The 57,671-nt window shown below is 49.9% G+C and carries 44 protein-coding genes, 2 tRNA genes, 1 other RNA gene and 1 pseudogene (2 of these 48 cut by a window edge); 20 read left to right on the plus strand and 28 right to left on the minus strand.

All coding sequences use genetic code 11. The features are described from left to right. Together IPF95_11505 and IPF95_11510 are read left to right on the plus strand one after the other, a co-directional pair. A protein-coding gene (locus IPF95_11505; protein ID MBK6475316.1) for a T9SS type A sorting domain-containing protein crosses the window boundary here: on the plus strand, nucleotides 1–2,722 show its final stretch. 2,855 nt of this gene lie to the left of the window's left edge; 2,722 of the gene's 5,577 nt are visible here — the last part of the coding sequence; the start codon falls outside the window, past its left edge; its stop codon occupies nucleotides 2,720–2,722. 245 nt (nucleotides 2,723–2,967) lie between these two features. After that, the gene (locus tag IPF95_11510) at nucleotides 2,968–3,810 is read left to right on the plus strand and encodes a caspase family protein (protein MBK6475317.1); all 843 of its coding nucleotides are present in this window, start codon (nucleotides 2,968–2,970) and stop codon (nucleotides 3,808–3,810) included. A 161-nt stretch (nucleotides 3,811–3,971) separates the two neighbouring features. On the opposite strand, the gene IPF95_11515 is transcribed toward IPF95_11510, so the two are convergent. The 3 genes from IPF95_11515 to IPF95_11525 all read right to left on the minus strand — a co-directional run bounded on the left by IPF95_11515 (nucleotide 3,972) and on the right by IPF95_11525 (nucleotide 7,957). After that, nucleotides 3,972–5,426 carry a glyceraldehyde-3-phosphate dehydrogenase gene (locus IPF95_11515; protein MBK6475318.1) on the minus strand — a complete coding sequence of 485 codons (1,455 nt, stop codon included), beginning with the start codon at nucleotides 5,424–5,426 and terminating at the stop codon, nucleotides 3,972–3,974. A gap of 40 nt (nucleotides 5,427–5,466) precedes the next feature. Beyond that, nucleotides 5,467–6,330: a sigma-70 family RNA polymerase sigma factor gene (locus tag IPF95_11520; GenBank protein MBK6475319.1), complete on the minus strand. Its 864-nt coding sequence runs from the start codon at nucleotides 6,328–6,330 to the stop codon at nucleotides 5,467–5,469. Between the two features lie 175 nt (nucleotides 6,331–6,505). Next, nucleotides 6,506–7,957: a trypsin-like peptidase domain-containing protein gene (locus tag IPF95_11525; GenBank protein MBK6475320.1), complete on the minus strand. Its 1,452-nt coding sequence runs from the start codon at nucleotides 7,955–7,957 to the stop codon at nucleotides 6,506–6,508. Nucleotides 7,958–8,165: 208 nt separating this feature from the next. On the opposite strand from IPF95_11525, the gene dapF reads away from it, so the two are divergent. The 5 genes from dapF (at nucleotide 8,166) to IPF95_11550 (ending at nucleotide 13,314) form a co-directional block, all read left to right on the plus strand. Continuing rightward, on the plus strand, nucleotides 8,166–8,954 hold the full coding sequence (gene dapF, locus IPF95_11530; GenBank protein MBK6475321.1) for a diaminopimelate epimerase: 789 nt from the start codon (nucleotides 8,166–8,168) through the stop codon (nucleotides 8,952–8,954). Nucleotides 8,955–9,122: 168 nt separating this feature from the next. After that, nucleotides 9,123–10,148: an endolytic transglycosylase MltG gene (mltG, locus tag IPF95_11535; protein ID MBK6475322.1), complete on the plus strand. Its 1,026-nt coding sequence runs from the start codon at nucleotides 9,123–9,125 to the stop codon at nucleotides 10,146–10,148. A 211-nt stretch (nucleotides 10,149–10,359) separates the two neighbouring features. Next, nucleotides 10,360–11,766, plus strand: a complete 1,407-nt coding sequence (locus tag IPF95_11540; protein MBK6475323.1) for a phosphoglucomutase/phosphomannomutase family protein — start codon at nucleotides 10,360–10,362, stop codon at nucleotides 11,764–11,766. Nucleotides 11,767–12,003: 237 nt separating this feature from the next. Continuing rightward, complete coding sequence (locus IPF95_11545) at nucleotides 12,004–12,915, plus strand: DUF2279 domain-containing protein (GenBank protein MBK6475324.1); 912 nt, start codon at nucleotides 12,004–12,006, stop codon at nucleotides 12,913–12,915. A gap of 6 nt (nucleotides 12,916–12,921) precedes the next feature. Then, complete coding sequence (locus tag IPF95_11550) at nucleotides 12,922–13,314, plus strand: hypothetical protein (GenBank protein ID MBK6475325.1); 393 nt, start codon at nucleotides 12,922–12,924, stop codon at nucleotides 13,312–13,314. Between the two features lie 55 nt (nucleotides 13,315–13,369). On the opposite strand, the gene IPF95_11555 is transcribed toward IPF95_11550, so the two are convergent. Next, nucleotides 13,370–13,927, minus strand: coding sequence for an NUDIX hydrolase (locus IPF95_11555; GenBank protein MBK6475326.1), 558 nt, complete (start codon nucleotides 13,925–13,927; stop codon nucleotides 13,370–13,372). Nucleotides 13,928–14,057: 130 nt separating this feature from the next. Between IPF95_11555 and IPF95_11560 the strand changes: the two genes are divergently transcribed. The 4 genes from IPF95_11560 to IPF95_11575 all read left to right on the plus strand — a co-directional run bounded on the left by IPF95_11560 (nucleotide 14,058) and on the right by IPF95_11575 (nucleotide 17,172). Further along, nucleotides 14,058–14,639 (plus strand): Smr/MutS family protein, encoded by a 582-nt coding sequence (locus IPF95_11560; GenBank protein ID MBK6475327.1) that lies wholly within the window; start codon nucleotides 14,058–14,060, stop codon nucleotides 14,637–14,639. 223 nt (nucleotides 14,640–14,862) lie between these two features. Further along, nucleotides 14,863–15,263, plus strand: an RNA gene (gene rnpB / locus IPF95_11565) — RNase P RNA component class A. A 200-nt stretch (nucleotides 15,264–15,463) separates the two neighbouring features. Next, nucleotides 15,464–16,210 (plus strand): carboxypeptidase regulatory-like domain-containing protein, encoded by a 747-nt coding sequence (locus IPF95_11570; GenBank protein MBK6475328.1) that lies wholly within the window; start codon nucleotides 15,464–15,466, stop codon nucleotides 16,208–16,210. A gap of 2 nt (nucleotides 16,211–16,212) precedes the next feature. Next, nucleotides 16,213–17,172, plus strand: a complete 960-nt coding sequence (locus IPF95_11575) for a hypothetical protein (protein MBK6475329.1) — start codon at nucleotides 16,213–16,215, stop codon at nucleotides 17,170–17,172. 49 nt (nucleotides 17,173–17,221) lie between these two features. On the opposite strand, the gene trxB is transcribed toward IPF95_11575, so the two are convergent. The 3 genes from trxB to IPF95_11590 all read right to left on the minus strand — a co-directional run bounded on the left by trxB (nucleotide 17,222) and on the right by IPF95_11590 (nucleotide 21,623). After that, entirely contained in the window at nucleotides 17,222–18,172 is a 951-nt protein-coding gene (trxB, locus tag IPF95_11580; protein ID MBK6475330.1) for a thioredoxin-disulfide reductase, read from the minus strand. 74 nt (nucleotides 18,173–18,246) lie between these two features. Then, on the minus strand, nucleotides 18,247–19,230 hold the full coding sequence (locus IPF95_11585) for a DUF4249 domain-containing protein (GenBank protein ID MBK6475331.1): 984 nt from the start codon (nucleotides 19,228–19,230) through the stop codon (nucleotides 18,247–18,249). Beyond that, nucleotides 19,212–21,623, minus strand: a complete 2,412-nt coding sequence (locus IPF95_11590; protein MBK6475332.1) for a TonB-dependent receptor — start codon at nucleotides 21,621–21,623, stop codon at nucleotides 19,212–19,214. Before IPF95_11590 ends, IPF95_11585 begins: the two co-directional genes overlap by 19 nt. A gap of 227 nt (nucleotides 21,624–21,850) precedes the next feature. Here IPF95_11590 and IPF95_11595 point away from each other — a divergent pair, with 227 nt between their 5' ends. From IPF95_11595 to IPF95_11605, 3 genes are all read left to right on the plus strand, one after another. Further along, on the plus strand, nucleotides 21,851–22,357 hold the full coding sequence (locus IPF95_11595; GenBank protein ID MBK6475333.1) for a hypothetical protein: 507 nt from the start codon (nucleotides 21,851–21,853) through the stop codon (nucleotides 22,355–22,357). 319 nt (nucleotides 22,358–22,676) lie between these two features. Beyond that, the gene (locus tag IPF95_11600; protein ID MBK6475334.1) at nucleotides 22,677–23,186 is read left to right on the plus strand and encodes a hypothetical protein; all 510 of its coding nucleotides are present in this window, start codon (nucleotides 22,677–22,679) and stop codon (nucleotides 23,184–23,186) included. 205 nt (nucleotides 23,187–23,391) lie between these two features. Continuing rightward, the gene (locus IPF95_11605; GenBank protein ID MBK6475335.1) at nucleotides 23,392–23,889 is read left to right on the plus strand and encodes a hypothetical protein; all 498 of its coding nucleotides are present in this window, start codon (nucleotides 23,392–23,394) and stop codon (nucleotides 23,887–23,889) included. A gap of 166 nt (nucleotides 23,890–24,055) precedes the next feature. Here the strand turns inward: IPF95_11605 and IPF95_11610 are convergent. Together IPF95_11610 and IPF95_11615 are read right to left on the minus strand one after the other, a co-directional pair. Further along, nucleotides 24,056–24,304 (minus strand): annotated as a pseudogene (locus tag IPF95_11610) (GIY-YIG nuclease family protein). A 48-nt stretch (nucleotides 24,305–24,352) separates the two neighbouring features. Further along, nucleotides 24,353–24,426 (minus strand) — tRNA-Pro (locus tag IPF95_11615). A gap of 141 nt (nucleotides 24,427–24,567) precedes the next feature. Here IPF95_11615 and IPF95_11620 point away from each other — a divergent pair. After that, nucleotides 24,568–26,460, plus strand: coding sequence for a M1 family metallopeptidase (locus IPF95_11620; GenBank protein MBK6475336.1), 1,893 nt, complete (start codon nucleotides 24,568–24,570; stop codon nucleotides 26,458–26,460). Nucleotides 26,461–26,552: 92 nt separating this feature from the next. Here IPF95_11620 and IPF95_11625 read toward each other — a convergent pair whose 3' ends face one another. The 3 genes from IPF95_11625 to IPF95_11635 form a co-directional block, all read right to left on the minus strand. After that, nucleotides 26,553–27,374: a T9SS type A sorting domain-containing protein gene (locus tag IPF95_11625; GenBank protein ID MBK6475337.1), complete on the minus strand. Its 822-nt coding sequence runs from the start codon at nucleotides 27,372–27,374 to the stop codon at nucleotides 26,553–26,555. Between the two features lie 89 nt (nucleotides 27,375–27,463). Further along, nucleotides 27,464–28,102 carry a dienelactone hydrolase family protein gene (locus IPF95_11630; protein MBK6475338.1) on the minus strand — a complete coding sequence of 213 codons (639 nt, stop codon included), beginning with the start codon at nucleotides 28,100–28,102 and terminating at the stop codon, nucleotides 27,464–27,466. Nucleotides 28,103–28,104: 2 nt separating this feature from the next. After that, nucleotides 28,105–30,177, minus strand: a complete 2,073-nt coding sequence (locus IPF95_11635; GenBank protein ID MBK6475339.1) for a tungsten formylmethanofuran dehydrogenase — start codon at nucleotides 30,175–30,177, stop codon at nucleotides 28,105–28,107. A gap of 318 nt (nucleotides 30,178–30,495) precedes the next feature. Here IPF95_11635 and IPF95_11640 point away from each other — a divergent pair, with 318 nt between their 5' ends. Continuing rightward, nucleotides 30,496–31,296, plus strand: a complete 801-nt coding sequence (locus IPF95_11640; GenBank protein ID MBK6475340.1) for a TIGR00266 family protein — start codon at nucleotides 30,496–30,498, stop codon at nucleotides 31,294–31,296. Nucleotides 31,297–31,306: 10 nt separating this feature from the next. On the opposite strand, the gene IPF95_11645 is transcribed toward IPF95_11640, so the two are convergent. Then, nucleotides 31,307–31,687 carry a phage holin family protein gene (locus IPF95_11645; protein ID MBK6475341.1) on the minus strand — a complete coding sequence of 127 codons (381 nt, stop codon included), beginning with the start codon at nucleotides 31,685–31,687 and terminating at the stop codon, nucleotides 31,307–31,309. Nucleotides 31,688–31,826: 139 nt separating this feature from the next. On the opposite strand from IPF95_11645, the gene IPF95_11650 reads away from it, so the two are divergent. Next, complete coding sequence (locus IPF95_11650; GenBank protein ID MBK6475342.1) at nucleotides 31,827–32,246, plus strand: rhodanese-like domain-containing protein; 420 nt, start codon at nucleotides 31,827–31,829, stop codon at nucleotides 32,244–32,246. 169 nt (nucleotides 32,247–32,415) lie between these two features. On the opposite strand, the gene IPF95_11655 is transcribed toward IPF95_11650, so the two are convergent. Both IPF95_11655 and IPF95_11660 read right to left on the minus strand, forming a co-directional pair. Beyond that, nucleotides 32,416–32,781 (minus strand): RNA-binding S4 domain-containing protein, encoded by a 366-nt coding sequence (locus IPF95_11655; GenBank protein MBK6475343.1) that lies wholly within the window; start codon nucleotides 32,779–32,781, stop codon nucleotides 32,416–32,418. Nucleotides 32,782–32,829: 48 nt separating this feature from the next. Next, nucleotides 32,830–32,903 (minus strand) — tRNA-Arg (locus IPF95_11660). Between the two features lie 132 nt (nucleotides 32,904–33,035). On the opposite strand from IPF95_11660, the gene typA reads away from it, so the two are divergent. Next, nucleotides 33,036–34,853: a translational GTPase TypA gene (typA, locus tag IPF95_11665; GenBank protein ID MBK6475344.1), complete on the plus strand. Its 1,818-nt coding sequence runs from the start codon at nucleotides 33,036–33,038 to the stop codon at nucleotides 34,851–34,853. A gap of 11 nt (nucleotides 34,854–34,864) precedes the next feature. Here the strand turns inward: typA and IPF95_11670 are convergent, their stop codons facing one another. Then, entirely contained in the window at nucleotides 34,865–35,881 is a 1,017-nt protein-coding gene (locus tag IPF95_11670; protein ID MBK6475345.1) for a ThuA domain-containing protein, read from the minus strand. 154 nt (nucleotides 35,882–36,035) lie between these two features. On the opposite strand from IPF95_11670, the gene IPF95_11675 reads away from it, so the two are divergent. After that, nucleotides 36,036–37,409 carry a terpene cyclase/mutase family protein gene (locus tag IPF95_11675; protein ID MBK6475346.1) on the plus strand — a complete coding sequence of 458 codons (1,374 nt, stop codon included), beginning with the start codon at nucleotides 36,036–36,038 and terminating at the stop codon, nucleotides 37,407–37,409. A gap of 154 nt (nucleotides 37,410–37,563) precedes the next feature. Here the strand turns inward: IPF95_11675 and IPF95_11680 are convergent, their stop codons facing one another. From IPF95_11680 to IPF95_11730, 11 genes are all read right to left on the minus strand, one after another. After that, nucleotides 37,564–38,157 carry a T9SS type A sorting domain-containing protein gene (locus IPF95_11680; protein MBK6475347.1) on the minus strand — a complete coding sequence of 198 codons (594 nt, stop codon included), beginning with the start codon at nucleotides 38,155–38,157 and terminating at the stop codon, nucleotides 37,564–37,566. 71 nt (nucleotides 38,158–38,228) lie between these two features. Continuing rightward, complete coding sequence (locus tag IPF95_11685; protein MBK6475348.1) at nucleotides 38,229–41,897, minus strand: DNA polymerase III subunit alpha; 3,669 nt, start codon at nucleotides 41,895–41,897, stop codon at nucleotides 38,229–38,231. A gap of 233 nt (nucleotides 41,898–42,130) precedes the next feature. Continuing rightward, nucleotides 42,131–44,272 carry a tetratricopeptide repeat protein gene (locus tag IPF95_11690; protein MBK6475349.1) on the minus strand — a complete coding sequence of 714 codons (2,142 nt, stop codon included), beginning with the start codon at nucleotides 44,270–44,272 and terminating at the stop codon, nucleotides 42,131–42,133. Nucleotides 44,273–44,275: 3 nt separating this feature from the next. Continuing rightward, nucleotides 44,276–46,351: a hypothetical protein gene (locus IPF95_11695; protein ID MBK6475350.1), complete on the minus strand. Its 2,076-nt coding sequence runs from the start codon at nucleotides 46,349–46,351 to the stop codon at nucleotides 44,276–44,278. 14 nt (nucleotides 46,352–46,365) lie between these two features. Further along, nucleotides 46,366–46,659 carry a hypothetical protein gene (locus IPF95_11700; protein ID MBK6475351.1) on the minus strand — a complete coding sequence of 98 codons (294 nt, stop codon included), beginning with the start codon at nucleotides 46,657–46,659 and terminating at the stop codon, nucleotides 46,366–46,368. 30 nt (nucleotides 46,660–46,689) lie between these two features. Next, the gene (locus tag IPF95_11705) at nucleotides 46,690–47,340 is read right to left on the minus strand and encodes a response regulator transcription factor (protein ID MBK6475352.1); all 651 of its coding nucleotides are present in this window, start codon (nucleotides 47,338–47,340) and stop codon (nucleotides 46,690–46,692) included. A 262-nt stretch (nucleotides 47,341–47,602) separates the two neighbouring features. Further along, nucleotides 47,603–49,480 (minus strand): hypothetical protein, encoded by a 1,878-nt coding sequence (locus tag IPF95_11710; GenBank protein ID MBK6475353.1) that lies wholly within the window; start codon nucleotides 49,478–49,480, stop codon nucleotides 47,603–47,605. Then, the gene (locus tag IPF95_11715) at nucleotides 49,426–51,189 is read right to left on the minus strand and encodes an ABC transporter permease (protein MBK6475354.1); all 1,764 of its coding nucleotides are present in this window, start codon (nucleotides 51,187–51,189) and stop codon (nucleotides 49,426–49,428) included. The genes IPF95_11710 and IPF95_11715 overlap by 55 nt, the downstream gene beginning before the upstream one ends. Continuing rightward, on the minus strand, nucleotides 51,186–52,073 hold the full coding sequence (locus tag IPF95_11720) for an ABC transporter ATP-binding protein (GenBank protein ID MBK6475355.1): 888 nt from the start codon (nucleotides 52,071–52,073) through the stop codon (nucleotides 51,186–51,188). Before IPF95_11720 ends, IPF95_11715 begins: the two co-directional genes overlap by 4 nt. Nucleotides 52,074–52,274: 201 nt before the next feature. Then, nucleotides 52,275–52,916 (minus strand): response regulator transcription factor, encoded by a 642-nt coding sequence (locus tag IPF95_11725; GenBank protein MBK6475356.1) that lies wholly within the window; start codon nucleotides 52,914–52,916, stop codon nucleotides 52,275–52,277. Nucleotides 52,917–52,943: 27 nt separating this feature from the next. After that, the gene (locus IPF95_11730; protein MBK6475357.1) at nucleotides 52,944–54,815 is read right to left on the minus strand and encodes a hypothetical protein; all 1,872 of its coding nucleotides are present in this window, start codon (nucleotides 54,813–54,815) and stop codon (nucleotides 52,944–52,946) included. Nucleotides 54,816–55,365: 550 nt separating this feature from the next. Here IPF95_11730 and IPF95_11735 point away from each other — a divergent pair. Then, a complete protein-coding gene (locus tag IPF95_11735) occupies nucleotides 55,366–56,967 on the plus strand; it encodes a T9SS type A sorting domain-containing protein (protein ID MBK6475358.1) in 1,602 nt (533 codons plus the stop codon). A gap of 54 nt (nucleotides 56,968–57,021) precedes the next feature. Here the strand turns inward: IPF95_11735 and IPF95_11740 are convergent, their stop codons facing one another. Further along, nucleotides 57,022–57,671, minus strand: partial view of a hypothetical protein gene (locus IPF95_11740; protein MBK6475359.1) — the 3' portion only. 112 nt of this gene lie beyond the right edge of the window; 650 of the gene's 762 nt are visible here — the last part of the coding sequence; its start codon lies beyond the right edge, outside the window — the gene reads right to left on this strand; its stop codon occupies nucleotides 57,022–57,024.

Below are 57,671 nucleotides of genomic sequence, written 5' to 3' on the forward strand. Positions count from 1 at the left end.
AGCATGTACTGTGGATTGTAACGGAGACTTTGGCGGAACAGCCTTCATTGACAACTGCGCAACCTGCGTAGGTGGTAACACCGGCGAAGTAGCATGTGTAGCTGACTGTAATGGCGACTTCGGCGGAACAGCTTTCATCGACAACTGTGCAACCTGCGTTGGTGGTAACACCGGCGAAGTAGCATGTGTAGCTGACTGTAACGGCGACTTTGGCGGAACAGCCTTCATCGACAACTGCGCAACCTGCGTAGGTGGTAACACCGGCGAAGTAGCATGTGTAGCTGACTGTAATGGCGACTTCGGCGGAACAGCTTTCATCGACAACTGCGCAACCTGCGTAGGTGGTAACACCGGCGAAGTAGCATGTACTGTGGATTGTAACGGCGACTTTGGCGGAACAGCCTTCATTGACAACTGCGCAACCTGCGTAGGTGGTAACACCGGCGAAGTAGCATGTGTAGCTGACTGTAACGGCGACTTTGGCGGAACAGCCTTCATCGACAACTGCGCAACCTGCGTAGGCGGTAACACCGGCGAAGTAGCATGTGTAGCTGACTGTAACGGAGACTTTGGCGGAACAGCCTTCATCGACAACTGCGCAACCTGCGTTGGTGGTAACACCGGCGAAGTAGCATGTACTGTGGATTGTAACGGAGACTTTGGCGGAACAGCCTTCATCGACAACTGCGCAACCTGCGTAGGCGGTAACACCGGCGAAGTAGCATGTGTAGCTGACTGTAATGGCGACTTTGGCGGAACAGCCTTCATCGACAACTGCGCAACCTGCGTAGGTGGTAACACCGGCGAAGTAGCATGTGTAGCTGACTGTAATGGTGACTTTGGCGGAACAGCCTTCATCGACAACTGTGCAACCTGCGTTGGTGGTAACACCGGCGAAGTAGCATGTACTGTGGATTGTAACGGAGACTTTGGCGGAACAGCCTTCATCGACAACTGCGCAACCTGCGTAGGCGGTAACACCGGCGAAGTAGCATGTGTAGCTGACTGTAATGGCGACTTTGGCGGAACAGCCTTCATCGACAACTGCGCAACCTGCGTAGGTGGTAACACCGGCGAAGTAGCATGTGTAGCTGACTGTAATGGTGACTTTGGCGGAACAGCCTTCATCGACAACTGTGCAACCTGCGTTGGTGGTAACACCGGCGAAGTAGCATGTGTAGCTGACTGTAACGGCGACTTTGGCGGAACAGCCTTCATCGACAACTGCGCAACCTGCGTTGGTGGTAACACCGGCGAAGTAGCATGTGTAGCTGACTGTAATGGTGACTTTGGCGGAACAGCCTTCTTGGATGATTGCGATATTTGCGTAGGTGGAAACACCGGATTAGCACCTTGCACTGTGGGTTGCGATAACAATGTGGTTATCGAATTTGCTACGGATAATAACGCAGCTGATGTTAGCTGGTCGATCACGGCCGTAGGTGCAGGAACCCCAAGTTGCAGCGGTTCCAACTTGCCGAATAACCAACCAGCCTATGTTACTGATGTATGCTGCTTATCCGATGGATGCTACCGATTGGTAGTTACTGATGCTGGTGGAGATGGTATCGCCGGTGGTGGATACGTGTTACGCATGGCAGGAAACAACGGAATGCGCATCATTGACAACAGCAACAACTTTACGGTTGGTTCAAGTTCGATCAACACGAGCCTAGAGGACGGTGCGTTCTGTCTGCCATTGGGAGGTGTTGAGCTATTATCGTCCAGCTGCGATAAGTACTTCTGGGCAAATGGCCAATACATCGTTTGTAACGAAGATGCTGAAGTTGCTGCTGATTTCAACGGTGGTGGAGTTGCTGGTGCGGATTCGGGCTATGACTTCTGGTTCTACAACCCGAATGGAGGTTACAGCTTCATCCGTGAGCGTCGTCACAACGTGTCTGACAATTTCGCGAATATTGGTTCACCACGGACCTGTCATATGAAAGTGAACAACTGGGCTACAGCTAACCATATTCCGGATCAAATGAACTTGAACGTTCGAGTACGCGGTGTTGTAAATGGTGTTGCAAGTTCATGGGGTCCGGCATGTCGCTTTGCACGCAACGAAGCGTTGGCGATCTGCACACCTACAAAGTTGTTCGACATCCCTGGTTATGTGTTCTATAGCTGCGGTGTTACGCGTCAATTCGTAACTAGTTCTTCGCAGCGCTTGTATGCACGCCCAGTATCTGGTGCAACGCAGTATCAGTTCCGGTTCTCAATACCTGGTGAAGGTGTTTTGGTTACGCGTACTGCGAATAACTACTATGCCACCTTGGGTTGGACCAATGATGTTCCTTTGGTCGATGGTAACACCTACGATGTTGAGGTACGCGCATTCAAAGGAGGAATATGGTGCATCTGGGGTGAGACCTGCCAAGTGACCATCTGCAACGCTCCGCCATGCGGCATGGAGGCGAATGGTGGCCAACAGAACGTTGCTCTTGACCTGAATACGACACTCAGCGTGTGGCCTAACCCGAACCAGGGTGATCAAGTTCACGTGAATATCATCGGTTTACAGGATGGTGTGAACAAAGTGACAGTAGACCTGTTCGATCTTACAGGTAAGCGTGTGATCTCACGTCAGTTCGCTGCACAGGATGGTAACATGAATACGGTCATGGACCTCAATGGATCAATGAACAGTGGTATGTACATGTTGCGCATTACCGCAGGAGAGAAAGTATTTACCGAGCGTCTGGTCATCCAGCATTGATCGGTAATTGAACAAACTGAAGGGCCGTCTCGAAAGAGGCGGCCCTTTTGCGTTGGCTATGTTCTTTCTGAATGGATCCACCCGGGCTAACAATTACGATTTAGGTGTGCTCAATGTGACTGAATGTTCAGTTCGAATGGGTAGTAGTTGTAGCGCGATCAGGAAGGAATTACCGGAAACTGGGTATTTCAGATCAACGTCGATGTGGAGAGCTTTGTAGAAAGATCGTACCATCGATCCATCACATGAAAACGAAAGCAACTGCCTCCAAGAATAGTTTACTTGCCTTATGTATCGGTATCAATAACTACCCAGGTACAGGTAGTGATCTCAGCGGATGTGTTAATGACGCAAACGATTGGGCGAAAGAGCTTAACTCCCGGGGATATAATGTGGAAAAGCTATTGGACAAGAACGCAAATGGAGCCAATATTCGCAAGGGGATAAATGCGACCATTGCAAAAGCGAAGCGCGGAGATACTGTGATCATCACCTACTCTGGACACGGCACGTACGTCCCCGACCTCAATGGAGATGAACCAGATGGTCTGGACGAGGCGATTTGTCCGCACGACACCAATACCAAAGGTGTGATCACTGATGATGAGCTTTTTCTGATGTTCAACGCGCGCGGTACAGGAGTGCATCTTGCCTTCCTATCCGACAGTTGTCATAGCGGCACGGTGAGCAGATTCGCACCAATTACCACGCCTGCAACGACAACTTCAGCAAATGCCCCGCAACGTACGGTACGGTTCCTGCCTCCATCGGTCTTTATGAAACCAGCGGCTCTGAAGAAAATGGGGATCGGTAGCGCTTATCGGGCCAGCAAGGCACCTGGGCGATATGCCGGACTTTTGTTGAGCGGTTGCCAAGACCATGAATACAGTTATGATGCTTGGTTCAACGGAAGACCGAACGGGGCATTCACATTCGTAGCATTGAAGACGCTGAAAACACTACCAGCCGGCTCCAACTATACTGCATGGTACAAAGCTATCCGCACTGCGCTTCCCTCACGCCAGTATGCTCAGACCCCGAACCTTTATGGCGATTCTCCCAGTAAGCGATGGAAAGTGCTTGCCTAAGCACCTATCTGACCAATATGAGGTAAGCTATTCTGTGTGGCTAAGTCAGGTTAATGGACAAAACGAATGGCGAGACCTTCTGAATGTCCTATCTGGATCAGGTTAGAGTAAAGGAAAAGCCCCCGATGGATCAGGGGCTTTTTTACGAAATTTGAATGATCTCAGTAGTACACCAACCGGCGCACCTTGGTAACGTGCTTTGCCAAACGGATAACCTGTTTGGTATACCCGAATTCGTTATCGTACCACGTGTAGAGTACAACGCTTTTGCCGTCCGGGGCTACTATGGTTGCATTGCTGTCGAAAACGCTACAGCATGTATCACCAATGATATCGCTGCTAACGAGTTCTGGATCTACCTGATAATGGATCTGGTTCACCAATTCACCCTCGAGAGCCGCTTTACGGATCATCTCGTTCATAGCTGCAAGATCCTTGATGGGCTTTTTCAGCGTGAGGTTCATGATCGCCAATGAACCATTAGGTGTAGGTACACGAACTGCATTAGCGGTCAGTTTGTCCTTCAAACTAGGAATTGCCTTGCTTACGGCAGTACCGGCTCCGGTGCTGGTGATCACCATATTGATGGCAGCACTGCGGCCACGGCGAGGTCCCTTGTGGTAATTATCCAACAAATTCTGGTCGTTGGTGTAAGCATGAACCGTTTCGATATGTCCTTTCTCGATCCCCACTTCATCTTCAACCACCTTAAGTATAGGGGAGATCGCGTTGGTCGTACAGCTAGCTGCACTGAAGATCTTCTCGTTCTCGATATCCTGTTCCTTGTGGTTGATCCCGTAAACGATGTTCGGTATCTCCTTGCCAGGAGCCGTCAATAACACCTTGGCAACGCCTTTCCCTTTCAGATGGCGCTCCAGATCGGCACGCTTGGTGAATGCACCCGTATTGTCGATCACAAGAGCATTGTTGATGCCGTACTGAGTGTAGTCAATATCCTCTGGCTTGCTAGCTGCGATCAACTGCACTTCTTGGCCGTTGATGATCAAGGTCCTGTTTGCAATGTCTTCGATAACTGTTCCTTTGAATGCACCATGCACACTATCATTCCGTAACAACGCAGCTCGCTTAACGATCTCCTCATCCGTTAGCGTGCGTGTAACAATTGCACGAAGACGCAATTGTTGGCCCTTACCGGCTTGTTTCACCAATTCACGAGCAGCAATTCGGCCAATGCGACCAAATCCGTACAATACCACGTCCTGCGGCTTGAATTTATGCTTATCTTGACCAATGAAATCCTTCAGATGTCCGCTAAGAAAGTCGTTCACGGAAGTGCTTTTGGAAGCAATGAATTCGTAGGTCAATTTGCCGATATCGATCTTACTGGGCGCAAGGTCCAATTCGAGTAACCCACGCGCTACATTGGCTGTAACATGAACGTCTATGGGCTTCTTGACGACCTCTGAAGCATAGTCGAAATGCTTCATAACCTCTGAAATGCTGATATCCAGCAAGTGATTCCGGAAAAAAACAAGTTCAACTCCACGGTCGTACATAAGCCGACCAACTGAATTCATCAGATCCACCGCAGCTTTTTCACGATCTACGTAATCCTGTAGGCCAGCTTCGTAGCCTTTTCTCTCCAAAGTCTCCATCGAATTCAATAAAAGTTTTGGGCGTTGTACGCAGAATTGCCTATCCGAGATACGCTTTCAGCAACTTACTGCGGCTGGTATGGCGTAGGCGGCGTATCGCTTTCTCTTTGATCTGGCGAACACGCTCTCGTGTAAGGTCGAATTTGGCACCGATCTCCTCCAAGGTGAGGCCGTGGTTGATGGCGATACCAAAGAACAATTTCACTACATCACGCTCACGTTCGGTAAGCGTGCTCAAGGCACGATCGATCTCTTTGCTCAACGATTCGTTCAATAGCAAACGGTCAGCTGGTGCGCTATCGTTGTTCGGCAACACATCCAGTAGGCTATTGCTTTCACCCTCAACAAAGGGTGCATCCATGCTGATATGACGACCACTGACCTTCATGGTATCAGCAACCTTTTCGGCTGGAAGATCCAGAAACACAGCGAGTTCATCCGCACTTGGTGGGCGCTCGTATTCCTGCTCCAGCTTAGCGAATGCCTTGTTGATCTTGTTCAATGAACCTACTTGGTTCAGCGGCAAGCGCACGATACGGCTCTGCTCGGCCAATGCTTGTAGAATACTCTGGCGGATCCACCATACGGCGTACGAGATGAATTTAAATCCACGGGTTTCATCAAAGCGCTGAGCGGCTTTGATCAGACCTAGGTTCCCTTCGTTGATCAGGTCGGGAAGACTTAGACCTTGGTTCTGGTATTGTTTTGCAACCGATACCACGAAACGTAGGTTGGCTTTTACCAATTTCTCCAAGGCTACGCCATCGCCCTGTTTGATCTTCTGGGCTAATTCCACCTCTATATCAGCGGTTATCAAGCCCTCCTTGCCGATCTCCTGCAAATACTTGTCAAGGGACTGACTTTCCCGGTTGGTGATCGATTTGGTGATCTTGAGCTGACGCATCCTTGATGCCATGGTGTCCGGGGTTTAGGGTGGTTATGTGGAAACAGTGGATGAAGGAAGATGCTACGAATAGACTTCGCTTCGGGCCGCAAAGGTACAACGTGACGGTCGTACAGGACAAGGGGTATTCGTGAATAATGACCCTGTTAATTTAATGACCTGATCCTCAGGCTCTTCAAAGACCCAATCCGTAGTATGCTTTGGTGCCGTTGGCATACACTCCTTCAATCAATACGCCACCTTTTTTATTGGCCAGAATTCGTTCCACATCTTCAGGTCGGTTCACTGCTTCCTGATCGATCCGGGTTATTATGAAACCCTCGCGTATACCGGAGCTCCTGAATTTCCCACCATTGATGGAGGTGACTTTAACGCCATTTTGGATCGCAAGTGCCTTCATTTCATCTGACGTTACCGCGCGCAGTTCAGCACCTAAAGCAGTCATTCCCTCACTTCGTGTTTCAACTTTGGCCACTGTTGTACCTTCTTTTCCACGAAGTGTCATATCAAAGACCTTCTCTTCCCCGGAGCGCATAACCGTAACCGGTACCTTGTTGCCTGGTCGGAATTTACTCACCTGCTCTTGGAGCTGTGGTACGTTGTTCACGTCGATATTGCCCACCTTCATGATCACATCACCGGCCTTCATTCCGGATTGTTGTGCGGCTCCACCATCAGAGACACCATTCACGTAGACCCCACGTATTTGGCCGACTTTCGTCTCGTCGGCCAATTTCTGATCCATGTCACGAATGCTCACACCGAGATATGCCCGCTGCACGCTACCGAACTCGAGCAGGTCCGCAGCAACCTTTTTAACGATGTTCACAGGTACTGCAAAAGAGTACCCGGTATAGGTTCCTGTGTTACTTGCGATGGCCGTGTTGATCCCCACAAGATCACCATTTACGTTCACCAACGCACCACCACTATTGCCGGGGTTCACAGCAGCATCGGTCTGTATGAACGATTCGATCGGGAATACATCCCGTGTCGGGTCATACTGGAGGAGATTGATGTTCCTCGCCTTGGCGCTTACGATGCCTGCAGTTACCGTGCTTGTAAGATTCATCGGATTACCAACAGCAAGCACCCATTCACCAACGCGTACATTATCACTATTCCCGTAGGAAACGGAAGAAAGGTTTTCCGCATTGATCTTCAATAATGCGATATCAGTACTCGGGTCACGACCGACAACAGTACCTTCATACATCCTGTTATCATTCAAGTGTACCTGGATCTTATCCGCACCCTCAACCACGTGGTTATTCGTAACGATATATCCATCCGTGCTAACAATAACACCGCTGCCCGCACCTTGCCTCAATTGCTGCTGCATGGGTGCTCGGTTGCCCCAAAAGAGATCAGCGAACGGGTCACGAACGTTAACCGCTGTTTCAGTCGTCACGTGTACTACACCATTCACGGTATTCTCCGCGGCTACTGTAAAGTCGAGTGCTGAAGTGGTCCCGCCATTTGCGTTAGGCAGATTCACGTAACGCACGACAGGTCGCTCTTGCGAGAGCGCTGCACTATTGGAATTTTTTGAAAGCAAATGGTTACCTCCGATCGCGAGGATCGCTCCGGCGAGACCCATTGTGAAATATCCGAACGCTTGTTTCATGATCTTCATTTTGTTGTGATGTAACGGGATCAAAGTTCGTGCCCGGAACATTCGGTGAACGGAATGTCAGTGTGAAATTGTCTAATTGTCGCGTTAAAATCTGTGATCGGCAGTTTGGCCAAACCCACAAGCTGATCAAAGGATCAATGATCTAAGATAAGAAAGATCAATAGGTTCTGGAAGTGGTTGTAATTTTCCACCGGAATTCATGCAGATCAATTTTGTAAAATGGCACGGCACAGGTAATGATTTCGTCGTTGTCGACGATCGTGATGGTTCATTCCCGTCCGGTGATCTTGATCTTATCCGAAAGCTGTGCGATCGCCATTTTGGCATTGGTAGTGATGGGTTGGTCCTGATCCAGAAAGGAAAAGGACTAAGCCATGATTTCCACATGGAGTTCTTCAATCCAGATGGCAGTCAGAGTTTTTGTGGCAATGGAAGTCGGTGTGCTTTTGCTTATTGGAGCGAGTTGAGCAAGGGTAGGGGAGAAGCAAATTTCACAGCGATCGACGGTATCCACAATGGATCTTGGAGAGGAGATGAAGTGGCGGTTTCACTGGGATTCGAGGGTTGCGTGCAATTGGCTTTCGATGGGGACGATGTGGATTTCGTTGATAATGGTTCACCACACGAACTGGTCTGGGTAGCTGATCCGGAGGCTATTGAGATCATGCAGGATGGTCCACGTCGGCGATTTGATGAACAACATGCTCCGGGTGGCACGAATGTCAATTTTCTGAAGCCGGAAGATGGATCCATTCATATGCGCACTTACGAACGCGGAGTGGAGGCGGAGACATTAAGTTGCGGAACAGGAGTTGTTGCTGCTGCGCTCAGTGCATTACAAAGGAATGTGACCCAAACACCAGTTACTGTGAATACACGCGGAGGTACCTTACATGTGGAAGCAGAGCTGATCGCTGCTGATACTTTTGGTCGCATCAAATTGATAGGCCCGGTAACGCGAGTCTTTGAAGGCCATTTCTCATTTTAGATCAGTGATCTACATGCATTTGATCAACTCAACTATTGAAGCACAGCGCGTTAACCGACCTATGCACTTTTGGACGCAGTTCTACGATATTATTAAGCCCGATAACGTTCAGTACGAGACCACTTTTTCACTCTTTCAACCAATTAGGTTCGCAACCCCTCACGTATTTTGAAGCAGTGGAAGATCTTTCTTTGGTTGGTACTTTTTCTCGCTCTGGCAGCGGGTATTTTCGGCTGGCGTACGTGGAAGGAATTGTTCGGACCTGGCGTAACCGGGGATCGGATCTTACTGATACCCACTGGATCAACATTGGATCAGGTGATCGATAGCTTGAAGGCGACCGGAGTTATCACCGAGGAAGCAAGTTTCCGGATGTTGGCGGAGCGGAAGAACTATGTGAACAAAGTGAAACCGGGTAGGTACAGGATCACAAGTGGGACCAGCTTGAATTCATTGTTGAATACATTGCGAAGCGGCGATCAGGAACCCATAGATCTTACGTTCACCAACGTGAAGGATCTGCCTGAACTAGCGGGTCGTGTGGCGCGTTACGTGGAGACGGACTCGCTAACGATGTTGAGTGCGTTGCGCGATCCTACGGAGCATCAAAAGGCGGGGCTCAACCGGAATAATTTCATCAGTTTGTTCATACCGAATACGTACGAGTTCTGGTGGACCACAACGCCGGAAAAATTCATCGAGCGCATGACCAAGGAGTATTCGAAATTCTGGACCGAAGAACGAATGCTCAAAGCAAAAAAATACAACTTGGATCCAGCGGAAGTAGCAACCCTCGCATCGATCGTTCAAGCAGAGACCATGCGTATATCGGATGCACCACGTATCGCTGGGGTCTATCTGAACAGGTTACGCATCGGCATGCCATTACAAGCCGATCCTACGTTGAAATTCGCTTTAGGAATGGATAGCTTGAACCGTGTACTGGACCGTGATAAGCTGGTGGACTCTCCCTACAATACTTACCAGCACATTGGTCTGCCACCGGGCCCCATAAATATGCCGGAGCCACGGTTTCTGGATGCCGTACTTAATGCCGAAAAGCACGATTTTCTTTACTTCTGTGCAAAAGCCGATCTCAGCGGATACAGTGACTTTACCAAGACATACGATCAGCATTTGGTGAATGCCCGTAAATATCAACGTGCGTTGAATGCTAGAAAGATATATCGGTGAAAAGTGGCATTCGGTTGATCTGTTCTGCATCTGTGGGGGCATGCGGACCCAAGGCACCTAGCGATCGTATCGATATCCTTTCTGTTCCAATTCGGTTCATATCCAGCTCTTGGCCGGTTCATGTCGAGTTATTCTTACCATCTCCGTAACCCCAAGAAAACACCCTACGTAATAAACGATCTTATTTTCGCACCCCATTAGAACAATCAGTATGACCAAGATCAAGTTCGGTACCGACGGATGGCGCGCCATCATTGCTCAGGAATTCACAGTGGATAATGTAGCGCGTGTAAGCGTGGCCGTAGCCCATTGGGTAAAGAAGAATTTCCCAAATGATCCAAGTATTGTTCTTGGGCACGATTGCCGTTTTGCGGGAGAACTATTCGCAGAGACCTGTGCCAAGGTCTTCGTTCATCATGGGATCAAGGTGTATCTGGCTAAAGGTTTTGTGAGCACGCCCATGGTATCGTTGGGTGCTTTTAATAAGAAGAGCGCAATGGGAGTGATCCTTACTGCGAGTCATAATCCTCCGAGCTATAACGGGTATAAGTTGAAAGGCATACACGGCGGACCACTGATCCCAGAGGACGTGCAGGCAGTTGAAGACATCATTCCTGAGAACCACGGGATCGACCTGGCTTCCATCGATCTAAAGAAAGCCAAGGCCGATGGCATGATCATGGATATTGATCTTGAGACCATGTACGTGGACCACTGCGAAAAGAACTTCGACATGAAGGCCATTCGCGATAGTGGGCTAAGCTGGGGATATGATGCCATGTATGGATCCGGACAGAACGTTATAAAGCGCATTTTGCCACAAGCAAAAATGTTGCATTGCGACTATAACCCATCCTTCATGGGTCAGGCTCCCGAGCCGATCGACAAGAACCTACAGGAATTCAGCGCGTTGATCAAAAAAGGAGGTATCGATTGTGGTCTCGCCACGGATGGCGATGCGGACCGTATCGGACTTTACAACAGCAAAGGTGATTTCATTGATAGTCACCACATCATCCTTCTATTGATCCATTACTTGGTGAAGTATAAGAAGTTCACAGGCAAGGTGGTAGTAGCTGTTAGCACAACGCCAAAAGTGAAGAAACTCTGCGCCCACTACGGCTTGGAATACCAAGTGACCAAGATCGGTTTCAAGTGGATCTGCGGTATCATGATCAATGAGGACGTACTCTTGGGCGGTGAAGAAAGCGGTGGCATCGCCATAAAGGGCCACATCCCCGAGCGCGATGGTATCTGGATGGGCTTGACAATTTGGGAGTTCATGGCCAAGAGTGGTAAGAGCTTGGATGACCTGATCAATGAGGTTTACGCAATCGTTGGACCTTTCAAGTATGAGCGCAATGATCTGCACATCAGTGAAAAGGTGAAGCAGGATGTCCTTGCAGCCTGCGAAAGTGGTAAGTACACCAGCTTCGGCGATTACAAGGTGAACAGCGTTGAGACCATAGATGGATTCAAATTCCATATGGACAATGACCAATGGATGATGATCCGCGCAAGTGGTACCGAGCCAGTACTCCGGTTATATGCCGAAAGCGACACGCTTGAGAATGCACGGAAGATCCTTATCGCTACGCAGAAGGCGATCGGAGCTTAATTGAACCGAACAAGTTAAAGCAACGCTCCTTATCCGCAAGGTTTCGGAGCGTTTTGCTTTTTGGTGTAGATCGTTGTTGGTTGTCCGTTTAGACCGTTTGGATGGCCACGAAGCTGGATAACCAACGACTAACTTCCAGCTGGTCTTTTTAATCCGAAAATCTAACCCAAGCAATCTGCGTTGATCATTTCTTCCTGCGTTATCAGCGTTCCATCTACCATCCCCTAATTTTACCCAATGCTACTGACCCATTCCAGCCGGTCGCGGCCGTGGGTCGTAGTGATGCTTGCGATCTGCGCTTTTCAAGGCGTTGCGCAGGATTCTACCTCGGCGGTACCGAACAAACGGTGTGTTCGGAATACAACGATCGCCGTTGCAGCAGGAATTGCTGGAACATTCGTGGCACTCGATCAAGCGTGGTATGCGGATTATGATCGCGGCCCGTTCCACACATTCGATGATAGCGGTGAGTGGTTGCAAATGGATAAGGTGGGCCACACGTTCAGTGGTTACCAACTAGGGCGCATTGGTTATACGCTCTACAACCGTTGCGGCACCAAGCGAAAAACCGCGAACTGGGCAGGTGGATCTTTGGGTTTTCTATTTCTCACAGGCGTAGAAGTACTGGATGGCACCTCCGATGCATGGGGCTTCTCGTGGAGCGACATGGCGGCCAATACGATCGGTGCGGGGCTGTTCATTGGGCAGGAATTACTGTGGAACGAACAACGTATCGGCGTAAAACTTTCCGCGCATACAACTGGTTTCGCGGCGCAGCGTCCTGATCTGTTGGGCGAGAGCCTCCCCGAACGGATCCTGAAGGATTACAACGGCCAGACCATCTGGCTAAGCGCCAACCTCAAGAGCTTTTTACCGAGCACCAGGATCCCGGGATGGCTGAATATTGCTGGTGGATATGGAGGCGAGAACATGGTCAGTGCATTTCCAATAACACCGCTGGTGGTCGGTGACCAGTCAGACCGTTACCGCCAATACTACTTGGCACCTGATATCGACTTTACGCGGATCCGCACAAGATCCAAAGTGTTACGTACGGTGTTCTTCGTTTTGAACGGGATCAAATTTCCGCTGCCCGCTGTGGAATTCCAAAGCACGGGAAAGGTGGTTGGGCATTGGGTTTATTTTTAAAACGGGATGCCAATAGGTGAAGCCATTGCTGGGTTTTTTGCGGAAGTGTTAGTCTACATTGTTTACGAGACGATCTTGAAAGGATTCTTCAGGGCCATTCGCAGCATATACCGATGGCTTGCTTTAGTACTTTTTGGGGTCAAGTATCCGAACGCTGAGTTCGAAAGGATCAAGCGCATCTACACTCATAAAAGAGTTGTGCTTAGGGATGTGCTCTTCGACGTGATCCCCAAGGGAACCCAAGGTGTTGTGCTTGAGGTGATCGATGAGGAAAAGGTATTCGCAGAATTTGAAAGCGCCACCGGCGATAAGGTCTCAATAGGAGACGAAACAGTTTTCGAGGTGGAGTTGAATCGATTGTCGCTGGTCCGACGAAGACCGATCAGACGTCGCCGATGATCAGTGGGTTCGATCTGATCCACATTCAGTAATGACAGCTCGGACACCTCCGATCTTACCTCAACTCTCCCGCATCCAATAGCAACTTCACCTTCATCACGGCTGCAACCGTAAGACTATCCCGTAATTCGCCGCGCATCACCATTTCATAGAGCTCCTGAAACGGAAGTTTGCGCATGGCCAATTCTTCGTTGGAATCGGGTTCAGGCGTGTGGTACTCGAGATCCTGGGCTACGAAGATGATCGCAGTTTCGTCGCTCGCCGAGTTACTGAGGTCCATTTGAAGTACTTCTGTCCAGCGTTTGGCCACGATACCAACTTCTTCCAGGAGTTCACGTTGTGCGCTTTCGATCGGCGGTCGGTCACGTTTTCCGCCACCCTCAGGGATCTCCCAACTGTATGCCCCCAACGGGTACCGGTATTGGCCCACGATCCAGGTATTCAGTTCCTCATCCAACGGTACAATACCAACAGCAAGGTTCTTGAAATGTACCACGCCATAGATCCCTTCTGCACCGCTCGGGTCGATCACGTCGTGGTGGCTCACACTGATCCACTGTGTACTGTACCGTTCTTCGATCTTTAGAGTTTTCCAAGGGTTGCGTTCTTGCATGGGGCTAAAATAATGATCGATCAAATAGCTGCACTGGCATAAAACTACCAAACACGGCCTTCAATTTGGCACATTCACCTTTGGGCGGATGATCATCCCCCCTTCGGTTGAAGCATGTTAATTTCGCGCCATGTCACGCACGTTCAAACCCGGTGATCGCATCTCCTTCGTAGACGAGGTAGGTGGTGGCGTGGTGCTGGAGATCCTAGGCGTAGCGCATGTCAGGGTAAAGACGGACGAAGGCTTTATTCTGGACCGCCGGAATCGTGAGATGGTTCTGGTAGCGGACCAATCATTCTATGGCGTAACGGATCACCAAGCGGGTATGGTGAAGGCAAATGATGTGCGAGATGAAAAGATCGCGCGGCGCAAAGCGGGTAACGCACCACGCATTGGGAAGATGGCTAAACGTCCAGAAGACAAGAGCGTTGCAATGGTCGATCTGCATCTGCATGAATTGGTAGAGGATGAAACGCGGTTGCAACAAGGCGAGCGGTTGAAATATCAGTTGGCCTATTTCGAGCGGGCGTTGGAAGGTGCGATCCGTGATGGCAAACGCAAACTGATCGTGATCCACGGTGTTGGCGAAGGCATTTTACGCGAGGAAGTGCGGCGCATGTTGCAGTTCTATGAAGGGGTCCGTTTCCATGATGCTGATATGCGCCAATACGGATCCGGTGCAACGGAGGTGGAGATCTTGCGACACCGGTGATAGAAAGAAGAACAGTCTGCAGTTGGCAGTAAGCAGTCCCTAAGTTTTTCGCTACGCTAGAAATTTTGCTTCGGGTATTCGACCAAGGATTTAGTCCTAGCCTGCAATCACACTCCAAGTCCCTATTCGACCAAGCAGTCAGAATACCCTGTACCAAATTCTAGTTACCATCTACCAATAACAACAAACCAATACCTTTACCAGCAAGCAAGTTCATTGAATTCCTGTGCATCGCTCCACCGCTTTCCGCCGTTCGGCGGAGGGAGGAAAGTCCGGACAGCGTAGGGCACCGTGCTTCCTAACGGGAAGGGGCGCTAAGGGGAACCGAAGCGTTACGGAAAGTGCCGCAGAAAGGGAAACCACCTCGTTTCGGCGGGGAAAGGGTGAAAAGGTGGGGTAAGAGCCCACCAGCGTTGGTGGCAACATCAGCGGCTTGGTAAACCCCACGGGCTGAAAGACCATGTATACCGGGGTTCCGGTTGCCGCAAGGTGATCGGAAAAGGGTTGTCCGCCCGATCCCGGAGGGTAGGTCGCTAGAGGTCGTACGTGAGTGCGATCCCAGATAGATGGTGGAGGTCCATAGCAATATGGATACAGGATCCGGCTTATAGATGCACAGGGACTACTTGAAAGGCCTTTTCGCTCGGAAACGAGTGAAGGGGCCTTTCGCCATTTAAGGAGTTTATCCAGGGAACGCTTTTTCCTGAGATAAGAAATACACTACAAAAGATCATGGTCCGTTCTTTGTATTCCAAGCGCGGTCAAGATGTTAATTCCACCTAAATTCGTTGTGATCCTGTCGTGAGAATGATCACAACAGAGAATTGAGCAACGATCCCAACTATTTTCGCCGCGTGAACAGTCGAATTGCCCTTCTTAGTTTTTTTCTCTTGGTAGGCACATATGCCACCGCTCAAGAGGTCACCATCCGAGGCCGCGTAGTTACTCCTGAAGGAAGCGGAGCGATGTATGATCTGATGATCGTGAACAAACGCACGCGTACCGGGATCTTCGGGAACGCTGATGGTTCCTTCGTGGTACGTGCCTTGAAAACCGACACGTTAATGCTAGGGTCGATCGGTCAGAAGACACGCTGGATAACCATGGCGGACAGCGTGCTGAAGGACACTTACACGGTAACGATCACCATGAAACCGTATGTGGTGGAATTGGCTGCGGTGGAGATCCTTCCGGAACGCACATTGAAAGAGATCCAAAAGGACATTGACAAGTTGGGCTACAATGAGCGCGACTATAAATTGAGCACGGTGAATGCATTGCAAAGCCCGATCACCTTTCTGTACCAGGAATTCAGCAAAAGAGAACGGAGCAAGCGTTTAGTAGCGCAGTTGGAGAATGATGATCGTAAACGGGATCTATTGCAAGAATTGTTGAAGAAGTACGTGGATTATGAGATCATTAATCTAAATCCGGAGGCATTCGATGACTTCATCGACTTCTGCGATGTTCCGGAAGAGGTGATCAAGGGGTTGACCCAATACGAGTTCTTGCTGTATGTGAAGAAGAAGTACGAGCTATACTCTAGTCTGGGACCTACGCGCAGGCATTGATAATGATCCAAGCGCTGATCAGATCATTGTTCGCTAGAACGATCACGCTTTTGGTGGCAATTGCCTTTTTGGGCTCCAACCAAGTTAACGGCCAGGTGGATACGATCTTCAATACCATTGAACTGGATGGAGTGGTGATCAGTGCAGTTGAGAATGGTTTCAACGTGGAAAGTTTCATGCACCATGTAAGAACGGATTCCAGCTTTCATAAAGCCTTTCTCAACACGAAGTTTTATCCGAACCGCGTAAAAAGCGAATTGGTAGTGCGCAATAAAGGCGATAAGGAAACCGCAAAGGTTGAACGCGCCGGTCGCTTGGTGCGCACTGGTATAATGGCCAATTGGGTGCAGGATAGTTACGTGGAGACCGGCAATCTAAAGGACCGAAAAGGGGAGTGGCGGTACCTAACGGCTGAGATGTATAATGATGTGTTCTTCCCAAAAGGAGAATATGTGGCCAACAACAGTGTGAAGGATAGAAAGAACGAGATCGTACGTGTTGATCGGTTCGAGAAATACAAAAGTGAGTTGAAGAAATTCATGTTCGATCCCGGTTCAGAGATCGCGAGCGTTCCATTCATTGGAGATAAACTGGCTCTGTTCGAACCAGACATGGCGCGCTTTTATGACTTCGCATTACGCGGCGAGGACCGCAATGGACACAGCTGTTGGGTATTCAGCGCTGTAGCAAAGCCGGAATTCCGGGATGGTCGCACCGTGATCAAGAATATGGAAACGTGGTTCGATCAGGAAACGAACGATGTTATAGCACGGCAATACCGCATAACGCATGCATCACTGATCCTGGATTTTGACATTGCCATCAAAGTCGAGAACACGGTAGTCGGCAATGCGCTTGTACCCACACGTGTGGATTATGAAGGCGTGTGGGACATCCCCTTCAAGAAGATCGAGATCGTACGCTTCTGGCTTGCGTATAGTGATTGGGATACAGCTCTTTGAGCCACGATCCAAAAGCGTTCTCTAGTAACTCTGCGATATTCCGGACCGATCAATGAATGCCATTCGCAGCTAAATAGCGCTCTGCATCCAAGGCTGCCATACATCCTGATCCGGCGCTGGTAACTGCTTGGCGATACACGTGATCGGCACAATCACCAGCCACGAAAACACCGGGCACCTTTGTTACCGTGCGGTCGGGAACATGCGTTAAATAGCCCTGTGGGTCCATGTCCAACCAACCCTTGAATACTTCAGTTGCTGGCGTATGGCCGATCGCAAGGAAAAGACCGGTCACGTCAAGCTTGCCGGTAGCCTTGGTCTTATTGTTCACGATAGTAATTCCTTCTACGATATCCTTACCCAACACGTCGGTAACCTCCGTATTGAACAGGACTTCAATGTTCGGCGTGTTCTCCACGCGGTGAACCATTGCTTTGCTAGCCCGGAATTCATCTTTCCGCACGATCATATAGACCTTAGGGCAAAGTTTGGCGAGGTAGGTCGCTTCTTCGCAAGCACTATCTCCTGCGCCTACCAGAGCAACGGTCTGTCCTTTGAAAAAGAAGCCATCACAAACAGCACAAGCAGTAACACCTCCTCCAATATCGCGAAGTCGCGTTTCATTGGGTAGGCCAAGCCATTTGGCGTTCGCACCCGTGCAGATCAGGACGGTATCAGCGTGGATCTCCGTTTTTTCATCCACCCATACTTTGTGTACGGGTCCTGTAAAGTCCACTTTGGTAACCCATCCATGGCGTACGTCGGTGCCGAAGCGCTTGGCTTGTGCCATCAAGTCCTCCATCATTTCCGGTCCACTGCGGCCGTTAGGATAACCAGGATAGTTATCTACTTCGGTGGTCTGTGTGAGCTGACCGCCCGGTAGTGGTCCCGTGATCATAACGGGTTTAAGATCCGCACGTGCGGCATAGATCGCCGCAGAATAACCAGCCGGACCTGATCCAATGATCAGGCATTTAAGATGTTCAGGAGTAGTGGACATGGCGTAAAGTGAGATCGCGAATTTAAGTTCTTAATACGAGTTCCAAGGAATCCTGACAAAGAGTTGTAGGCTGTTCAGGGCACACAGATGACTGTATCGTAGCGTGTAGCGAGTCCAGCCCATATACCCAGCCCACCATTTATGTTGGAAACAATATTCGCAGGGTTGCTGAAGATGTCACCTTGCGATGAGGCGTTGGTGTAGAACGTATTGTAAAAGCGGTATTCTGCAATACCCATACTGGCGAATTTCACAGCAACAGTATCATTTCGTTTAAAATAGCCTCGCTCTTCATTATCATCATCAACGGCATCACTGAATGGTGCAGTACCGCGTTGCGCAGCGAAGTCGAATTCGAGTCCGTTTATGTATTTATCCTCGAACGCCGAAAAGAACGGTGCAATGAACCGGCTATCCTTAGGCCGTCCATCGGGACCGTTATTCAGTCTCTTGTAGAACCACCGATAGGCATTGCCAAGCGTATCGGGATCCTGTAGTCTATTCCATATATAACCTAGCGAATCATCGTTGGGATTCTGTTCGGCGAGTTTGAACCATAATGAATCAAGTGCGATGCCATTCGGGATGGTCGACTTGCTCGTGAGTGTTTTTCCGTCCGTAACAACGTTGAGGGAGTAAGTTCTGCCCTCCACACCTAACAGAGTGCCGTCCAAGTTGGTCCATGCGCAGATATTCGCTTGTGCCAATAATCCTGCATCGATACCGGTCAGTTCGGCGGCGATCTGTAAAAGTGAATCATTTATTAAGTCGTCGCTACATATCTTATTCAGTGTGTAAGTGTTGAACCCATCATTAACTGTAACCTCTGCCTCACTGATGTAGGCAGCCGCTATGGAAGCAATGCTGGTGGGGTCAAAAAAACCTTGGGTTCTAGTAAGCAGGATCAATGGAGGACCGTCCGTTTCGATAATGCCTTCCACAACAACTTTCGCTTCCGTTTCCGGAAGTTTTACGGTAATGTCCTTGGTGCATGAAGCAAGCAGCAAAGTGGTGAGGCAGAGTGGAAGAATGTATTTCATCAGAACTTGAAATTCCATGTGATCGATGGAAGAATTGAAAAGAGCGAAACCTGTTTAGCCTGCACTTGGAATGTGCCTGCTGCCGGATTTCCATCGGCACTATAATAAATGAAGTACGGATTTGAGCGGTTGTAAGCATTGTAAACGCTGAAGGTCCAACTGCTGGTGAATTTCTTCGGGATCTCTGTGGTTTCACCGGTGACAGGATCTTTTAGGATCTTGGATGTTCTTCCATAGCGCGTAGCTGCAAGATCCAACCTGTGATAGGGGATCATGCGATAACCATTCCGCGAAGTGTATTCGCTTACCAATTGGCCTTCCACGAAATAGCGATTAACAGCTAGGGTCACAGCTTGCCCGGTAGCGTAAACAAACGTTGCACCTATATTCCAGCGCTTGTTGACATCGTAGGATAGAACAACGCTCAGGTCATGTCTGCGATCCCAACGGCTCGGGAATTCCTTGCCATTGCTGATATCCGGGAACTTCCGGTTGGTGCGGCTCCAAGTGTAACCGACCCAACCATTCACCTTTCCCACTACCTTTTTTACAAAGAACTCCGCGCCATAACTGTATCCATCGCCGTAGACAAGCTGCGAATCATAGTTCGTGTTTCCATTATCTTGAGGTGAAGCACCTTCGGCGTATTCGATCAAGTTCTGGAAATTCTTGTAGTACACTTCTACGGAGGTCTCGAACATGTGCTCTTTGAAGTCTTGAAAATAGCCTGCCGAATATTGCGTGCCGATCTGCGGTTTTACGTTGGTACTGCTTGGGATCCAAACATCCGTTGGAAGCGCAATGCTGCTGAAGCTGGCCAAGTGAACGTATTGCTGGCCTTGGTTGAAGGATGCCTTCACGCTACTGTTCTTACCGGTTATGTACCGCATTGAAAGGCGTGGCTCAAGGGCGGAGTAGGATGAAATGGGTTTACCGGGCTTGTATTCCACTTTGCCACTTGTCCGGCCTTGGTCATCGAGCTGGTACAACGTGAATGGACCGACATGATGAAAGGTGGTGAATCGTAATCCCGCATTGATCCGGAAATTCTCGGTCACATCGAAATCGTCCATCACATACAACGCACCTTCATGTGCGTGCAATTTCGGTGGTGTTTCAATATTGAATTGCGTGTCTCCACTGTTCACTTCCACAGTGCTGGTCGTGTAGATATGGTAAATGTATTGCCCCCCATACTTCAATCGATGACGTCCGTTGGGGTAATGGCTAAGATCCATTTTGAGACCATAATCCTTGATCCCACTGAATAATTTGAATCCGAATTGATCCTGCTTTGCATCGAATGCGAAACTGTAGTCGCTGAAGGTAGCGGTCGTGTTCAGGAATAGTTTAGGACCGAAGACGTGGTTCCACCGCGCAGCGAGTGTAGCGTTACCCCATGGGATCTTGATGCCCGGGTCACCAGGGTCGGGGCCAGCGAAGTTGAATACATCACGCCCGAAATAACCACTGAGGAATACGCGGTCCTTATCCGAGAAGCGGTAATTCGCTTTCGCATTAAGGTCGTAGAAATAATATCCGCTCCCGCTGAATGCACCTTCCTTATTGACGAAAGGTTTGGTGAGCACATCAATATAGGTTCTTCGTCCAGAAACGATGAAGGAGCTCCTGTCCTTCACAATAGGTCCTTCAAGCGTAAGACGGGAAGCGATCAATCCGATCCCTCCTTGACCATGGAATCCTTTTTCGTTACCCTCCTTCATATTGATATCCAGCACCGAGGAAATACGCCCGCCATAATTCGCTGGCATACCTCCTTTGATCAGTTCAATATTCTTGATGGCATCCGCATTGAATACACTAAAGAAACCGAAGAGGTGACTCGCATTATAGACAGTAGCATTATCAAGCAGTATAAGATTTTGGTCCGGTCCACCACCACGCACATAGAATCCACTGTTCCCTTCACCATTGCTCTGTACACCAGGCAGGAACTGGATCACCTTCAAAATATCCACTTCACCTAAAAGGGCAGGAAGCGTGTTCATTTTCTGCACGTCCAGGTCAACCGTTCCCATCTGGGTTCCTTCCGTATTATTCGTGCTCCGTTCGGCTATTACTTCGAAATCCCCGATCTGGATGGACTTAGGTTTCATTTCGATGTTGAGTTTCAGATCAGCCTGAAGGTCGATCACCTTATCGATGTTTTCATACCCGATGAAACTCGCGGAAAGCGTATGCTGACCGGGAGAAAGGCTCAGTACGAAGTAGCCGAACGTATTGGCATTTACACCTCGCCCCAATGCCTTATCAACTACAGATGCGCCAATGAGCGTTTCGCCACTGGATGCATCCTTAACGTATCCACTTACCGTGAACGTTTTATGATCTTGAGCGCTGGTCGAGAAGTATAAAAGCAATGAAAAAATAGCAAGAAAGATCCTCGGCATGATGTATCCTAAACTTTTAGCGCCGCAAATGTAGCGGTCCTAGAACGACTGTTCGTGTGTTGTATTGCGTGCTGCGGCGCTGGATATAGTAGAAGTTCACGAGTTATATCAACGTTGTATTGTAAAAGCATTCAGATCAATATCCCCACAGGTGGGTATTGTGGGAGAGTTAGCCTAGCCGGACTTTTGTGGTGTCGCAAATATCACACCCCAAAAAACACAACACGATGAACGCTCAGCACACTTCCACACTTAGAACAACCATCACGAACCTATTGTTCGCTGCATTCGCTCTCTGCGCGATCACCTCGGTACAAGCGCAGGATCGCTTGGTGGTGAAGGGGAACATTTCCTCACAAGTGAATACAGAGGATCGTACTGAAGCCTTGTTGATCGCCTCTGACGGTGAGCAGATGCAAATGGACATTTCCAAAAAAGGAAATTACATGGTGAATGTCCCAGCGCAGGACAGCTACATTCTACGCTTCACCAAGAATGGCTGCATAACCAAAGAGGTTGCATTAGATGGTCATAATGCGAATGCCAAGACGTATGGTGAACGTATCGTGAGGTTGGATGTTACATTGGATGCACAAGATCAGCAAGCACCGATGCAGTACAGTGGAGCAGCGTTGGAGTTGTCGTTCTCACAACTGAACAGGGATCTACGCCTCGAAAAGAACGCATTGGTACCTGTGGTAGCGTTCAATGACCAAGCTTCGAACGGTGAATAAGTAGCTTAGGATCGCGAGGGAGAAATTGCGACAACCTATTTTCCTTATCAAAAAAGACCTGCATGTTGCGGGTCTTTATTTTGTCCATATCAGCTCGAAGGAGAATGTAGCCTATACTATTCAGCTTGGATCTGAAATGGGAGTCTCGAATAATTAGCGAGCGATCGGGAGGCGCTGGCGAACCGATCTTGGACGAACTGGTCTGTAATAAGGTCAGTCTTCGGTTTTGCTAAATACCCACAGGTAGGTATTGTGAGAGGGCTACCCCAGCCGGACTTTTGTGGTGTCGCAAATAACACACCCCAAAAAACACAACACGATGAACGCTCAGCACACTTCCACACTTAGAACAACCATCACGAACCTATTGTTCGCTGCATTCGCTCTCTGCGCGATCACCTCGGTACAAGCGCAGGATCGCTTGGTGGTGAAGGGGAACATTTCCTCAAAAGTGAATACAGAGGAACGTACTGAAGCTGTGTTGATCGCCTCTGACGGTGAGCAGATGCAGATGGACATTTCCAAAAAGGGGAATTACATGGTGAATGTTCCAGCGCAGGACAGCTACATTCTACGCTTTACCAAGAACGGTTGCGTTACTAAGGAAGTCGCTCTTGATGGCCATTATGCGAACACCAAGAGTTATGGTGAGCGTAGTTTAAAGTTGGATATTACGTTGGAAACACAAGATCTGAATGATCCGATGCAGTACAGTGGACCAGTGGTTGAGGTATCATTCTCACAAATGAGCAGAGACCTACGGATCGAAGCACTGAACGAGTTGACTCCAATAGCAGCGTTCAATGACCAAGCTGTGAATGCTGAATAAGTAGCCATACGCGCGAGGAAGAAATTGCGACACTCGATCTCCTTGGAAGAAGACCTGCATCATGTGGGTCTTTTTGTTGTTGTGTAGATCCGTATTCTTGAACTCCATTGGTACCGAAATACCACTTAGTGGGTATTGTGAAAGGGGCTATGGTATCGGACTTTTGTATTGTCACTAACACGAACTCTCCCAACCACACGAAACCATGAAAACCTTCAGCACATCAAACTCCGGTCACTTCTTTCCGATGAGCATTTTAGCTGCTCTTACACTTTTTAGCATTGGAACCATACATGCCCAGGATCGGTTGGTAGTAAAGGGTTCCTTTATCACGCAGATAGCAGATGCACATGTGCATGCCGTATTGATCGCTTCGGATGGCACTGAAATGCCGATCGATCTTTCGCGTACTGGTAAATACAAGGTGAATGCTCCTGCATCCGATACGTATGTTCTTCGGTTTGCTCAATCTGGTTGTGTTACCAAAGAAGTTCTAATTGATGGACGCAATGCGAACACTAAGAAATTTGGCGAACGCACGATCAAGTTCGATATGGTGTTGCATGCGGACCACCCCGATGTGAACATGTATTACACCGGACCTGTGGCCGAGATCGCATTTGAAGCAGGTACAGGAGAAATGAAGCTGTTGGAACAGTACCAATTGGTACGGGTGAATTCGTTTACCGCACAAGATTTTTGAATAGTTAAAGAAGGAGGTCGCGCCGCACTCATATTGCAAATAGAAGAAGGGCCGTCCAATTTGGACAGCCCCTTCTCTTTCCAGTCGGGGTGACTGGACTCGTCCCGCAGTAAGAATGCGGGACAGCGACCCTCCCGCCCAAAGAGGGATGCGCGATCGGGTTGCTCTATGTTGAGGATATCAGCGCTTTTATCCTCTCACTGCTTTTCCAGCCTTTCGTTTCTCGTTCGCGTTGATATGTGTCAGCTTTGTCAATTAACACTTCGGCGTACACAATTTACCAGTCCTTTGCTCTTGCTGTCCAACCGCGATGGGCGCTCATATGTTTTCGCAATCGTTCTTCCTTTGGTTCGGTAGTGTGTCCGATATAGAAGCGATCCGGCATTTTAGAGTAAAAAATGTAAAACGTTGCCATGGTATTATAAGGGGCCGCCTCCTTCGAGACGGCCCCTTCTCTTTCCAGTCGGGGTGACTGGACTCGAACCAGCGACCCCTTGCACCCCATGCAAGTGCGCTACCGGGCTGCGCTACACCCCGAATTGGGGGGCGAATTTAGCAAAGGATCTTTATCTGGTTGAGTTCAAAGTAGGGTAAATGAACGTTAACAATCCTATACAAGATCAGATCGTGCTAATCGAACTTTCACAGCCTGTTACCTTTGCGCCCTCCGAACAATTCATGCACCATCCGATTTTCCCGATCGCGGCGTTGATGATATTCAGCGCCTGCACTTCTGAAACGTCCACCACCACTGAAGTTGGTGACCATTCAACCCCCACATATGTTATGGATACACATAGCAACGCGAGACCGAACGAGGCCGTGATTAAGCATTTGGACCTTGCGATCGCTGTGGATATGGAAGGTCAGGCCATTAGTGGAACTGCCTCTTATGATATAGAGGCACCGCATGGAAGCAAGATCATTTTCGACACTGAGGACCTCGTGATCGAGTCCGTGACGTTAGCAGATGGTAATAATGCGGAATTCTCGCTGGGCGATAGTACCATGCTTGGAAGGGCTTTGACGATCGTATTGCCAGAGCACATGGATCGGGTAACGATTGCCTACTATACAACGAAAAAGGCCAAAGCATTGCAATGGTTGGTGCCAGATCAAACTGCGGATAAAAAATTCCCGTTCCTCTTCACACAAGGGCAAGCAGCGCTGACCAGGTCCTGGATCCCGGTACAGGACAGTCCAGGTATCCGGTTCACGTATGATGCCAAGGTGAATGTTCCTGTGGAATTAATGGCGCTAATGTCCGCTACCAATCCTCAGGAACGCAGCTCTGATGGAACGTATGTCTTCAAAATGGACAAGCCGATCCCAGCCTATTTGATGGCTTTGGCTGTCGGAGATCTAGTATTCAAGCCAATAGGAAAGCGTACAGGCGTATACGCGGAACGAAGCGTGATCGATAAGGCAACGTACGAGTTCGCTGAAATGGAGAAGATGCTGGAGACCGCAGAAGGTTTGTATGGACCTTATCGATGGGGTAGGTATGATGTGATCGTATTGCCACCGAGCTTCCCTTTCGGTGGAATGGAGAATCCGATGTTGACCTTTGCGACACCGACGATCCTTGCTGGAGACCGTTCACTTACATCATTGATAGCGCATGAGCTTGCGCATAGTTGGAGCGGTAACTTGGTGACCAATGCAACATGGGATGATTTCTGGTTGAACGAGGGATTCACCGTGTACTTCGAGAACCGGATCACGGAAGCCATTTTCGGCAAGGACTTCGCCAATATGAGCGCGATGATCGGAAGACAGGACCTGACGGCAGAACTGGAGCACATAGCACAGGGTCCTCATCCGGAGGATACACATTTACGTTTGCATTTGGAAGGCCGTGATCCCGATGACGGTATGACGGATATTGCATACGAAAAAGGCTTTGCGTTCCTACTCTTACTGGAAGAGAAGGTGGGTCGGGAAAAATTCGATGCATTCTTGCGGAATTATTTCGATACGTATGCTTTTCAGAGCATGACCACTGATCGTTTCATTGGGCATTTGAACAATGATCTCTTGGAACCCACCAATACGACCATAGACCTGACCGCGTGGATCGATGGTCCGGGATTACCAACGGATGCACCGGTTCCATTCTCTGATCGCTTTGTGAAAGTGGAAGATCAGATAGCGCGGTGGAAAGAAGGTATTCCTGCCGCAGCACTGGAAACCAATGAGTGGAGCGCGTTTGAGTGGATGCATTTCATTCGCCATTTGCCGAAGCAATTGTCCATGGCCCAAATGGACGATCTGGACAATGCCTTCCATTTTACTCAAAGTGGTAATGCTGAAATATTGGCGGCATGGTTGGAACAGTGTATCCGGAACGATCATGAGGCAGCATACACGACGCTGGATCGTTTCTTGAACGAAGTAGGCCGCAGAAAATTCCTTACGCCATTGTATACAGCAATGCTTTCCACCGAAAAGGGAAAACTAATGGCCCAGGTCATTTATGCGAAAGCCCGAAATAATTACCATTCTGTTGCGGTGCACACAATGGATGATCTATTGAGTTGGAAGGCCGTTAAACCCACAGCGACGTTCTGATCAAGGACGGGTTTACGTTCGGTCTTTTACAGTACAAAAGAAGAAAGCCTCCCGGTATGGGAGGCTTTCCAAGTTCAAGGACCAACGAATGATCAATGTGCGATCACGATCCGCTGTGTATCGACGGTCTGGTTGCCGGCATTCAGCTTAAGGAAGTATTGACCATCCGATAAATTGCTGAGGTCAAGTGTTTGTGTGCTTGATCCATTGCGACCGTTGAACGAATGTGTTGCGACCAACTGACCGAGTACATCAACAACTTCTACAGTTACGTTACTGCTCGAGCGTGATGACACGTTCAAGGTAATTATACCTTGGCTTGGCACTGGATAGACCCCAGTGAAACTTACTACATCATTCTCATCGATGCCAACAGCACAGGCCGTCGGAGTAATATTGCTTCCGGCTGGGAATGCAGCAACGAATGTGCTCATATTGGAGATCGGCCAAATGTCGTTCACGATCATTGTGTTGTTAGGCCCAATAAGGCAATAGGTAGGAAACGCTGAAACTCCGAAAGTGCTGGTCACTGCACCACCACCACCGGTAGAACTTACAGCCGGGGAATGATTGAAGCTACCTCCATAGGTATTCTCGTATGCGATCACCTCAGCATCACTATCCGTACCATTATTCACCGTTAAGCAAATAAGGTCGCCGTCATTACAACCATAGGTTTCATGCAATTCGTTGAAATACGGAGCGGTTGCTTGACATGGTCCGCAGGTATCGAAAAAGAAGTCCAGAACCACATATTTCCCGGACGAGGTATAGTTATACAGCGTATGTGTAACACCTTCAACATCCGTTACGGTGAAGTTCGCAACAGTTGCACCGTTGGCATAGTTGTTCGTTTGCGCAGAGGTAAGGAAAGGCATTGCGAGCAACGCCATAGCGAGTAGGTTTGATTTCATGTTTTTGAGTTTAAGCTCCCAATATACTGATGTGTACAGCAATGCGACCGGCTTAAGCTGTCCGATTGTCATGATCCCAACGCCGGAGTTCAGCCAACAAGTACCTTCCGCAGCAATACCGGTTCCAGTTCATGGCCCCCGTCGAAAGTTGCTACTTTATGCTGTATCCCAGCAAGGCGCAACAGCGCCGCGGTATCCTCGGCAACTGTTCTTGGTACGATCCTATCCTTGGAACCTTGCACCACCGTTACCCGGATCTTAGCGAATTCGGACGCTAGTGTGTCCTGGTCCAACTCCAGAGGCAATGATCCTGACCAGACCACGAGTTCCTCGATCTTGGTACTGCCTAACATGGCCCACCGGCATGCCGTTGCAACGCCTTGGGAAAACCCCAAAATGCCAAGTCCGGTATCCTTAGGTACATTCTGTAGGATCTCAGAAGCTAGTAGGTCCAGGTATTCCACGTAGTCCTGGATCTCTTGTTCACGGTCTTCACGCGTCATCCATGTTGCTCCAACACGCCGGTGAGCTTCATCCACATAGAAACGGGACAGCCCCTCTGGCGCAACGATCAACAGGTCTTTCTGTAGTCCTTCGAATTTATGCAGGAAATAGCGTGCAAGCTGCCCGTATCCATGTAGGACGATCCAAACTCGTTTGGCCGTTGCAGCATCACCGATAACATGGTATCGCGCTGTACGACGAACGCGGATGAAGCGTTCTTGCATGATCAGTAGGCGAGCAATTCCTCCAGCACGGTAGCCACATTATCAGCATTCGGGATCATAGCTTCTTCCAGCGTGCTGTTAAGTGGAATGGCCGGCATATCGATGGAGCCGTACGTACGAACAGGAGCATCCAATTGTTCGAAACACGTATCGCTGATGCGACCGGCCAATGCTTGAGCAAATGAATTGTTCAGCGTTTCCTCGGTCAGTACCAAGCATTTTCCGTGTGCTTTTACGGCATTCATTACCGTCTCTTCATCCAACGGGACAAGTGTGCGCAGGTCAATGATGCTAATGCTGCCGGAGAATTTCTTGGCTGCGGCCTTTGCCCAATATACACCCATTCCGTAGGTGATCACAACAACTGCTTCGCCTTTCTCGATCTTCGCGCTATCAGCTTCCTGCACGATGCGCGCCTTACCGAACGGAACTATGTAATCCGCCGAAGGTTCAATGGTCTTTGCATCCTCTGTGCCTTTGATCTTGCTCCAATAAAGGCCTTTGTGTTCGAGCATCACCACAGGATTCGGGTCGTGGTATGCAGCCTTCATCAACCCCTTTAGGTCTGCTCCGGTGCTAGGGTAGGCGATCTTTATTCCTTTGATATTGCACAATACGCTCTCTACGCTGCTGCTATGGTATGGACCACCGGATCCATAAGCGCCGATGGGTACACGTAGAATGCAACTTACCGGCCATTTACCATTGCTCAGATAACACGAACGCGCAACTTCGGTGAAGAGTTGGTTCAGTCCCGGCCAGATATAATCTGCGAATTGTACTTCCACGATCGGCTTCAGACCAGCTGCGGACATGCCCACAGTGCTGCCTATTATGAATGCTTCCTGTATCGGTGTATTGAAAACACGGTGACCACCGAAATCTTTTGCCAAAGTTGCCGCTTCACGGAAAACACCACCGAGTCGTTCACCGACATCCTGTCCATACAACAAACAACGAGGGTCCTCCTGCATCAGCTCGCGGATCGCAAAGAGCGCACTATCCACCATCACTGTAGGTTGGCGGTCCTTTGGTGCGCGTTCGCCGGCCTCCTCTGTGATCGAAGTTGGCGCGAACATATGCGTAAGCAGATCAGCAGGAGTAGGGTCATCCGCAGCACGCGCCCGCTCGAAATCGGCTTTTACACGTTCAATGGCCTTTTGCTCGATCTGACGCAGACCGTCCTTTTGCAACCTGTTGTCGAGACACAGCTGAAGCAATTTAGGGAATGGATCACGTTTGCGGTGCTCCGCCATGTTCTCTGGCGAGCGATAGAATTCCATACGCACGCCACTTGTATGGTGGTTCAATAAAGGCACTTTGGCATGCACCAGGAACGGTCTACGTTCCTTCCGCACTGTATCGATCACTTCGCTTATCGTTTTGAATGAAGCACTGAGATCAGTTCCATCGACTTCACGAACTTCCAAGCCTTTGAACCCTTTCGCGTAGTCACTGGCATTACCTGCTCTGATCTCCTCGGCGCTGGCACTGATATCCCATTCATTGTCCTGTACCAGATAAATGATGGGTAATTTCTTCAGCACCGCCATTTGTAAAGCCTCGGATACTTCACCCTCTGTCATGGACGCATCGCCAAGCGAGCAAACGACAATGGGTGGCTCCCCGCCAATGTCATGTGGAATGCCAGCTTGTTCCTTATACCATAGGCCAAGTGCGATACCTGTTGTCGGGATCGCCTGCATACCAGTAGCGCTGCTCTGGTGCGGGATCTTCGGCATGTTCTCACGACGTAGGCTCGGATGGCAGTAATACGTCCGTCCACCGCTGAAGGGGTCGTCCCGCTTCGCCATAAGCTGTAACATCAGCTCGTACGGTTCTATGCCGATACTGAGCAGGATACTGTCATCGCGGTAGTAGGGTGCTACGAAGTCCTGAGGCAGTAATTGCAGACCCAATGCGATCTGTATGGCTTCATGACCGCGGCTGGTAGCATGAACATATTTTGCTGTGAACTTCGCATTTTCCTCATAGATCTCCGTCATCGCCTTCGCGGTACACATCAACTCCCACGCCTTCAACAAGGTTTCTTGGGATAGGGCCGACTTCTCCATGGCTATTGGCGTACTCTTCTTTGTCGTTAACATGCGTTGTTCAGGCAGGGTAGGCGAAGGTAGGGGATCGATAGTATCTTTGGAATGAAAGGATCCGGGTAAGGTGCTAGTTCTCTTGTTCCGAAAGTGTGTCTGGTGCGGATGACTACCTATGCTGAGAAAACTTGGACCGGTTGAATGCGATGATCATGTCCTTTGACCATTGGGTCGAATATCCATGGACGAAAATGAGCGTGCAAATTCGCAATACATACCGTTCATGTGATCGTAACGACAACATTGCCTCGCTTTGGTAGATTTACAGCAAACAATATCACAATGACCCGCCAAGCCCACGAACTCGATCACCGCATTGTTGGTGATGATATGCAATGTGTAGAGATCACACTGGATCCACATGAGACCGTTATCGCCGAAGCCAGCACGTTAATGATGATGGATGATGGCATCGAGATGAAGACCATATTCGGTGATGGTCGTGGACAACCACAAAGTTTTTTGGACAAGATGATCGGTGCCGGCAAGCGTGTGCTGACCGGAGAGAGCTTGTTCATGACCACCTACACGAACATCAGCAGTGCGCGACGTACAGCGTGGTTCGCGGCAGCTTATCCAGGTAAGATCATGCCATTGGACCTGCGCGACTACCACGGTAAGTTGATCTGCCAAAAGGACAGTTTCCTCTGTGCAGCCAAGGGAGTTAGCATCGGCATTGCGTTCCAACGGAAATTGGGTGCTGGCCTTTTCGGTGGCGAAGGATTCATCATGCAAAGTTTGGAAGGCGATGGGCAAGTGTACATCCATGCCGGTGGAACCACGGTTCAGCGGGAATTGCAGTCCGGCGAGACCTTGAAAGTGGATACCGGCTGTTTGGTGTGTATGACACAGACCGTGAACTATGATATCAAGATGGTGGGTGGCATAAAGAACACCTTGTTCGGTGGAGAAGGATTATTCTTTGCCACGCTCACAGGACCTGGTCACGTTTGGATCCAGAGCTTGCCATTCAGCCGCTTGGCCGATAACATAATCGCCGCCGCACCTCGCGCCGGAGGAAAAGGCAAGGAAGAAGGCAGTCTCCTTGGAGGGATCGGTAGACTATTGGACGGGGATAATTAGCAGGAAAAGTTCATTCCGTTTCACGGCTACGCTTTTTACCACCATCGAAGCCTTGTAGGATGCCTTGAACGATCGAGAGCACCAGGCTGAAACCAAGTGCCCACCAGAAACTATCGACGGTAAAGCCTGGGACCAGTTTTGCTGCGATCAACACGATCACGGCATTGATCACCAATAGGAATAACCCCAAGGTGACAATGGTTACGGGTAATGTGAAGAAGACGAGGATCGGCTTAAGCAACGCATTGAGAAGCCCCAGTACTGCTGCGGTTAGTAACGCGGTCAGCAATCCGTTCATGGTATCCATGTTGCCCAAGCTAACGCCGGGTAGCAGCAGGTCGGTAACCAATACGGCGATCGCAGAGATGATCAATTTCAAAAGAATGTTCATGGTATGGCAAAGTTGCGAAAAGGTATTTGATGTTTGCGTTTGCGAGAAACGATGGGATAGAAGGATGCAGCACTTTGATCACTTCCGGAACGGTATCCTATTATGCAGGCTATAGGTTAAGTTCTACTTTTGATAGATTATGAAAAGTGCGCGCTATGACCTTACGCTTCATATTGTATTAGCATTTTTCATATGCGTCTGCACTGGTTGCTTCACCGTCAAGAACAGCGCGGGTTTTACATATGAAAAACTAGAGATGACGGCGTACAATGCATTGCTGGCAGACAGCACGGACCATACGCTTATCGATGTTCGGACCAGGGGCGAATACAAGCGTTCGCATCTGGAAGGGGCTATGAACCGTAGTTACTTCGCATTCAACTATCGAAAAGCGTTCAGCGCGGTCGATCGGAACAAACTCGTATTCGTGTATTGCCAGACCTGCCATCGCAGTCCACTGGCTGCACGTAAGTTAAAGCGAATGGGCTTTCGGCGTGTCGTTGATCTGAAGGGTGGCTATCAACATTGGCATAAAGAAATGGTGCCATTGGGCAAGTAGGAATTGATCTTGGGGCTATTGATCCGTAATGATCGAATTCTAATTCTCAAAATAACTATTGTTGTTCGGTGCAGTTTGTCACAGGATCTCCTCTGTATAGCTCGTCGTAAGACTTATTGTTGGGGTTGAACGGTCGAGATGCAAAAGCGAGATTCCGCCGGGATAGTCCTCACTCCCCCCTGAACCACTCCATGTCCCGCCGGTCCCGTTTCGTTGGTCTGCCGTCGCCGTGAGTACTGTGTTGGGCTTTTACCAAGCGGGCCATTTCCAGCTTTTCCAGATCTTCGACGGAAGTGCGTTCTGCGATAAGACCGGGCACCAATTTCGCACCGACACGAGAAGCGTGTAGGGCAATGATCTCCCAACTCCGCCAAATGGGTGGTTCGCGTAGGGCGATAAGGTCACCAAGTTTGATCTCTGCCGATGCTTTTACAATGCGGTCATTGATGCGGACTTGCTCACGCTTTACAGCGTCGGTAGCCAAGCTGCGCGTTTTGAACAGCCGTACGCACCAGAGGAATTTATCGATCCGCATCGAACTGCAAGAAACGAAAAAACGGCTCGCTAATGGCGAACCGTTTTGTGACCCCGAGAGGATTCGAACCTCCAACCAACAGAATCGGAATCTGTCATTCTATCCAGTTGAACTACGGGGCCAAAAGGCCAAGCTGGCGCTTAGCGGGCGGCAAAGATAGTATTCGCGCTTGAAGTCCACTGAAAAACAGTACCTTTGCGGGCCTTTTTCAGACCCATAGCATTCAATTCCCTGCCGGATAACGGCACTGTAGTATGACCGAACTGCGTAACATCGCCATCATTGCCCACGTTGACCACGGAAAAACCACCTTGGTGGATAAGATCCTGCATCAATGCCAGCTCTTCCGTGAGAATCAAGCCACTTCCGACCTGTTGTTGGATAACAACGATCTGGAACGTGAACGGGGCATTACGATCCTTAGTAAGAACGTGAGTGTTCGTTACAAGGGCATCAAGATCAATGTGATCGATACCCCCGGTCACAGTGATTTCGGTGGTGAGGTGGAGCGCGTGTTGAACATGGCCGATGGCGTATTGCTCCTGGTCGATGCGTTCGAGGGTGCGATGCCACAGACCCGTTTCGTACTGGGCAAGGCTATTGCGTTGGGCCTGAAGCCGATCGTGGTGATCAATAAAGTAGATAAGCCGAACTGCACACCTGAGGAGGTACATGAGCAGATCTTCGACCTTATGTTCACGCTCGAAGCAAGCGAGGACCAATTGGATTTCCCGGTGGTTTACGGTAGCAGCAAGAACGGTTGGATGGGGCCTGATTGGAAGAACCCGACCGAAGATGTGAGCTATTTGTTGGATATGATCCTCGAGCACATTCCGGCGCCGAAGAAGCTCGATGGAAGTCTGCAGATGCGTATCACGAGTTTGGATTACAGCAGTTTCCAAGGTCGTATTGCTGTTGGTCGCGTATCCCGCGGAACCATAAAACCCGGCCAGAACGTGAGCTTGGTAAAGAACGATGGTCGCATCACCAAAGGCAAAGTTGCTGAGTTGATGGTGTTCGAAGGTCTTGGTAAAGAGAAAGTAAAGGACCGTGAATTGGGAAGTGGAGAACTCTGTGCCATCATGGGATTGGAAGGATTCGATATCGGCGATACTGTTGCTGATTTCGAAAAGCCGGAAGGGTTACCTGGTTTCAAGGTCGACGAGCCTACCATGTCGATGTTGTTCACGATCAACACCTCGCCGTTCTTTGGTCGCGAAGGAGATTATGTCACCAGCCGACATCTGCGCGATCGCTTGTTCAAGGAGATCGAGAAGAACTTGGCGATGCGCGTGGAAGAGACCAATAGTCCTGACAAATTGTTGGTCTATGGTCGCGGTATTCTGCACATCGGCATCTTGGTAGAGACCATGCGCCGTGAGGGATACGAGTTCCAACTGGGCCAACCACAGGTGATCTTCAAAGAGATCGAAGGCGAACGTTGTGAGCCGATCGAGATGCTTACTGTGCAAGTGCCAGAACACTTCGCGAGTAAAGTGATCGACCTGGTCAGCCGTCGCAAAGGCGAATTGACCAGCGTAGAGTTGAAGGGCGATCGCCAACAGATCGAATTCAATATTCCAGCGCGCGGCATCATCGGCTTACGCAATCCATTGCTCACAGCAACAGAAGGAGAGGCGATCATTGCGCACCGCTTCAAAGGCTACGAGCCATACAAAGGCGAGTTAGGCGTGCGTCGTGCGGCAAGTATCATCAGCCAAGGCACAGGAACTGCAATTGCATTCAGCATAAATAAATTGCAGGATCGCGGTAAATTCTTCATTGATCCTGGAGAGGACATCTACGGCGGCCAAGTGATCGGCGAGAACCCAAAGACGGACGACCTCGTTGTGAACGTGTTGAAGGGCAAGCAGCTCACGAACATGCGCGCTAGTGGTTCGGACAACAAAGAGAACATTGCACCAGCGGTCAAATTCTCGTTGGAGGAGTGCATGGAGTACATCAGCAACGACGAATACTTGGAGGTAACACCGAAAAGCCTGCGTATGCGTAAGATCCTACTCGACGAGAACGACCGCAAGAAAGCTGGTAAGATCGTGATGGAGCATTGATCCAAGGTGGATCAATGAACAACGAACTTCTGTACAGATCCGTTCGAAGATCGAATGAAGTAGATCCCTGTACCAAGTTCGCGTAGATCGAGTGTTATTGAACTGCCGACCATCGTTCGGGCCAGAATGGCCTGTCCTGTGGAATTGTATAAAGCGATATTCACGTTACCGGCTTTGTTGGAATTGGATAGCGTGATCTGATCGGTTGCTGGATTCGGCCAAAGGTGCAATTGATCTTGGTGCGATGTTGCAATTCCGGTCGTACCATCCAATAGCCATACAAACGCATCTTTGATATGTGTGCGGAACAATGCATCGCTCGTGTAATTATCTGGAGCATGACCTAGAGCCGTGTAGAACAACCGGCCTCCTTCAGGCAATTCCCGATACCAGCTCATGGGTCGTTCAACGTCATAGGAATTCACCTGTCCGTTAGGGCCAACGGTCTGTTCAACTTCGAGCACATTCGTATTGTTGGCGTTGTAATAACCACCTTCCCAGTAATAGTATTCCTCGTTCTTCACCCACGGTTCAGGAAGGTTGGTAGTTGACGCGTGTGAGTTGGTGAGTTGCATTGAATACTGAGGTGTTCCGGCCACGTGGTTCGGATTTTCCTGGACACTCGCTCCGATCAATTCCGGGTAAAAGTCCCAAGTGCCGGTATTATTGCCGTTGGCTGTGCTGTGTCTGTACGTATCGCTCGCAGCATGAATACCCATCACCGATCCACCGTTGGCAATGAATGCTTCGAAATTCTGGCGTTGATCAGCACTCAAGATCGCATCGCCCGAGGTATTGGAGAACACGATCACATCGAATTGGAGCAGCGATGTAAGATCCGAGAACGGATCACCCGTAGCATCATCAACGACCGTTGCTTCGATCTCATTGCCAATTGCAGAGAACATGCCGAAGGATTCGCTGCGTGTATTGTGGTCCCAACCGGAAGTGCGCGTAAAGTGCAGAATGCTCTGCGCCTGTAGATAGTAGCAAGTAAGGAATAGAAGTAGTGGAACAGTGAAGCGCATATGGCAATGTACGCATACGAAATGGTCGATCACGCCTCTGCATGGTAGCAACATTTCTCACGATGATCGAACCTTTTCAGAAGTAGTGTGTACAGTGGGTTATGCAATGGGCGTTGTCCGTGCATCTTATCCATACTAACTAAACCTTACGATCATGAAAAAGTTCCTTGTCGTTCTCTTCCTAAGTCTTTTCGTTGTGGGAACCGGTTTTGTGCTGGTCTCCTTTGCACAGCGCAGCGGTGTTGACGCCGATGCTCATTGCCATGTTCCCGATCTTCCAAGCAATGCCAATAGCGAGAAGCTGGCCGCGCGTGCGGATGCAAAAGGCTGTGTGTTCAAGACCATTTACGAAGGTGAAGGGCTTGATCCCTCGTTCATCCTCGCTACACCGCAACCTGTATTGAAGTCGGAAGAGCGCGGGTTGAAGTGGTTGGTACAAGCGCAGGCCGCTAACGGTGGATTCGGTTCAGGGACACATGTACGTCAGGATATTATTGACCCGCATGCTGTAAGTGCTGATCCCGCAACTACTGCTATGGTCGGTATGGCACTGTTGCGCTTAGGCAACAGTTTGGAGAAAGGCGAACATTCGAACCAATTGAAGCGCGCAACGGATTATATTCTGGAGCAAGTTGAAAAGGCACCGAAAGGAGCGATCAACATCACCACGTTGCAAGGCACGCAGATCCAATCGAAATTGGGTGCTAACATCGATGTGGCATTGTCGGCTCAGTTCCTCACGAACCTTTCGGCCAAACTCGGCGAACAACATCCTATGAAGTTGCGCACCATGCGTGCGTTGAACACGTGTGTAAGCATGATCCAACGTTCACAGAATAGCGATGGTAGTGTTCAAGGTGATGGATGGGCTGGCGTGTTGCAGTCTTCATTTGCGGCCAATGCATTGGAGAGCGCGAAGTCAGTTGGCGCTGAAGTGGATGAGGAAGCTCTGGATCTTGCACGCAACTACCAGAAAGCGAATTTTGATGTGGAGAATGGTGGAGTTGCCACGGACCGTGCTGCTGGCGTTACGCTGTATGCAGTGAGCGGAAGCAGCCGCAGCAGCGCGAAGGAAGCGCGTGAAATGAACGAAGTGGTCGTTAAGGCGCGCAAGGAAGGAAAGGTAAAGGCGGACGCGCCAATGTCAGTGAAGACATTGGAAGATGCCGGATACTCCAAGGGCGAAGCGGAAAAGTTGAATACTGCATACCAGGTCTTCAATGCTGCCAAGGAGCAGGCACAAAGTGAAAATGTGATCAGCGGTTTTGGCAATAACGGGGGTGAGGAATTCTTGAGTTTTCTACAAACCGGTGAGTCGCTCGTGATCGCGAAGGACGATGGCTGGAAGAACTGGTACCAGCAGACCACAGGGCGCTTGGTGAGCATACAGAACGAGGATGGAAGTTGGAATGGACATCATTGCATTACGAGTCCGGTGTTCTGCACGGCAACATCACTATTGATCCTCAGTGTGAACAATGACATTGAGCATTTACTTGAGCAAGGTGCTGTGAAGTACAAGAATTGATCTCATGGGGCGTCGGTCCACCTGCCGGGAGGATCGCGATTCGGAGCGGGCGAAGGCTGCGTAACCTGAGGGGGCTGCGTGGCCTTTCGTTCGTTAAGCGATCAACGCAAAATGCCACCCGGTAGGTGGCATTTTGCTGTGTGTTGTTAGTTGATCAGCGAGCAACGCTCAATTGTTGGCTTTGTTCGATCATTCCTTCTTTATTCAAAATAGCTACCGTGTAATTGCCGCTGGCAAGTGCGCTAATATCAATGGTGTCATCTCCGGTCAGTTTTTGATGTGCCACCTCGCGTCCGGTCGCATCAATTATGCTAAGAGCCATACCTCCGGAAACTGCTGTAGTTACAGTGATCATGTCTTTGGCGGGATTGGGGAATAGTGCGAATACCGAGTTGGCTTCAGTGCCATCGATACCTACCGTACTAAGTACGGTGATCTGCCCCTTCATTCCAGAACCAGCATGAGGAATGCACACGTAGTAGTAGGTACCTGGTAGTGTGAGTGTGAGCATATGGGTACCTGCGGAATAGTTGAAGCCGCCGTTGGACGTGTTGCCGTTCATATCCCACACCGACTGATCTACTTCAGTCATTGTATGGATGCCAGTAACGGTTACGGTGATCGTTTGGCCTTGATCGATCGTTAAGGTGGAGGGGTTGAAGGTGTTCTGCCCTGTGGTTGAAATGGTCTGTGCGCCTGCGAAGAGTGATGTGGCGCTAAAAAGTACTACTGCGTATAGTTTGTTCATGAGATCTGAGGTTGGTTTGTAGTTATGATGACACGTTCTGGTGCCGATCTGCTGCCTGCCAAGGTATGATTTCACTTCTCCCCATACCGCGGATCCACCTTCCACGGTAGTTTCTCCACGTGTTGCACGCTCAACGAACAGTGCTCGAATTCCATTTCAACCTTGCCGGTAAGTCGGTACACGCCGCGCCCACGGAAGGGGTAGCGCCGCTCGATATCGGGGAATTGGGTGCTGTCCCAGAAATCACCGGCGGGGTCGATGAAGCTCCCGAAACTCATGCGTTGACCACTGAGTGTGGTAGTGGGTTTGATGTGTACCACGTAGCCGAGCATGGTAACACGTTTGCCAATGTGGTCGGGCATTTGTTTGGCGAGGATGGTTGTTGGTTGTCCGTTATTAGTTGTCGGGTCTCCGGAAGCGTTGCGCCTATCGGCAACCCTGAGTCTGCCATTGCCCAGATTTTGAATGGAAACCTTCGGCACCGGAGATGTGTCAATAATTGAAGCCTCTGTACGTTGCGTCGTTGCAGCCTGCCCCGTGGTTAACACGGGGTTGCGGTTCAATACGCATTCCACTAAGATGAACGGATCACACAGCGGAAAGCCGAGCAATTCCAGTTCATCGTACGCATCGGCAAGGTCGAAGTGTTGGAGTTTTGGCAACCGGGTCTTGGGTGGTTCGGTGATGAAAAGATCATTGGTATGATCGGTTTTTTTAGCACCAGGATGCAGCAGCGTAAGGTCCCAAAGCAATTGTGGTTTTGATCTTCCGGTAAAACGGAAAGCCCCTACCCGGATCAGCATGCGCGCCTGCTCCACATGGATGTGAACGCGATGCAGCAAGTCTGGCAGGTCGGCAAAAGGCCCGTTGCGGCGGCGCTCATTCAGGACCGTGTTCACTGTTTCCGTGTTGAGGGATTTGATGTTCTGCAGTCCGAGAAAGACTGCCGCTTCGCGGAATGGAGAATGACGAATGGAGAATGAAGAATTCTCAATTGAATGCGCGCTCTGTTCGTGATCAGCACTTATTACTGGACTATCGATAGCCGCAAGATCTTCGGTGGTTCGCGTTCTACATTCTAAATTCTTCATTTTACATTTTTCATTCCGCCGCAGGCGGTCCAGCTTACACAACTCATCGCTCCTATTCACGCAAGGCGCTTCGATCACAGCACCGCCACGGCGTGCTTCGTGCAGATAGAATTCGGTATGATAGAAACCACCGAAGTTGTTCGCCACGGCCACCATGAATTCCAGCGGATGGTATGCCTTCAGATACAAGCTCTGATAGCTCTCTACCGCGTAGCTGGCACTATGTCCTTTAGCAAAACTGTATCCCGCGAAACTTTCGATCTGCCTCCAGATCTCCGCGCTTTCATGATCCGGATATCCCTTGCGCTTGCAGTTGCTGAAGAAGCGATCCTTTACCCGTTGGAACTCTTCGCGACTGCGGTACTTACCGCTCATGCCACGCCGCAGAATGTCCGCTTCCGCCAGTGAGAGGCCAGCATACAAGTGCGCCACCTTGATCACGTCCTCTTGATACACCATAACGCCATACGTATCCGGCATAATGGTGTACATCGCGGGGTGTGCTTGCTTGCGTCGTTCGGGATCGCGGTGGCGTAGAATGTACTCGCGCATCATACCACTTTGCGCCACTCCCGGACGGATAATGCTACTGGCCGCAACCAACGTCAAGTAATCCTGCACACCCAGTTTCTTCAGCAGCATCCGCATCGCAGGACTTTCCACATAGAAGCAACCGATGGTATCTCCTGTGCGCAACAGCTCTTTGATCTTGGGGTCGTGTTTGAATTGTTCTATTGCATGAATGTCCACCGCCTTTGGGCGGAATGGAGAATTTAGAATGGAGAATGTAGAGTGATCAACCGAATGCGAGCCCTGTGGGAATGAAGAATGTAGAATTTCCAATGAAGAACTATCAACTGATTGCGAGTCCTGTGGCGACCAAGTAGACGCAGGGTCAGCAACAGCGGTCATTCTACATTCTTCATTCTCCATTCTAAATTCTTCATTCTTTTCAACAAGTTCCACCGCATCCCGAATATGTCCCAGCCCGCGCTGACTAAGGATATCAAACTTGTAGAGCCCAAGATCCTCTGCTTCGAGCATACTGAATTGTGTCGTGGCGAAACCTTTCGGTGGCATGCGCAACGCGGTATAATGCGTGAGCGGTTTTTCGCTGATCAACACGCCGCCCACATGAATGCTCAGGTGATGCGGGTGCTCGATGAAATGCTCACTGTAACGCATGATGGTGCGCACGACCCTGTCGTGCTCTACAACGGGGCCGGCGGTTTTATCCATGGCGTTGGCATGCCGTCCTACCCATTGCGAATGCATGCGTCCTTCGTTGGCCAATGCATGAATATCATCGGGTGGTAGACCGAACACTTTGCCCAACTCACGGATCACTGCGCGGCGTTGATACGTGCTGTATGTCGCCAACAACGCAACGCGGCGTTCGGCGCCGTATTTATCGAAGAGGTATTGCGTTACATGGTCGCGGTCCTTCCAACTGAAATCCAGATCGAAATCCGGTGGACTGCTTCTGCTTGGATTGATGAAACGCTCGAAGTACAGGTCCAGTTCGATCGGGTCCACATCGGTAATGCCCAAGCAATAGGCCACCAAGCTATTGGCTCCACTGCCGCGCCCGACGTGAAAAAATCCTTTATTCTTCGCAAAGCGGATCAGGTCCCAGTTGATGAGGAAATAGCTCACGAAATCTTTTTGCGCGATCACGGTAAGCTCACGATGCACGCGGTCCAGCACCGCTTGCGAAGGCGTACCGAAACGCCGTACGATACCCGCTTGTGTTTCTTGTCGCAACAGTTCCAGATCGGCGGAAGCATCACTGCTCCATGTCCTGCGGTTCTTGCTTTTTCCGTGCGCAAAATGCACATCGCATTGATCCATCAAACGGCGTGTATTCCATACCAGCTCGGGTACATCCGCGAAGGCGGCACAGAGCTGTTCCTCGCTCATAAAAGTGTTCGTGGGTGGTGCCACATGCTCCGGTGGCGTAGTGCTCAGCAACGTGTTGGTATCCACGGCGCGTTTCAAGCGGTGCACATTGTGATCACGTTTGTTCAGTTGCGGATCACTGCGGAAAGTGGCCGTTGCGAGCGCGAGCAATTTCTCTTTTTGACGGATGAAAGGAGAGAAGCGCAAGCGGTTCACATCACCCGGTCTTACACCGATGAATTCATTCAGTCCTAGTTTTTCCGGAATGTTCGTGGCACCGAACAGGTAGATGATGATGGCATCGGAGAATTGCGGAGCGCGGTCGGGTAGTGGGTCACCATCCAACAATTCATCGGTAAGTAACGAGGCAAGTTGATGCACACCGTTGTTGTTACGCGCAATGCCGATGTACAGCGTTCGTGCATCGCGTTTGAACTCGATCCCCGCCAACGGACGCACCTTGTACTTATCGGCCAAGCGGAACAGATCGCTCCAACCCGCAGTGCAGTTCACATCGGTAAGTGCCACTTGTTGCAGGCCCAGATCATGTGCCTCTTGTAGCACTTGCTCCGGCGAAAGCACGCCATGATTAAGACTGAACCAACTATGTGTGTTGAGGAGCACGTGGATCGCATCGACGGGAATATTGTCGATCTCGTGGCTATAATGTAAGCGATCTTTATGGGTGGAAGGGCGCGTAACGCGATGCTCATTAGCCAACGATATGAGATCATGCTCAATGTTGGGCACGTTAATTCTTACGGTATGCTTGATGAGGTAAGCACCGAAGACGTAACTCGACAGATCGATATACGATCATGAAGAACGGTAGCAGAGGAGAATATGGCGCGGGATCATATTCACTTAAAATAATGAAGGATACAGCGATGTTGATCAATAACTATGCTTCAGTAAATTTCATTGGATAGCATTGCCTTCACTATTCTAAAAATTCCAACGGCATCTGTAAGCACTGAGCACGCTCACTCCACCACCGGCCCTTCCACACTAACGGTTGTGCCATTGCCCAAGGAACTATCCACCCGCAGCACAGCTCCGATCGCCATAGCGCGGTTACGCATGTTCTCCATGCCGATACCGGTGCTTGGAATAGCAGTGTCGAATCCCTTGCCGTTGTCGTGGACGATCACACTGATGCGACCAGGACCTCGCGTAACATCAACACTTAGTTCTGTTGCCTTGGCATGCTTAAGCACGTTGCTTATGGCTTCTTGAACAATGCGGTACACTGCGATCTCCATGCTGCGTTCCATGCGTTGTTCAAGTCCGAACAGTTGCAGTTCCACGTCCAATTTGCCTTTAACTCTCACTGAATCGCACAAGTCCTCCAATGCCTTGGTAAGCCCGAAGCGCGACAGTGCAACGGTGATCATGTCGTGCGATATGCGACGTACTTCGCCTACGGCTTCATCCAACATTGTGTGCATTTTGGAGTACTGCATGCCTTGGTCCTTTTTCACTTGTTGAACGTCGGTTTCCACCGCGCCCAATTGATGTTTGATCGCGCTGAGCATGCTGCCTAAGCGATCATGAAGATCCTTCGCTACACGATCGCGTTCTTTCTCCTGTCCTTCGATCATGCTGTTCATTGCAGTAAGTTCGTTGGTGTTCATGAGTTCATCTATGCGCTGTGTATGCAGCTCCTGTTCTTGGTTCGCGAGTTTGCGCGTTTGCTGTAACCGTTTCAGCATGAGGTAGGCGAAGAGCAGGAAGACGACGGTTCCTGCAGTACCACAGGCGATCAAGAATTCGCGCCGTTCTTTTTCGCGTAGTAAGCTGCTGTCGTACACGATGCGTTGTGCTTCAGCGCGAACCACTTGTTCCAAGCTATCGGCCAACCGCTCCTGCTGATGATGTGTGCGTGCCATAAGGACAGCGGTTTCCTGTAAGTTCTCCGTCTTATGCAACGAGTCCACGGCCTGGTGATACTCTTCCAAATAGCGCACTGCGGCCACCATATTGCCGCTCTTTTTCTCGGATCGGTACAGCCCTTCGAGCGCGTCGGTGATGAACTCCGGACTTTTTATGGATCTCGCCAATGCAAGGGCGGACACATACGCTTGCCGGGCTTTTGCTGGTTCCATGAGTTCCGATCTGACTTTTCCCATTACCATGTATGCATAATAGCGGTGGAATGGTGTTTCATCCTTTGCGATCATCATTGCCTGTTCAGCATGCTCGAGAGCACGCTTTGCAGTTCCATTTTTCAACTCTACCCGGGCATACATCACGTGAGCGAAGGTTCCGAAACCTGAGATAGGATACTTTTCAAGCAAAGCAAGGTTAGTGTCCAAGTAATACTTACAGGAATCGTATCGGTCGTATTTGAAGTGGAACAAGACAAGCTCGTGCATGGCCCACCATGCCTCCGCCGTATCGGCGGCTGCGTACATGCGTTGCAGGGCTTTGTGATAAAAGTCAAGTGCGTTTTTCTGGTCGTCATTCCGGCTATAGAAGCCGGCCAAGGATCTCAGGTGGGTGCCTATATGTTTCGGTATTCGGCTCACTTCTGCGATAGATAGTGACTCTTTCAGCGCTGATAGTTCCTTCGCGGTATCGCCCAGTGTTTCGTATACTTGGCTTAGTTCGTATAGCACATCGAGCTGCAATACAGGATCACCGATCCGCTGAACGAGTTCTTGAGCAAGCTGCAAGTGGCGAAGTGCTTCGGCGAAGTCACTCAGTGTAGCCCTATTAACATAAGCGATCTCGTTCTCGATCTTGAGTTCCCGTCTTAAGTCCTTCAATGATCGGCTGATGGTAAGAGCTTCAGCCGCCAGATCGAGCGCCTTGTACGGCTCGGTATTCTGATATCTTCCGGTGAGGTCGATCAAAGAGTCGATCAATACAGTATCTCCTATTGCAAATGTGATAGCGTGTGATACATTGCTCTCCTGCACTTTGCTCTGGCCAAATGCCATACCGTTGCTTATGACGAGCGCGAACGTGAATACGTATCCTTTAATAGCATGCCAGTGACGAAGAGTTGCATACCAAAGAAAGTTGTTAAGTATTGTTCTAATTGCTTTCCGCGATAGTTCAACACATTTGCATAGATCGCCATCTACGTAGTGTAATGAGGAAGTGGAGGTGCGGGTATGCATCGCTTACTCCACCACGGGGCCTTCCACACTAATGGTAGTACCGTTGCCCAGCGAACTATCCACCCGCAGAACAGCTCCGATCGCCATAGCGCGGTTACGCATGTTCTCCATGCCGATACCGGTGCTTGGAATAGCCGGGTCGAAGCCCTTGCCGTTGTCGTGAACGATCACACTGATGCGACCAGGACCGCGCGTGACATCAACACTTAGTTCGGTTGCCTTGGCATGTTTCAGCACGTTGCTTATGGCTTCTTGAACGATGCGGTACACGGCGATCTCCATGCTGCGTTCCATGCGTTGTTCCAGTCCGAAGAGCTGCAACTCAACATCCATTTTTCCTTTCACGCGCACTGTATCACAGAGGTCCTCCAATGCTTTGGTAAGCCCGAAGCGTGATAGTGCAACAGTGATCATGTCGTGCGAGATGCGACGCACTTCGCCTACGGCTTCATCCAACATAGTGTGCATTTTGGAATACTGCGTGCCTTGGTCCTTTTTCACTTGTTGAACGTCGGTTTCCACCGCTCCCAATTGATGTTTGATCGCGCTGAGCATGCTGCCTAAGCGATCATGAAGATCCTTCGCAACGCGATCGCGTTCTTTCTCCTGTCCTTCGATCATGCTGTTCATGGCTGTGATCTCATTGGTGTGCATAAGTTCATCTACGCGTTGTGTGTGCAGTTCTTGTTCTTGGTTCGCGAGTTTGCGTCGGGCTAGGAGGGCACGCCAGAGCATAAGTGAAATAATGATCGCGCCAAGAGTTACCAAAACGAAAAGATTTCGTTGACGTATTCCCAATTCTTTCTGTGTACGTTCCAGTTCCAAGGACAGCGCCTGCTCCTTGATCTTGCGGTCCTTCAATTCCACACCATACTGTACTTCGACCCTGGCAATGCGCTCTCCATGTTTTCGCGAGGATAAACTATCCGTCAATGCGCGATGAATATCCAGTTGTGCAAGGGCCTCTGGCAAGCGTCCCATTTCCCGTAAATATCCTGCCGCCTTTCCAGCGGATTCCGCTTTTACGCGGGGCGATCGCGTAAGTCGTTGACATGCTCTCAATGCCTCGATGGCACGATCCTGTTGCGATAGCGCCCAAAGCGCAGTGGCCCTAAAAAGCTGTGCTTTAGCCATGCCTGAACTGTCTTGCAATACTGCGTACTGGTCATACGCTTTTTCCAGCTCAAGCAAGGCCGATCCGTGATCTTCGAGATCGGAGTACATGCTCCCGATGTTCAAATGGATGGCCGCATGCAGATCTGCGCTCTCGGCTTCTGGTGATCGTAGCAATGATGTGCGATACAATGCGATCGCAGCTTCTGGACCTTCAGTGTATGACAACGAAGCACCTGCATTGAACAACGCGCTTTGCACAACACGTGGCAATTTTGCTGCCTGTGCGCCTTCCAAAGCTTGCACGTAATAGGTGTATGCCAAACTATCACGCTCTTGCTGGTAGAACACATTCCCGATCCCGATCAGTGCATTGCAGCGACCTTTCGGATAGTCTTTTTCTACAGCTTCTTTTTCGGCAGAGATGAAATACGCCATGGCATCATCATAGAGACCCGCTTGCAATTCGATCTCGCCTAGGATATTTATTGTGTTCACTCGCTGCTCAACTGACCCCAGTTGTTTTGCGAAGCTCAATGCCTTACGAGCAGAACTTCGAGCAGCTACGTGCATATCCATATCCCGGAGGTTCTGCGCGAGTTCAGAATTCCATGAGAATAACAGGAGTGGCGGTGCGTGCACCGTATCTATCGCTAGTGTATCCAAAGCATGGTATGCGTCGAAATTCCTTCCCAAGTAGCGAAGATGCCGTGCATTCAACAGGCCATGCAGCAATGCCAGATCCTCATCTTCATTCACAGCCTTCTGCAGGCTATCCAAGAACCTGAACATTCCGGGGTCATCCTGTGCGGTGAGGAGATCAGTGGCACGCTGATAGGTTCGTGAAAGCGCGTCATCGTTCTGTGCTTTCGAACTTGATACACCGAAATAGATGAAGGCAAGAATTGAAAACAGGAAACGTGACCCTGCACGATCGAACAAGCATAGGCGAGAGCTGTTTGTCATGCAGTTGAAAAGGGTCAAGCGTGACCGTTCATTACTTCCTTTCGATCGTGGGCTTTGATCTCCTTATCGGCTACCGCGATCACATGTATAAAATGCTTAGGACCTTCACCATGGGCAAAGCATCCCAGTTTCCATTCGTCAATAGTCTTCTTTCCGCTCGGGTCCTTCTTATAAAAGAGGAGGAAATAGCTCTTGTTATCGTCCATAACGCTTTTGCCATCCATCACGTAGCCATCTTCGGAGACGTCCACGGTAACAACGAACTCTTCACCTACTGCAGGTACATTTATTGAAGCTTTCCAAGTCATTTTTCTTTGGTTTTAGGTTGATCGATTGGTTTAACCCCATCCACGTTCCATCGCATATTTAACCAGACCGGCAGCGTTTCGGACATCCAACTTGTGCATCATATTCCTGCGGTGCGTATCCACGGTATCCGGACTGAGGAACAATGTTTGGGCGATCTCTTGGGTAGTGTATTGTTGCAATATGAGTTTTACGATCTGGATCTCTCTTTTCGTAAGAGCGCAATGGCCATTCTCGCCTTGCCTATCCTTGTGTTGGTCACCTTGTTTGATCAAGGCATCCAGTTCGGGCGTTATATACTTCCGCCCATTAATGATATCAGTCAATGCCGTCACCAGTTCCGCCTTTCCAGCGTTCTTCAACATGTAGCCATAGGCACCGGCCTCAATTACTTCCAATACGAATTCTTTGTGGCCGTACATGCTCAGGACGAGCACGCGACTTTCCGGACTTACTTTCAATAATCGTTTTGTAGCCTCGATGCCATCCATGCCTGGCATGTTAACATCCATAAGTACGAGATCCGGCTTAAGCAATATTGCTTTTTCAATAGCTTCTTGCCCAGAATTGGAGCGGCCAACAACTTGGACCATTGGCATGGTAGCGACAAGCGCTTCCATACCATCCAAAAGCATGGTCTGATCATCTACTAATAAGAGGGTAGCGGGAGAGCTGTTGATCATGATGGGGCAAAAGTCCTAGCTGCTGCCTCGTATAAAAATACCGGAAAACCGTGAATCTGCTATCACTATTTTCTATTTTCTCTTTTCTGAGCTCGAGAATTATGGGTGTGATGCGCTATTGGTTCATTTGCTGCAGCTCCCAATTCGGATCGATACGATATCATTTTACCAGCTGTTCGCTGATCGGGTCAGTAGTAACTGATGCGTTATGCGATCGGTGACTACGTTCTCTTTGTCATCAATGTGAGGAGCAGATGTGCGCTCACTCTTTCAATTCCACCGTCTTCTCATTATCATCCGGCACGCGGTCGAAGAACAAGTGCATTGGGTCTATCATTGCTTTTACTGGAAGCTCCGTTGATCGCAGCGTGATCGAGTTCTCACCTGACTTTAACCGCAAGCGTTCCTGAACGATGATCGCCCCTTCTTCCTTATCGTTTTTTTCTTTACCGAGCAAACCGATGTCGATCCAGTCGTTCATTGCAACCGGTGTTTCGCGTCCTAACGTATCGGCATGGTTCTTTTCGCAAGTGAAGGTCAAGGTTACATCATACATGCCATCCGAAGCCTTTTTTGCTGTGGCAGAAAGCATGCGGTTATTGTACAGTGTGATGTACTTGAAGTTGTCCTCGAGCAAATAGGTAAGACTGTCCGGTGTCACCGTTTCGAGTTCGCGATACATATCCAACGAAGTAGGGTAGGGTGGAGCTCCGTATGCGAAGGAGTCGATCAGTGTGCGGAAAGCTTTGTTGAGCGTGTCTTCACCTAGGAATTCGCGCATGCAATAGAGCACTACGCTGCCTTTGTTGTAGTGGATGTAGCCTTGGCTTTCGACCTTCATGATCGGCTGTTCACGTTCGGTCTCGCCACCACGGGCGCGTTGGTATTTGTCGCTTTCGAGTTTGAGGAACTTACGCATTTTATCGCGACCGTATTCCTTTTCCATCACCATTAGCGCACTGTATTGCGACATACTTTCGCTGAGTAACGTGGCACCCTGCATATCGGCACCGATCAGCTGGTGCGCCCAATATTGATGACCCATTTCGTGAGCTACCACATAGAACACCATGTCGATGTCCTCCTCGTTCGAAAGATCGGTAATGAAGCCGATACTCTCACTGTAAGGCATGGTACCGGGGAATGCTTGTGCGAAGCTGAAGTATCGCGGGAACTCCAGAATGCGTACTTGCCCATGCATATACGGTCCGTAGTGTTCCGTGTAGTAGGCAAGTGCCTTCTTCATACTGTTGATCATGCGTGGCACATTCACCTCGTGAGCTTTGTGGTAGTATACTTCAACGTCGATCGGTCGGCCACCTGTGGGTGGAGTCCACTTTTCGCGTGCTACTTCATAACGCGCACTCAGGAAAGAGTAGAAGTTCATGCTTGCGTGATCCAGCTCGTACTGGAAATAGCGTTTGCCATTTGCTGTCCATTCCTTTTTTAAAGTGCCCGGTGCCACGGCGATCTGATCAGGAGAAGTGCTGATCGTTGTACGCACATTCACCCAGTCGCTGTTGTGCATCAAATAGGTGTGCATACGTTTCGATGGATCGGCGGTCAACGGCGGCATCTGCTCCTTGGCGGGTAGCTTGTGCTTGCGACGATCATTGCGGTCGCTAAGTTCATTCTGTGTGGTGTAACCGATCTGGGGGATCAGGTTCATATTGTTGAAGAAGGTGCCGTTATTCACCAATTGAACGAAGGAGACTGTGTTCTCGAATCCTTCAGTTCTGTAAGTTCCCTTTACCGTGAATTTAAGTTCTGCCCCCGGAGCTAGTGGTGGGTTGAGCTTGTAGATGCGATAGTCGAGGTCAACATCATCCGTGACCAGTTCAGCTCCAGGAATATCAATGATAACATCCGTATTCGGCAAGTTCAGGTGAAGACTGTCGATAGGAATAGCATCCACGTTGCGGGTCGTGATCTTCACCTCAAAATCACCTTGGCGGAGCTCAGGTTGCAGGTCAATGACGAATTCCAGATCGGTGTAATGTGGCTGCGGAAGGTTCTCGTATCGCTTATAGTCCTTCTCGTAACGCACCTGTAATTCCTCTTGCTCGTCACTGGTCTTATACGTATTCACCACTTTGGTATTGTAGTATCCCCACGCGCCCAGTAAGATCCAACCGGCCAAAAGCGGAAGTGCGATCGCCCAGTTCTTTTCAGTTTATCACCTGCCATTCGTAAACGCCACCCGGTACCGCTCTCTCTTCCGCGCACAGCGAAGAGGAAGGCGATGAACAGAAGCAGTGCACCGAACACCCACCAATAGGCTCGGAAGAAGAGCCAACCCTTCAAATAGGGACCGAAACGCGCCATGTCGGAATACCGGATCCCCGGTGAACCGTTCAATTTTACCAAATTGCTTTCCACATCAATGCCGCTCCACAGGAAGATGTTGAGCACGATCACCAGGATGAATGCGAAGTAGCCGAGGTATTTGTTGGGAGAGAGTGTATGCACGCATAAAGCCAGCATGGTGAAGAAACCGAAGCTGAGCATCGCCGGCACAATGAAATAGAGCAGGTAAACATCCAGCTCGAAATGCATATAACCATTGAGGGCCTGGGTGATGATGCCCGCTAATGTGGCGATGAGAAATACGACCAGAAGTAAGACCAGCATGGTCAAGAAATTACCGACCAACGGCAGCCAGCTTGGCGTGGGCAATGCATCCTTGATGTCGTTCATGCGCGCCTCGCGATCCTTCCATACCAGATCACCTGCGTAATAGGTAACGACGATGATGATGAAGATGAACAAGGAACCTGAAAGCATGTCGACCACACTGTACGTCACGGGGTACGTGACATTATCATACATGCTCGTCACGAAGGCAAGTGAGGTGATCATCTGCGCCAATCCCAAGAGCATGGTGATGATGAACACACCACCGGTCACGATCCGCTTCAGGTCCATCCCGATCTGGTCGCGTATCTGTTTCCAACGGTTGGTAGCGGTATAGGTCCTGGTCACCACGGGCAGTACTAATGCAGGTTGCAAGGCAGAGGTTGGTTCTTCCACGATCACTTTCGCTTTCTGCTTACGATCATGGAAACTGAAACGGAGGTACCCGAAAATGAAGATGCCGATGGAAACCGCGATCCACAGTAAACGATTCCAAAGGAGTACGCCGGAGGTGGGAAGCATCATTGTGTTCTTCTCGCTCACTGTCCAGTATTTGGTCACTTGTTCCAGCGCGTTAAGCCCGAATGGATCCAACATAGCACCGCTGATCTCGTTCTCCAGACCTGTCATTAAACTTTGCGAGATCAGGTAGCCAACAAGCAATACTATTCCGCTGATGAACGAAGCAATGGAACTGCGCAAAAGGATCGCCACAGCAAAGATCACAGCTGATGTGAACAGCACGTTGGGCAAGGTGATCAACGTGAAAGCGGAGAGGTGCGCACCAAGCAAGGTGGGACCCAAGCGCACGGGGTCGATGGTTGGCCACCAACTGCCCACTATGATCCCGATGTTGATACCCAACATGGGGATCAGAGCGATGAAGGTACTTCCGAGGAACTTGCCGATCAGATACTGGTGTTTTTTGATCGGAGTGCTGAAGGCGATCTGCTGCGTGTTGTTCTCAAAATCGCGGATAGCTGTTCCGTTCACGAAAGCGGTCACCATCAACAAACCCAGAAAGGACATGAACCCACTGAAATTGTAGATCACTTCAGGGGCATTTCGGTAAACGCTACCAATGCTTCCGCCGATCTGGATATTGTCCACAGCCACAGCTGCGCCACACATCAGCGCGAGCAGAAAGAAGAAAATATACACCATTGGCTGCGCCAGCCAGTAGCGTACTTCGAAGAGGAAAATACGAAGGATCATGCTACACTAGGTGTTTCGGTCCCGGCCATGATCTTGCTGAAGAATACATCTTCCAGCGTTGGTGCGGTGCGGGAGAATCCGTCCAGCTGCGCATCATTCAACACATGGATCACAGGTTTCCCGGCCACCAACTTATTACTGATCACATGGTGCTGCTTCGAATAATTTTCCAGTTCCGCCTTCTCGATCGTTCGCTCCCAAACGCGCCCATCGATCTCATGCAATGCATCATTCGGTGCTCCCGCATATAGCAGTTTGCCTTTGTTGATGATCGCCATCTTGCTGCATAATTCCTGCACGTCCTGTACGATATGTGTACTTAGGATCACCACCACGTTCTCGCCGATCTCGGTAAGGAGGTTGTAGAACCGGTTGCGCTCACCGGGGTCCAGGCCTGCGGTCGGCTCGTCCACAATGATCAGCTTCGGCTCACCGATCAGCGATTGTGCTATCCCGAAACGCTGCTTCATACCACCACTGAACCCTGCAATTCGGCGCTTGCGATGCTCCCACAAATTCACTTTTTGCAGTAGCGCTTCAACCAACTCCTTGCGCTCTTTACCGTTCATTACGCCTTTTAGCAACGCAATGTGCTCGAGCATTTGATAAGCACTCACGCGAGGATACACACCGAATTCCTGCGGCAAATAGCCAAGTACCTTGCGCACTGCTTCTTTGTCGTTCAATACATCCAGGCTGTCCAACATCGCGCTTCCACTATCGGCCTCTTGCAGCGTAGCAAGTATGCGCATCAACGTACTCTTTCCGGCACCATTCGGGCCAAGAAGGCCGAACATTCCGGTCGGGATCGTTAGGCTAACGTTATCGAGTGCCTTCACTCCGTTGCCATATGTTTTGCTGAGGTTCTGGATAGTAAGCTGCATAGTTCAGGTCGATCAGTGAGGCACGAAGATGAATGAAATAGCCGAGTTACCAGCTGTTGATACACGAACGGTAGATGGCTCGTGCCACTGGTAGGAAGTCGAGTCGTAAGCTATCGTTACGACCAAAGGTTACAGGGTTGCTGAATAATTGGATCTACGAACAAATGGGCATTGCGCGAAGTGATCCCCGCATCGCTTCGTTCACCTACCGAAATACCGATTTACGGCTTCCGTTCTGTTCTGCACATGCAGCTTATCATAAATGCGATGGATATGCTGTTTGATGGTACCAATGGTTATGCCTAGCCGATCACCGATCTCTTTGTACAATAGACCTTCGGATAAAAGCGCAAGCACTTGCTGCTCGCGCTCGCTCAGACCATGATCGGAAGTTGCATTACTCTCCTTCAGTGGCCGCAAATGGGCCACTACGCGGCGGGCAACATGGGCGCTCATAGGGCTGCCTCCCGCATGGAGTTCACGCAGTGCAGCGAGGATCTCATCCGGGGTGCTACTTTTAAGGATATAGCCATTCGCACCAGCTTTCAGGGCTTCAAACACACGGTGGTCATCATCATGCACTGTGTACATAAGGAATTGAGTACTGCTGCTTCGCTGGCTTAGTTGTCGGACACAATCGATACCACTGGCTCCGGGTAGATTGATATCCATTATCACCACATCCGGGAACGACACTTCCAAACGCATCAATGCATCTTCTGCGGTACTATGCTCGGTAAAAAGGGTAACATCCTCTTCGAATGTAAAGAGCGATCTGAGTGTCTCGCGAATGATCTTATTGTCTTCCACGATGCTTATTGTGATCGACGTTCTAGTACCCATGGTGCGAAGGTCCGGGTTGTGTACTGCTCATACAATAGAACCTTTGTTAGTTGACTTCAGGATCGGGATCCTGCATTGGATACAGGTACCATTGGCGCCGGTAATTTCGAAGGAACCTTGGAGAGAATCGATCCTTTTACGCATGTTACGTAACCCATTCCCTTCGCCCAGTTCAGAGCCGGAAGGTATGCCTAAGCCGTAGTCATTGATCTCTATAAGTAGGTCATTGATCACATGCACATGAAGGCTTGCAGATCTTGCATTGGCGTGTTTTATAATGTTATGCAATGCTTCTTTCACAACGAGAAAGATATTCCGACGTTGCTCTGATGATAGTATTTGGTTCGGCCATGGCCCGGGGGCCACGATGGTGAGTTCCAAATTGTTCTCAACAGCATAATTGCGGGCATGGTTGCAGGTGTATACTACCAGATCTTCCACACTTGCTTGGTCGGTATTCATGGACCATATTATCTGGCGCATGCTCCCGATCAGCTCACCCGCTGTATCCGATAGCTTGATCAGCTGTTCTCTTTTCGAGGGATCCTTTTCAATGCGCAAGGCCATTTCACTGCGTAACTTCAATCCGGAAAGACCTGCGCCGAGATCGTCGTGGAGGTCACGTCCTATCTCTTCCCGTACGTGTAATTCCCTAATGAGCTGTTCTTGTTGGGCACGAACGGTTTCGCTTTCTGCCAACTTTCGCTTGTTGCGTTGACGTGAAGCGTTGGCGAAGAAAATAAACGTGATAACGGCTAGTATCAATACTCCTCCCAATAACCATACTTGTCGTTCGTAGCGCTCCTGATGAAGCACTTCCGCAATGCGGAACCGATCTGCTCTTTCTACTTCCAGGTCTTTGTCTGCTTTAAGAAGCTCGGCTTGTGTTGATAGTGCTTGGTTGGTGTTTCTTGCAGCGATCATGCTATCCAACGTGCGCCATTTATGTGTTTGGACCAATGCGTTCAAAGGCTCTCCCAATGCTTCGTATGCATGGGATGCCTGCCGTGCGAAACTGCGTTGCGTAGCACCACCAATTCCAGCTAGGTGCTCGCTTAAATAAGTGTTTGCCTTATCAAGTTCCTTTCGCGCTTCATTGTATTGTTCCAGTTTGATCAGTGCATTGCTTTTTCCTGATAGAGCATCCAATGCAACGTCGTGATCATTGGATGCACGTGAAGTGACCGCAGCCCGGTCATAATACACCAATGCGCTATCCGGCTGATCCGTTATTAAGCTCAAATTCCCCAAAGTCCACCACGCTACTGCTATGGCTCTTGGTGTTCCCGATCGTTCAGCAAGGGCCAGCGATCTGCGTATATGGAACTCAGCACTGTCCGAGTCGTCCACGGCCATTAAATAACTGCCTAGGTTTCCGTGGATATGGTGGAGTTCAGTAAGGGGATAGCGAGGCCTTGGATCGCGCGGAAACCACTGCAATGCTTTTTCCAGGAATGGTATGGCCAGCTGTCCATTCTGAATATTCTCGTGCAAAAGTCCTTTCATATTGAACACGTTGGCGATCAGTAGACTATCGTTCATCCGAAAGGCCAACGTTTCGGCAACATCCAAGTCGCGCATGGCTTCGTTGAAGAGGCCTTCGTAATACAGCACTTCTGCACGATAACTAAGCAAATAGTAGCGTTCTTCAATAGCTTCATCGTTCAGGTCGGAGAGCGCAGCTCCGATCAGGATCATGGCGCTATCGCCGTTGAAAATGTCCATTTGGTGCAGTACCTCAACCAATTTTTTGTTCAGCACGGCATCTGCGAAAGGAGCTGCTCGGGAAGCTGAGTTACCGGACTTCTGTTGCGCGAACAGATCACTAGGGCCGACCCAAAGACCAAGTATGATCGAAAGAACAATTCCAACTATCGTGTGCTCCAAGCTCTTCCTCATGTTATTATGGAATACTTGGCGTGGGTTTCGAAACGTGGACCATTTCAGTATCCAACGCAAGTTCTTCCATTCGGTAATGGTCACGTGTACTTTGGAGGTGGAGAGTGAGGAACACGAGCTGTAATATGATACACAAGTTTACGCTCCTTCTCTTTATCGCGCTCACGAATTGAATTTGTATCCACCTTAATAAGGCGTTTATGGGTACTGGTAGGAGCTGTATCGCCGAATTCTGATCCGGCTTTGGTACTGACACGCTCGGCCGTTTGAAAGGCGAGATTTATTATTGGATGCTTCCGGTCCAAAATGGAATGATGTTCGTTCAACCCGGATTATGCAGTTGGATTCGTTGCGAGGTCGAAAAGTGCAATGGCAGCAACACTTTCATCGAGTAGGAATAGCCTAAGCTATTCTGCCGAGAGGAAAGTGTCCGCCGTACGGCGGATTGCTGTCGCAGCGATTTATGGCCGTAGTAGAAGTTCAACTGCATATTCCGGGATCAAGCAACGGATATCGCTCGGTACGTGTCTTATTGGTTCAACCACCGGACATGCGCTACGTTCTACTTTTCGTTTTCTCGATCGCATTAGGGTCAGTTTCCGCGCAACAAGTGGATTGGCTCACGAGCGAACCAATAGCATACACTATGAACCCTGGCCTACCGGACCAGGTGCTTACTTCCGCACCGGGCTATCTCGTAGGTATGCGTCAGGCCTCTATCGAGTTCGTATACGGTCAGCATGCTTACGGTACAGTAATGCTCGAAGCTCTGGACCCGTCTACAGGAGCGCCGATCTGGTCTTGTTTTTTGTTCGATTCCGTAACCGTTTCAGCTTCCGTAGTAAGTGATGATGGCTTAGCCTATTTCGCGGGATCCTATATTGGAAATTTGGGTTTGTGTGAAGGGTCCACTCTTAGTGGTGTTCCTGGGCAAGACATTTGGAACGAGAATCATTTCTTGGTGGCAGTCGATCTAAATACCGGCTTTATTCAATGGGCTAGGAATATTTCCTTAGCTCATGAACAAGCGATCGACAATGCTTCCTTGGCTATTGACCCCAATGGCGACCTTTGGTATACCTTCTCTGAGTGGGGTCAGGCAAAAGTGATCCGAGTGGATGCGTTATTGGACGATGTGGAAGTGCGCGTCATTGATGGGGTTCGTGAGGTCGGCACGATCAGCTTCGATCCTTGGGGCGGCCTTTATGTAAGCGGTTCGTGCGATGATGGTCCCTTTGCGTTCGGTGGGCAGATCCATCCATTCGTAACGGGTTCGGGCTACCGCATGTTCGTGCTACGCTACAAGCCGGATGGTACGGCGGGTTTCGCGGAATTCGCGAGCGACATCACCTTCCAGAACCCCACTGTAGTAGCTGACAGAACGAGCCATGCGTACATTGCTGGTGCGGTGTTCGATACCACTTCCTGGGGTGGCATTCCCTTGAATGGTGCTGATTGGGTCTACGCCACGTTCTTGGCGAAGTTGGATAGCACAGGCCAGTTCCTTTGGGCTGTGGAAAGCGACCCACCGGGAGGAGGGATCGCCGGTGATATGGATCGCAGCAAGGGACCTTGCGTTGCCGTGGATGCGAACGACTACCCGTATCTCTTCGGTAATGTACGCGGCATGGTGGATTGGGGCAATGGTGTAGTAAGCAACGGCCTAACGCTCGGCGCGCAATCCTTATCAGTCGTCTCGTTCGCGCCCGATGGCCTCCCGCAATGGGCTGCCACCAGCAACCCCACCGGCTTTTTCCACAGCGCGCAAACGATCACCGCGCTGGCGGAGACCGATGCGGTCCATTTTGCAGGACACATCCAGGGTGAGTTCATGTTCACCCCACACACCACCGGTGCAGCGAGTACGCAATCCGCCATGGTGGGCCGCATTGGTGGGCTGAGCACTTCGGTGCAGGAGCCGCTCAACGCCGGAGTCCTTGTGGCTTGGCCGAATCCTGTGAGTGAAGTGCTTAACGTGGAGCTGAATGAGCTTCGTCCGGTCCGCGCGGATCTGTTCAATAGCGCTGGGCAACGGGTGCGATCGGTGGTTTTGCGATCCGGTCGCAATGCGATCGACGTGAGTGAATTCCCGGCCGGTGTCTACCTGTTACGATTGGCGGATGGAGTTGCTGTGCGCGTGGCAGTGGAGTGAACCAATAGGACGACCCCTATCATTCTATGTATTTAAGAAATACAGCGCGTACTACTATTTGATCAACTCAAAATTCAAGTACTTTGCTTTCCGCTCGTACTCCTCGAGAATGGCATTTCGTAATTCCGGACTGTTGGCCATCAACTCATACGTTTCCAGTTCACGTGCCTTTATTTGGGCATCGGTAACATCATCCTTTTTTAGTTCGGGTCTGAATGGTGCTACGTTCATCAAGAGTAGTTCCATTGCATCATCCATTGCCCAAATGGCCATGTAACAGAACGCGGCATGGTAAGGGTGGGCGACTGACCTGCTCAATTGCAGGACCTCGTTGATCCCCACACAGATATGGAACGAAGCAGTTCCATCAACACGGTGCAAGTAAAAGAAGTGTGCCGCGATCTTCATGGCACTATCGATGGGTAACGGTTCAACCATTTCGCGGTTTAGTGATCGCATGTACAACCGCTGGAATGCTGTGTCTGCTATCAATGTTGCATTCAACGAGGCACGGATCGCATTGGTATCGGGGAGCAAGGCCCGCAATTTCCATGTTTGGCCGTCAGCTTTAGAAAAATTGGAGAACAGATAATTGTTGAAGTTATATAGCGCGGTACATTTTTCATTGAGCTGCGTTGTGCCCGGCATACTGTCTGGTTCAAAATTGAGGTAGCTCTCCCCTTCGTATTCATAAACACTTAGGG

The sequence above is a fragment of the Flavobacteriales bacterium genome (assembly GCA_016704485.1).
GTDB lineage: Bacteria > Bacteroidota > Bacteroidia > Flavobacteriales_F > PHOS-HE28 > PHOS-HE28.

What these genes read in the sequence shown, in the direction of transcription:
- IPF95_11510 (MBK6475317.1), top strand. Translation starts at nt 2,968, where the DNA reads ATGAAAACGAAAGCAACTGCCTCCAAGAATAGTTTACTTGCCTTATGT.
- IPF95_11515 (MBK6475318.1), bottom strand. Translation starts at nt 5,426, where the DNA reads ATGGAGACTTTGGAGAGAAAAGGCTACGAAGCTGGCCTACAGGATTAC.
- IPF95_11520 (MBK6475319.1), bottom strand. Translation starts at nt 6,330, where the DNA reads ATGCGTCAGCTCAAGATCACCAAATCGATCACCAACCGGGAAAGTCAG.
- IPF95_11525 (MBK6475320.1), bottom strand. Translation starts at nt 7,957, where the DNA reads ATGAAACAAGCGTTCGGATATTTCACAATGGGTCTCGCCGGAGCGATC.
- dapF (MBK6475321.1), top strand. Translation starts at nt 8,166, where the DNA reads ATGCAGATCAATTTTGTAAAATGGCACGGCACAGGTAATGATTTCGTC.
- IPF95_11540 (MBK6475323.1), top strand. Translation starts at nt 10,360, where the DNA reads ATGACCAAGATCAAGTTCGGTACCGACGGATGGCGCGCCATCATTGCT.
- IPF95_11545 (MBK6475324.1), top strand. Translation starts at nt 12,004, where the DNA reads ATGCTACTGACCCATTCCAGCCGGTCGCGGCCGTGGGTCGTAGTGATG.
- IPF95_11550 (MBK6475325.1), top strand. Translation starts at nt 12,922, where the DNA reads ATGCCAATAGGTGAAGCCATTGCTGGGTTTTTTGCGGAAGTGTTAGTC.
- IPF95_11555 (MBK6475326.1), bottom strand. Translation starts at nt 13,927, where the DNA reads ATGCAAGAACGCAACCCTTGGAAAACTCTAAAGATCGAAGAACGGTAC.
- IPF95_11560 (MBK6475327.1), top strand. Translation starts at nt 14,058, where the DNA reads ATGTCACGCACGTTCAAACCCGGTGATCGCATCTCCTTCGTAGACGAG.
- IPF95_11575 (MBK6475329.1), top strand. Translation starts at nt 16,213, where the DNA reads ATGATCCAAGCGCTGATCAGATCATTGTTCGCTAGAACGATCACGCTT.
- trxB (MBK6475330.1), bottom strand. Translation starts at nt 18,172, where the DNA reads ATGTCCACTACTCCTGAACATCTTAAATGCCTGATCATTGGATCAGGT.
- IPF95_11585 (MBK6475331.1), bottom strand. Translation starts at nt 19,230, where the DNA reads ATGGAATTTCAAGTTCTGATGAAATACATTCTTCCACTCTGCCTCACC.
- IPF95_11590 (MBK6475332.1), bottom strand. Translation starts at nt 21,623, where the DNA reads ATGCCGAGGATCTTTCTTGCTATTTTTTCATTGCTTTTATACTTCTCG.
- IPF95_11595 (MBK6475333.1), top strand. Translation starts at nt 21,851, where the DNA reads ATGAACGCTCAGCACACTTCCACACTTAGAACAACCATCACGAACCTA.
- IPF95_11600 (MBK6475334.1), top strand. Translation starts at nt 22,677, where the DNA reads ATGAACGCTCAGCACACTTCCACACTTAGAACAACCATCACGAACCTA.
- IPF95_11605 (MBK6475335.1), top strand. Translation starts at nt 23,392, where the DNA reads ATGAAAACCTTCAGCACATCAAACTCCGGTCACTTCTTTCCGATGAGC.
- IPF95_11620 (MBK6475336.1), top strand. Translation starts at nt 24,568, where the DNA reads ATGCACCATCCGATTTTCCCGATCGCGGCGTTGATGATATTCAGCGCC.
- IPF95_11625 (MBK6475337.1), bottom strand. Translation starts at nt 27,374, where the DNA reads ATGAAATCAAACCTACTCGCTATGGCGTTGCTCGCAATGCCTTTCCTT.
- IPF95_11630 (MBK6475338.1), bottom strand. Translation starts at nt 28,102, where the DNA reads ATGCAAGAACGCTTCATCCGCGTTCGTCGTACAGCGCGATACCATGTT.
- IPF95_11635 (MBK6475339.1), bottom strand. Translation starts at nt 30,177, where the DNA reads ATGGAGAAGTCGGCCCTATCCCAAGAAACCTTGTTGAAGGCGTGGGAG.
- IPF95_11640 (MBK6475340.1), top strand. Translation starts at nt 30,496, where the DNA reads ATGACCCGCCAAGCCCACGAACTCGATCACCGCATTGTTGGTGATGAT.
- IPF95_11645 (MBK6475341.1), bottom strand. Translation starts at nt 31,687, where the DNA reads ATGAACATTCTTTTGAAATTGATCATCTCTGCGATCGCCGTATTGGTT.
- IPF95_11650 (MBK6475342.1), top strand. Translation starts at nt 31,827, where the DNA reads ATGAAAAGTGCGCGCTATGACCTTACGCTTCATATTGTATTAGCATTT.
- IPF95_11655 (MBK6475343.1), bottom strand. Translation starts at nt 32,781, where the DNA reads ATGCGGATCGATAAATTCCTCTGGTGCGTACGGCTGTTCAAAACGCGC.
- typA (MBK6475344.1), top strand. Translation starts at nt 33,036, where the DNA reads ATGACCGAACTGCGTAACATCGCCATCATTGCCCACGTTGACCACGGA.
- IPF95_11670 (MBK6475345.1), bottom strand. Translation starts at nt 35,881, where the DNA reads ATGCGCTTCACTGTTCCACTACTTCTATTCCTTACTTGCTACTATCTA.
- IPF95_11675 (MBK6475346.1), top strand. Translation starts at nt 36,036, where the DNA reads ATGAAAAAGTTCCTTGTCGTTCTCTTCCTAAGTCTTTTCGTTGTGGGA.
- IPF95_11680 (MBK6475347.1), bottom strand. Translation starts at nt 38,157, where the DNA reads ATGAACAAACTATACGCAGTAGTACTTTTTAGCGCCACATCACTCTTC.
- IPF95_11690 (MBK6475349.1), bottom strand. Translation starts at nt 44,272, where the DNA reads ATGCATACCCGCACCTCCACTTCCTCATTACACTACGTAGATGGCGAT.
- IPF95_11695 (MBK6475350.1), bottom strand. Translation starts at nt 46,351, where the DNA reads ATGACAAACAGCTCTCGCCTATGCTTGTTCGATCGTGCAGGGTCACGT.
- IPF95_11700 (MBK6475351.1), bottom strand. Translation starts at nt 46,659, where the DNA reads ATGACTTGGAAAGCTTCAATAAATGTACCTGCAGTAGGTGAAGAGTTC.
- IPF95_11705 (MBK6475352.1), bottom strand. Translation starts at nt 47,340, where the DNA reads ATGATCAACAGCTCTCCCGCTACCCTCTTATTAGTAGATGATCAGACC.
- IPF95_11715 (MBK6475354.1), bottom strand. Translation starts at nt 51,189, where the DNA reads ATGATCCTTCGTATTTTCCTCTTCGAAGTACGCTACTGGCTGGCGCAG.
- IPF95_11720 (MBK6475355.1), bottom strand. Translation starts at nt 52,073, where the DNA reads ATGCAGCTTACTATCCAGAACCTCAGCAAAACATATGGCAACGGAGTG.
- IPF95_11725 (MBK6475356.1), bottom strand. Translation starts at nt 52,916, where the DNA reads ATGGGTACTAGAACGTCGATCACAATAAGCATCGTGGAAGACAATAAG.
- IPF95_11730 (MBK6475357.1), bottom strand. Translation starts at nt 54,815, where the DNA reads ATGAGGAAGAGCTTGGAGCACACGATAGTTGGAATTGTTCTTTCGATC.
- IPF95_11735 (MBK6475358.1), top strand. Translation starts at nt 55,366, where the DNA reads ATGCGCTACGTTCTACTTTTCGTTTTCTCGATCGCATTAGGGTCAGTT.